We start from the raw sequence: 57671 nt of genomic DNA on the forward strand, positions 1-57671 counted from the left end.
AGTACCTGGCTACGAACCAGGCGGTCGGAGGTTCGAATCCTCCAGGGCGCACCACATTATTAGAGAAAGCCTCGTTTTTACGAGGCTTTTTTTATGTCCGCTATAAATTTGTTGCAATAATGTTAAATTTGTGATGTTTTTAACTTGTTGTATTTAAAGTAATTCTTGATTGCTTCTTTGTTATTCCACCTTTCTCATATCAATTCTCAGAAAAGCCCCGCTTAAGTCACAGTTTAAATATCTAAAAATGACTCATTTGACAGATTTATGTGATCTGATAGGCGAATAATTAACCTTATGTGTGCGTTATCCGTAACAGAACCTTAAACAAAATTGACAAACTTTTACCAATCGAGATAATCCATGGGTCGGGATCACTATTCGCTGAAATCCTGTACGTATGTCAGGATGACGAAGAAAGGAAGCAACATGACTAATATTGGAAGCCTGCTAGGAGATGCGGCGACTCTAATGATAACGGGGATGTCCGTTGTCTTTATTTTCTTAACTATTCTAGTTTACCTCGTTCGGTTGATGTCAAAACTGGTACCAGAAGAAGTACCGGAGCCGATCGCAGCACCTAAAAAAATTCAAAAATCACAATCAAACCCTTCAGCTGTTAGTCCACAGGTAGTGGCAGCAATTTCGGCCGCGGTTCATCAATACCGTGCGTCTACTGCTAAGTAGCATTTAAAGGATTAAAAAGGAGTTTATGAGCATGTCTAAACCACTAGCTATCACAGATGTGGTACTTCGTGACGCGCACCAGTCACTATTTGCTACACGTATGCGTATCGAAGATATGCTGCCAATTGCGGCAGAACTGGATAAAGTCGGTTACTGGTCACTTGAGACTTGGGGCGGCGCAACGTTTGATTCGTGCATCCGTTTTCTTGGAGAAGATCCGTGGGAACGTTTACGAGAGCTGAAAAAAGCGATGCCCAACACACCAATGCAGATGCTACTGCGTGGTCAAAATTTATTGGGTTACCGTCACTACGCGGATGATGTAGTAGAAAAGTTTGTTGAACGTGCCCATAGTAACGGCATGGACGTATTCCGTATTTTTGATGCGATGAATGACGTACGTAACTTTGAAACCGCAGTGAAAGCAACGATTGATGTTGGCGGCCACGCTCAAGGTACGTTGTCTTACACAACCAGTCCGGTTCACAACTCAGATACGTGGGTTGATTTGGCTAAGCGTCTAGAGGATCTAGGTTGTCATTCACTATGCATCAAAGATATGTCAGGTTTATTAAAGCCTTATGAAGCGGAAGAGCTAATCACTCGCATCAAAGCGTCTTGTGATGTGCCTCTAGCGCTGCATAGCCACGCGACAACGGGTCTATCAACCGCTACAGCCGTTAAAGCTGTTGAAGCGGGTATTGATATTCTAGACACCGCAATCTCTTCTATGAGCTGTACTTACGGCCATACACCAACCGAAACGGTTGTTGCTATGCTAGAAGGCACAGAGCGCGACACGAATCTCAAACTAGACCAAATCGAACCAATCGCGGCTTACTTCCGTGATGTACGTAAAAAGTATGCGAAATGGGAAGGCCAGCTAAAAGGTGTCGATTCTCGAATCTTGATCGCTCAAGTTCCTGGCGGCATGTTAACCAACATGGAAGGCCAGCTTAAAGAGCAAGGCGCTGCCGATCGCATGGATGAAGTTCTAGAAGAGATCCCACGCGTACGTAAAGAGTTGGGTTACATTCCTTTGGTAACACCTACTTCTCAGATTGTCGGTACTCAAGCGGTTATCAACGTTCTAACGGGTGAGCGCTACAAGAGCATCACTAAAGAGACTGCGGGTCTACTGAAAGGCGAATACGGTCAAGCTCCTGCTGAGGTTGATGCTGAACTGCAAGCGAAAGTGTTAGATGGTGCTGAGCCAATCACGTGTCGTCCTGCTGATTTACTTAAGTCTGAAATGGATACGTTAACGACTGACCTTTTAGAAAAAGCGAAATCAGATGGTATTTCACTCGCTGAAGATATCGTTGATGATGTACTGACGTACGCACTATTCCCACAAGTGGGTCTTAAGTTCCTTAAAAACCGTCACAACCCTGAAGCGTTTGAACCTGTACCAACGGCTGAAGCTGCAACTCCTGTTACGGCTGCACCACAACCTGCTGCTGGCGGCATTGAGAGCTACAGCGTGAAGGTTGATGGTCAAGTTTATGATGTTGAAGTTGGCCCACAAGGTGAACTGACATCGGTATCTCCATCAGCAAAACCTGCACAAGCGGCTCAAGCAGCACCTGCTGCGGCTTCTGATGCAGAAGCTGTTCCAGCTCCATTAGCAGGCAACATCTTTAAAGTCATCGTTCAGGCGGGTGCTGAAGTGGCCGAAGGTGATGTTCTGCTGATCCTAGAAGCGATGAAAATGGAAACGGAAGTACGAGCTGCTCGCAGTGGTATCGTTCAAGAATTGAATGTTAAAGAAGGCGATGCAGTTACTGTAGGCGCTCCACTACTAAGCTTAGCGTAAGGGAGTACCATGGAAGGATTGATGACCTTATGGTCTGAAACAGGGATTGCTAACTTTGAGTTCGGCCAGATCTGTATGATGTTGGTTGGTTGCTCACTGTTGTTTTTGGCAATTCGCAAAGGGTTTGAACCTTTACTGCTGTTACCTATTGGTTTTGGTGCTGTATTAGCCAATATTCCAAATGCTGGATTCACGGATCCCGGCGGTTTGCTTTACTACGTTTACTACATTGGTATTGAAACTGGCATTTTTCCACTGCTGATCTTTATGGGTGTTGGAGCTATGACGGACTTTGGTGCGTTGATTGCTAACCCTAAAACACTGTGGCTCGGGGCTGCTGCTCAGTTTGGTATATTCGCAACGCTATTTGGCGCGATCTTGCTGAACTATGTACCAGGAATGGAGTTCTCAATGGCAGATGCTTCGTCAATTGCGATCATTGGTGGTGCCGATGGCCCAACCGCGATCTTTTTGGCGAGCAAGCTATCTCCTGATCTATTAGGTGCGATTGCGGTAGCGGCGTATAGCTACATGGCTTTAGTTCCTATTATTCAGCCCCCAATCATGAAAGCGTTAACGTCTCCTGAAGAGCGCCAAATTAAGATGGCTCAACTTCGTCATGTAAGCAAAGCTGAGAAGACCCTTTTCCCGCTAGCTGTACTGCTGATGACGATTTTGTTCCTACCTTCAGCAACCCCTCTAGTAGGTATGTTCTGTTTGGGTAACTTAATGCGTGAAGCGGGTGTGGTTGATCGTCTTTCAAAAACAGCCCAAAACGAACTGATTAACGTTGTGACTATTTTCCTTGGCCTAGGTGTTGGCTCTAAGCTTCAAGCAGATACTTTCTTGAATTTAGAGACGCTAGGTATTTTAGGTTTAGGTGCGGTGGCGTTTAGTATTGGTACGGCTGGTGGTGTATTGATGGCGAAGCTGCTGAACCGCTTCTCGAAAGAAGACATTAACCCACTGATTGGCGCAGCTGGTGTATCAGCGGTTCCGATGGCGGCTCGTGTTGTGAATAAGGTTGGACTTGAGGCAAATCCTCAGAACTTCCTGTTGATGCATGCGATGGGTCCGAACGTAGCGGGTGTACTTGGTAGTGCCGTTGCAGCGGGTATCCTATTAGCTCTCGTAGGTTAATGAGTTACTTGGTTATGCTGCTCGTTACGTTAATTGGCCGTCAATTTACGCATGAGCGGTTAACTTCGCCTTATTAAATGGTTTATAGTCAAAGGGATGCTTTCGCATCCCTTTCTTTTTGTTAATTAGGGTGCTTACTCATCAGGGCTTCTATCAATCAAGGAAATGTGGAAATGGAAAATAAACAGATTGCGATTACTCAATTCGGCGGCGTCGAAAACCTTAGTATTCAAACCAGTGCTATTCCTGAGCCAAAGGCCGGAGAAGTGGTGGTTAAAGTTTCCTTTTCAGGCATTAATCCTATTGATGTGAAAACCCGTGCAGGCCTTGGTTGGGCGGCAGCACAAAACAAAGACAACCTTCCTTGGGTTCCTGGTTACGATATTTCAGGGCAAATTGTCACGCTAGGCGAACAGGCAGAGCGTTTTACTGTTGGTGATAACGTAGCTGGCTTTATTGGTTTTCCACTGCAAGGTGGCGGTTATAGCCAGTATGTGTGTGTTCCAGAAGTCGCATTAAGTATGGTCCCAGACTCGGTTGCGTTAGAAGCGGCTGCAGCTTTACCACTCGCTAGCCAAACCGCAGCACAAGCGCTTAACAAAGCGGAAGTGAAAGAGGGCGATCGCGTACTCATCTTAGCGGGCGCCGGCGGCGTTGGTCATCTTGCGGTTCAAATCGCAGTGGCTGCAAAAGCTGAGGTTTACACGACCTGCAGTGAAGCCAACCTTGATTACCTTGCTACGTTAGGCGCTCATGCTATTAACTATCAATTTGCGCCAGCATCGGAAAGAGTCTCTGATGTTGATGTACTGATTGATTTAGTGGGTGGTGATACCGCGCTTGATGCGTTGAAGTGTTTGAAAGATGGTGCGAGAGTGGTAACGGTGCCTACGCTGTCTGCTGAATTAATTTGCGAGAAAGCGACATTATTGGGTTTCACCGCTTCAGGTATGCTCGTTGAGCCAAATCCAGAGCAAATGGACACTATGCTTTACATGGTTAGCGTAGGATTGCTCAAAACAGAAATTCAAACTATCTACCCGTTAGATGAAGCACAGTCGGCGCATCTACAAGTAGAAACCGGACACACCAGAGGCAAGGTACTACTTAAAATGCAAGAAGGTTGATATGCAGTGCTAGAGTTCTTTAATTCTCTTTTTGAAAACATAGCGTTGTGGTTTTCTGACTCGGCGCTGTGGGTGCTCTTCATTAGTGGCTTCTTGAGTGCCACATTGTTACCAGGGGGCTCAGAAGCAAGCCTTGTGGCAGCATTGAGCTTAGATCAGTTCTCAACATCATCTATTATTCTTCTGGCGACACTCGGTAATACTTTAGGCGGGCTGACCAACTATTGGATTGGTTTGTGGCTGCCTAATCGAACTCAATCTGAAAAGCATGGTCATAAGGCTATGGCTTGGCTGAGCCGCTATGGCTATTGGACACTGTTATTCAGTTGGTTGCCGATCATTGGTGACCCTTTGTGCTTGGCCGCGGGTTGGTTAAGAATGAAATTTATTCCTAGCGTTATTTTGATAGCGATTGGCAAAGCCGCTCGCTACAGCTTACTTTCTGCTATCTACTTCGGTTTTTTCTAAGGAGAACCTATGAAAAAGGTTTTACTTGGTACATTTTCTCTTATCGCCATTGCAGGCTGTTCTTACAATGTACCTAGCTCAACTCCCTTCTTTTCCTCGTTACCTGAAGGTGTCACTCTGTTAGAAGAGGTTAAGCCTTCTAAAGATAAAGTGGTGATCCCTTACACCAAATATCAGCTTGAAAACGGCCTGACAGTTATTCTTTCCCCTGATGATTCTGATCCTCTTGTGCATGTGGATGTGACCTATCATGTCGGCTCAGCTCGTGAAGAAATAGGCAAATCGGGCTTTGCTCATTTCTTCGAACACATGATGTTCCAAGGCTCTGAGAACGTCGGTGACCAGCAGCACTTTAAGATCATTACCGAGGCGGGTGGCTCGTTAAACGGCACCACCAACCGTGATCGTACTAACTACTTTGAAACCGTTCCATCTAACCAGCTTGAGAAAATGTTGTGGTTAGAATCAGACAGAATGGGTTTTTTATTGGATGCGGTTTCTCAGAAGAAATTCGAAGTTCAAAGAGGCACGGTTAAAAACGAACGTGCTCAAAGTTATGAAAACCGTCCTTATGGCTTGATGTGGGAACGCATGGGTGAAGCGCTTTACCCTGAAGGTCACCCTTACTCATGGCAACCAATCGGTTATGTGGAAGATCTAGACCGTGTTGATGTGAATGACCTTAAGGCGTTCTTCCTACGTTGGTACGGCCCAAATAATGCGGTACTGACTATCGGTGGTGATATCGACGTTGATGACACGCTAGAGTGGGTTAATCAGTACTTTGGGCCAATCCCTCAAGGTCCGGAAGTTAAGGCTGCTGAGAAGCAACCAGCTCTTCTAACAGAAGATAAGTACATCACGTTAGAAGACAACGTTCGTCAGCCGATGGTGCTTGTTGGTTGGCCAACAACCTACCGCGGTGAAGATACGCAAGCTTCACTGAATGCGCTGTCTAACGTGTTAGGTTCAGGGACCAACAGTTATCTGTACCAAAACCTCGTAAAAACGCAAAAAGCGGTGAGTGCAGGCTCTTTCCACGATTGTGCTGAGCTCGCTTGTACTATGTATGTCTATGCGATGGGTGACTCAGGTGAAAAGGGGGATTTGACGGTTCTAAATAAAGAACTGATGGGAACCCTAGAACAATTTTCGAAAGGCGGTGTGGAACAAGATCGTCTAGATCAAATTACCGGCATGGCTGAAGCGAATGCGGTGTTTGCACTTCAAAGTGTTAGGGGCAAGGTTTCACAGCTCGCGTCAAATCAAACCTTCTATGGCCAGCCTGATCGTATTGAATCACAACTCGATCAAATCCGAGCTGTTACCCCTGAAAGCGTAAGCAAGGCGTATCAAGATTTTATCGAAGGTAAGCACAAGGTTACCTTGAGTGTGGTTCCTAAGAAAAAACTCGACTTAGCGGTTCGCGAGGCTACATTTAGCACTCCTGCTCGTACCCTTCCTGAATACAGCAAAGTGACAGAAGAACAATTGGATTTCAGAAAGGCACCGAACACATTTGATCGCAGCGTGATGCCTGAAGTGAACTTTGGTGTTGAAGCGACCATGCCTGAGCTGTATCGCATGCATTTTGCTAATGGTACTGACTTGATTGGTACTATGACTAGCGAAACGCCGACAGTGCAGCTACAAATTCAACTCCCTGCGGGTGAGCGCTATGTTGGTAAAGGTCAAGAGGGTTTGGCGAACCTAACTGCATCGATGATGGAAGAGGGTTCGACTAAACGAATGGTTGAAGAGTTGCAGGCTACCTTAGATAAGCTTGGTAGTAGCGTTAGCATTAGTGCTGGCAGCTATACCACAGATATTTCAGTCTCGACGTTAGAGAAAAACCTGCCTCAAACCTTAGCGATCGTGCAAGAAGTTCTATTTGAGCCTAAGTTTGATGTTCAAGATTTCGAACGCGTTAAGAGTCAGATGTTAGAAGGCGTAGTGTATCAGCATCAACAACCGAGCTGGATGGCTTCTCAAGCAACCCGAGAAGTGTTGTTCGGTAGCAGTATTTTTGGTCGAGCGAGTGATGGCACCAAGGACTCTCTAGAATCGTTAACTCTAGACGATGTAAAACTGTTTTACAGTCAGCACTATACTCCTGAGGGAGCTAATATTGTTATTGTAGGGGACATCTCGAAGGAGGAGGTTGGAAAGCAGCTTCAGTTCTTTGAAGAATGGCAAGGTGACGCTGCACCACTCACTCGTCCACAGATCATCAAGGAGCTTTCGGGGCAGAACTTGTACTTAGTGGATAAGCCGGGAGCACCACAAAGTATTGTACGCTTAGTTCGTAAAGGGTTACCGTTTGATGCGACCGGTGAATTGTATTTAAGTCAATTGGCTAACTTTAATTTAGCCGGTAACTTCAATAGCCGTATCAACCAGAACCTGCGTGAAGACAAAGCCTACACTTACGGTGCAAGCGGTTACTTTGCGAGTACGCGTGAAACTGGTGCGGTAGTGTTTAGTGCTCAAGTTAGAGCCAATGCGACGGTTCCATCGATTCAAGAGTTTATTGCTGAGCTAAATGAATTTAGTCAGAGTGGATTAACTGACGAAGAGGTGAAATTTATGCGCCTTGCCGTCGGTCAACAAGATGCGCTTAAATACGAAACACCAAGTCAAAAGGCTGGATTGTTGAGTAATATTGTTACGCTGAGCCTTGATGAAGACTACCTACAGCAGCGCAACCAGATAGTAGAAACGGTTTCAAAAGAGACTTTAAATGAGCTCTCGAAGAAATGGTTTGACCCGAATGATTATCAAATAATTGTTGTTGGTGACGCGACTTCGCTGCGCCCTCAATTAGAAAAGTTAGATATTCCAATAGAAGAGCTTGAAATCATTCGTTAGAGTACACATTAAAGGGGGAGGGAAGAGATTCTACTTTTCTCCTCCAACCTAATTTATGATAGTTCTAATAAGAACAATATAAGATAAGTGAACAGAATTTTGACTGATTTTGCTGCGCGACTAAAGCAAGTTGCAACCAACCCTAAGACCTTCTCTCAATTTGGTCGTGGTGTTGAAAGGGAAACATTGCGCTACACGGAAGATGGGCATCTTGCTACTGGGCCGCACCCTAAGGCTTTAGGATCTGCGTTGATGAACGAATGGGTAACGACCGATTTCTCTGAGTCGCTACTGGAGTTTATCACGCCTGTTTCTAACGACGTTCCGACGCTTTTGAATCAGTTGTCTGATATCCATCACTTCACTCAAACCAAGTTAGACGGCGAAAAGCTGTGGCCACTCTCTATGCCTTGTTATGTGGGGAGTGAAGATTACATTCAGCTTGCGCAATACGGTACTTCTAACAACGGTAAGATGAAGACGCTATATCGTGAAGGCCTAAAGCGTCGCTACGGTAGTCTGATGCAGATTATTTCGGGTGTTCACTTCAACTTCTCTTTCCCAGAAAGCTTTTGGGACAGTCTGTTTGGAGAGCAAACCGAAGAAGCGCGTTGCGAAGCTAAATCAGATGCGTACTTCGGTTTGATTCGTAATTACTACCGCTTTGGTTGGTTAATCCCATACTTCTTCGGTGCTTCACCTGCGCTATGTTCTTCTTTTATCAAAGGAAGAGAAACCAACCTACCTTTTGAAAAGGTTGGAGAAACACTGTATCTACCCAAAGCAACGGCATTGCGCTTAAGTGACCTTGGTTACACCAACAGTGCGCAAAGTGTACTGAAGATTGGCTTCAACAGCCTAGACCAATACCTTGAAGGTTTGAATCAAGCGATTCGCACACCATCAGAAGAATTCGCTGAGATTGGCACTAAGGTTGATGGGGAATACCGTCAACTAAATAGCAACGTACTGCAAATTGAGAATGAGCTTTATGCTCCAATCCGTCCTAAGCGTGTGGCGAAAAGTGGTGAGAAACCATCTGAAGCACTGGCTCGTGCTGGCGTTGAGTACATCGAGGTTCGCTCTTTAGACGTAAACCCATTCAGTTCAATTGGTATCAATGAACAGCAAGTTCGCTTCTTAGATTTATTCCTAACGTGGAGCGTGTTATCAGACTCTGCTGAGATGGATAACTGCGAACTTGAATGCTGGCGCGATAACTGGAACAAGGTGATCTTAGAAGGTCGTCAGGTTGGTTTAGAGCTCAAGATTGGTTGTGATGGAGAAAGACTGTCTCTGCAAGACTGGGCTAAAAATGTATTCAAAGATCTTCGAGTTATCGCTGAGTTGATGGATGCTGAGCAAGGTGGTCGTGCATACCAAGAAACGTGCGATACGCTTGAAGCCTGGATTGATAACCCAGAGTTGACCATTTCTGGCCAGTTATTAGAAGAGACCAAGAAATTGGGTGGTTTGGGTAAAGTGGGTTGCGCGTTAGGTAAAACGTACGCTCAGCAACACAAAGCGCACCAATACAAAGTATATTCAGCTGAGTTGATGGAAGCAGAAGTTCAACGCTCTGTGACTGCTCAGCAACAAAGTGAAGAAGCAAGCACTCAAGATTTTGATAGCTTCTTAGCGGATTATTTTTCGTATTTAAAAGCATAGCGAGACTTTGGTGGAAAGGAAGCAAGCCTTATTAGGTCAGCCTACTCGAGTGAGTAGTAAATGGTTACCTGTAGCAACTGTTGGTGTTGTCTCTAGCATGTTGGTTGGATGTGCAACGCCACCGCCAAAGCAGCAAGATAATTTGTGTAGCATCTTTCGAGAGCACCCTTCATGGTATGAAGATGCCTTGGATATGCAGGAAGAGTGGGGCACGCCGATTAACGTTGCGATGGCTTTTGTGAAACAAGAGAGTAGCTATCGTCATGATGCGCGCCCACCTAAAGATTACATTCTTGGCTTTATACCGTGGGGAAGAGTCAGTAGTGCCTACGGTTATGCACAAGCTCAAGATCCTGCTTGGGAAGATTTCCAAAAGGCGACCAATAACGGTGGCTCAAGAACCAATTTTGATGATGCATTAATGTTCATTGGTTGGTACACCAGCGAGACGCGCCGCCAGTTAGGAATCTCATTATGGGACCCGTATAACCAATATCTGGCTTATCATGAAGGCCGTGGTGGCTATAAGCGCAAATCATACAACAGCAAACCATCGTTGATTAAGGTGGCTCGCAAAGTCGAACAGCAAGCAAAAGATTATGGATGGCAACTTAAACAGTGCCGAAAAGAACTAGAAGACAATCGAAGTTGGTTTTTTTAAAGCCAATCGTCATGGAGAATAGCAATGCCTTTATTAGATAGTTTTACTGTTGATCACACGCGCATGAACGCACCTGCAGTTCGTGTTGCTAAAACAATGCAAACCCCAAAAGGGGATACCATTACGGTATTTGACCTGCGTTTTACTGCGCCAAACAAAGATATCCTATCTGAGAGAGGTATTCATACTCTCGAGCACCTATACGCTGGGTTCATGCGTGCTCACCTCAATGGCTCTGCGGTTGAGATCATTGATATTTCGCCTATGGGTTGTCGTACCGGTTTCTATATGAGCTTGATTGGTACGCCTTCAGAGCAGCAAGTGGCTGAAGCTTGGTTAGCGGCTATGCAAGACGTACTGAAAGTTGAGAACCAGAATAAGATCCCTGAGTTGAACGAATACCAGTGTGGTACTGCGGCAATGCATTCCTTAGATGAAGCTAAAGAGATTGCGAATGCAATCATCGCTACCGGTATTTCAGTAAACAAAAATGATGAACTGGCATTGCCAGAGTCGATGCTTCAAGAGCTTAAAATCGACTAATCACTTTTCTTTACTTTAGATGCGCTTCACTCTAGATACATTTCAATCTAGAGGCAGAGCGAGTTAGATACTAAAAGGCCCGGTTCAATGAACCGGGCCTTTTGTTGTAGAGGGACTTAGTTGGTAACTATCATATAATGAGTCGCCTCTATCCGTTTACGATCTGCGGAAACACACGCACCAGCTTGATGCGATTCTCTTCGAGCTCAACAATTTCCATTGGATGGCTGGCAACCTGAACACTCAGGTGACTCTCTGGAATATCTTCAAGATGCTCCAGTATCAAACCATTAAGTGTTCTTGGTCCATCGGTAGGTAGTGCCCACTGCAAACCTTTATTTATATCTCGGATATTAGCGCTGCCTTCAATCAAGAAGCTACCATCGCTTTGCGGTGTGATCTCTTCAGATAAACTTGGTGCGATTGAAGTAGTAAATTCACCCACGATCTCTTCGAGAATATCTTCGAGGGTAACCAAACCGTTAATATCGCCATACTCATCAACAATCAAACCGATACGTTGTTTGTTGCGTTGGAATTTAAGCAGTTGGGTATTAAGCGGTGTCGCTTCCGGAATAAAGTAGATCTCATCTGCAGCACGCAGCAGGGTCTCTTTATTGAATTCGTTCTTTTCGAGCATCAAGCGATAAGCTTCACGTAGCCTCAGCATGCCAACCACTTCATCTATCTGATCACGGTACAACACGATGCGACCATGAGGTGAATGAGTGAGCTGACGCACGATCGATTTCCAATCATCATTGATGTCGATGCCAGTGATCTCGTTACGTGGCACCATTATGTCATTTACGGTGACGTGTTCTAAATCGAGAATAGACACCAACATATCTTGGTGGCGCTGTGGTATTAGGCTACCCGCTTCATTTACTACGGTTCTGAGTTCTTCTGAGCTTAGATGATCGGTTGCATCATGGTTAGCTTTAACGCCTAAGATACGAATGAAGCCATTGGTAATAAAGTTGACCAAGATAACCAATGGAGATAGCACCTTCATCAGTATTATTAATAGAATACTGCTGGCGTAAGAAACTCGTTCAGGGAAAAGAGAAGCGATCGTTTTTGGTGTAACCTCAGCAAACACGAGGATCACTAGGGTCAGGGCTCCGGTTGCGATTGCAACGCCGATATCTCCGTAGATACGCATACCAAGAATAGTCGCGATCGCGGATGCAAGAATATTGACGAGATTGTTGCCGATGAGAATAAGGCCAATCAATCTGTCTGGGCGACTTAGAAGTTTTTCTACGCGTTTGGCACCTTTATGACCCGTATTGGCCAAGTGCTTTAAACGGTAGCGGTTCAAGGACATCATGCCCGTTTCGGAACCAGAGAAATAACCAGAAATTACAATGAGACACGCGAGTAGCGCAAATAAGATACCCGTTGATATGTCGTCCAAAACTATTCTTTTCCTTTTTGTGTATCTTGATTAATTTATGACCGAACATGGTCGAGATGTCAATTGAATGTATCGTACTCAATATTTTAAAGGCAAGGTGTGTGAGACCTTGCCGTCATTATACAGACTAATTCAGGATTATTTCCTGAACGAAGCGGCTACCGAAGTAAGCTAATGTGAGCATGGTGGCACCCGCAAGGGCAAACCATGTGACTTTTTGTCCACGCCAACCTTTCTGATAGTGACCCCAAAGAAGGATGGAATAGATAACCCAAGCTATAAAAGACAATACTGCTTTATGTGCTTTACCTTGAGCAAACATATCTTGTACGAAGATAAGTCCAGTTAATAAAGTACCTGTTAACAAACCATTACCGATTAAAATGATCTTGAAAAGCTGTCTTTCCACCATCATTAAAGGAGGTAGGTTAGGGTTTATTACTAAGGCTTTTTTCTTTTTAAGTTTGTGATCTAGCCACGCGAGTTGCATAGCGTAGAGCGCACCGATGGTAAGTGTCGCGTATGAGAACAGAGCCAAAGAGATGTGCACAAGCAGCTTTGGGTCATTCTCTAAGTGTTTGATGAAGGTGCTAGGAAGAAAAGTGGCAGCCATTAGATTTAGAGCAGCGAAGCTATAAACAACAGGTAAGATGAACCACAAACGTGTTTTGAGCATAGCACCGCTCATGACCACAGATATGATTAAACTGATTAAAGAAGCAACGTTTAAGATACTGAGGTTTTGACCACTGGCATTAAAGATTAAATCGCCAAGCAACCAAGCATGGAAAGCTAAAGCAAGTAATGCGCTGATAAACACCGTTTTTACACGGATTCCTGTTTGGTGCACGAGACCTGGAATGATCGTGAAAATCGCCATTGTATAAAGAAAGGCTGCTGCGATCGCAATAAGACTGTCCATGGTATCCATTTAAATGATTACTAATTGGCGAATTATACCTCGCATCGCTCTTTGGGGCTATGGTGAACCTCATTCAATTCCAAGTGAATAATGTCTCACATCACATGCGTGGATGATTAACGCTCCACAACGGGTATGACTCTAATCCGCGCTAATGTATACTCACAGTAATAGTCGCAGTTTTGAGCGAAGAGAAAACTATGTTTGATAATTTAACGGATCGTCTATCCAAAACGCTGAAAAACATCAGCGGTAAAGGTCGCCTGACCGAAGACAATATTAAAGAGACGCTGCGTGAAGTACGTATGGCGCTACTTGAAGCCGACGTTGCACTGCCAGTTGTCCGCGATTTTGTTAAGCGCGTAAAAGAAGGCGCTGTGGGTGTCGAGGTTTCTAAATCTCTAACACCTGGTCAAGAATTCATTAAGATCGTTCAAGCTGAACTTGAAGCTGTGATGGGAGAGTCTAACGAGGCTCTTGACCTAGCAGCACAACCGCCAGCAGTTATCTTAATGGCGGGTCTACAAGGTGCGGGTAAAACCACATCGGTAGGTAAGCTATCTAAGCTCCTGACTGAGCGTGATAAGAAGAAAGTTTTGGTTGTGTCTGCCGACGTTTACCGTCCAGCCGCGATCAAACAGCTTGAAACCTTAGCAAGCGATGTGGGTGTCGACTTCTTCCCATCTTCAGCTGACCAAAAGCCTCTTGATATTGCAAACGCTGCAATCGACCACGCGAAGAAGAAATTCTACGACGTGCTAATTGTCGATACTGCCGGTCGTTTGGCTATCGATGAAGAGATGATGGGTGAAATTAAAGAGCTTCATACTGCCATTAAACCAGTAGAGACGCTGTTCGTTGTTGATGCTATGACAGGTCAAGATGCTGCGAATACTGCAAAAGCCTTTGGCGATACGCTACCACTAACCGGTGTTATCTTAACGAAAGTGGATGGTGACGCGCGTGGTGGTGCTGCACTGTCTGTTCGTCACATCACAGGTAAGCCGATTAAATTCTTAGGTGTTGGTGAGAAAACTGACGCACTAGAACCATTCCACCCAGATCGTGTTGCTTCTCGTATCCTAGGTATGGGCGACGTACTGTCTCTTATTGAAGACCTACAGAAAAACGTTGATACCGAGAAAGCAGAGAAACTTGCTAAGAAGTTCAAAGAGAAGAAAGGCTTTGACCTTGAAGACTTCCGTGAGCAACTTGGTCAGATGAAAAACATGGGCGGCATGATGGGCATGATGGATAAGCTTCCAGGCATGTCTCAGCTACCAGACAACGTTAAAGATAAAGTTGATGACAAGATGTTCAAGCAAATGGAAGCGATCATCAACTCTATGACAATGAAAGAGCGTCAGCGCCCAGACCTAATCAAAGGCTCACGCAAAAAGCGTATTGCTGCAGGTTCTGGTACGCAAGTACAAGATGTAAACCGTATGCTTAAACAGTTCACTCAAATGCAGAAGATGATGAAGAAAATGCAGAAAGGTGGAATGAAAGGCATGATGCGCAACATGCAAGGCATGATGGGCGGCGGTGGAGGTATGGGCGGAATGGGTGGTGGTTTTAACCCGTTTGGCCGATAATCTACAAATGTAAGCTTTAGCTACGTTACTTTTCATAGTGTTAGCCGTGTCACAGAAAGTGAGCGGTGGCTATGTTGGTGAAAAAATAGCTAAAGCCCTTGCATTGCCCCGGAATAAGAGTAAAATTCCGGGGCTTTAATTTGGCACGAGACCCCAAGCTATTTACTTATACTTGGGGTTAATTATTTTATTAAGAAAGCAAAGAGGACGACATGGTAACCATTCGTTTGGCACGTCACGGTGCAAAGAAGCGCCCATTTTATCAAATCGTAGTTGCGGATAGCCGTAACTCTGTAACTGGCCGTTTCATCGAGAAAGTAGGTTTCTTTAACCCTACTGCTCAAGGTCAAGAAGAAGGTCTACGTCTAGACCTAGATCGTGTTAACCACTGGGTTGGTCAAGGCGCATCTCTATCTGACCGCGTAGCTAAGCTAGTTAAAGACGCTCAAAAAGCGGCTTAATTCTTTTTTAAAAAGAGAAATAGCTTATGTCGATGAAGGGTAAAGAAACGATGAGCGAGCAAAACGAAAGAATTGTTATGGGTAAACTTGGGTCTACCTATGGTATTCGTGGCTGGCTTAAAGTGTTCTCCTACACAGACAATGCTGAAAGCATATTTGATTACAGTCCTTGGTATTTAAAGCTAAAGGGCGAGTGGGTTGAGTATAAAGTTGAAAGCTGGAAACGTCATGGTCAAGGCTATGTATGTAAGCTAGCGGGATTAGATGTACGTGAAGACGCGCAACTGATGACCAACTTTGAAATTGCTATTGACCCTGCTTCATTACCTGAATTGTCAGAAGATGAATTCTACTGGCGCGAATTGTTCGGTATGCAAGTTTTTACCACTAAAGGTTACAACCTTGGTGAGGTCACTGACCTATTAGAAACTGGCTCGAACGATGTTCTAGTAATCAAAGCAAATCTTAAAGATGCTTTTGGCCAAAAGGAACGGTTAATCCCGTACCTTGAAGAGCAAGTGATCAAGAAAGTTGATCGCGAAGCTCGCCGGATCGAAGTTGACTGGGATCCTGGATTCTAACTCCAAATTACAGAGCGAGAGAACACATGTGGGTTGGCATTATTAGCCTTTTTCCTGAAATGTTCCGTTCTGTTACTGATTTTGGAGTAACAGGTCAAGCGGTTAAAAAAGGTCTTTTATCTATTGAGACATGGAATCCTCGTGATTTCACTCATGATAAACATCGCACTGTTGATGACAGACCTTACGGTGGTGGTCCTGGCATGTTAATGATGGTTCAGCCTTTGCGCGATGCTATCCAAACAGCCAAACAGGCAGCACCGGGAAAGACGAAGGTTATTTACCTTTCACCTCAAGGTCGTAAGCTCGACCAACAAGGTGTTGAAGAGCTGGCAACAAACGAGAACTTGCTTCTTATTTGTGGTCGCTATGAAGGGGTAGATGAGCGCATCATTCAATCTGAAGTCGACGAAGAATGGTCGATTGGAGATTTTGTGATGACGGGTGGCGAGCTGCCAGCCATGACGTTGATTGATTCAGTCTCTCGGTTTGTTCCGGGTGTACTTGGAGATTTCGCATCAGCAGAAGAAGATTCTTTTGCAAATGGTTTACTAGATTGTCCCCATTATACGCGCCCTGAGGTGCTAGACGATAAAGATGTGCCATCGGTACTCAAGTCTGGAAACCATAAGGACATTCGTCGCTGGCGATTGAAACAATCGTTGGGCCGAACTTGGCTAAGAAGACCAGAACTCCTGGAAAACCTAGCTCTGACTGACGAACAGGAACAATTACTGGCTGAATTCATTAAAGAGCAACGCTCTTAACGAAAAGCAAGCAGTAACCTATTAAATTTAGTATCAGTTTATTCTAGGAATTTATACAAATGAGCAACATCATCAAGGCTCTTGAAGAAGAGCAACTAAAATCAGACCTTCCTAAATTCGCACCAGGTGACACTGTTGTAGTTAAGGTTAAGGTAAAAGAAGGTGACCGTGAGCGTCTACAGGCTTTCGAAGGCGTTGTAATCGCTATTCGTAACCGTGGTCTACACTCTGCATTCACAGTTCGTAAGATCTCGAACGGTGAAGGCGTAGAGCGTGCGTTCCAAACTCACTCTCCAATGGTTGATAGCATCGAAGTTAAACGCCGTGGTGCAGTACGTCGTGCCAAGTTGTACTACCTACGTGAGCGTTCTGGTAAGTCAGCTCGTATTAAAGAGAAGCTTACTAAGAAGTAATTCTTTTTGCATTCTATCGATAAAAGCGGAGCCATTTGGCTCCGCTTTTTTGTGTCTGCTATTTAGAGTCTCACAGGTAAGAGATCTCCAACTTGCTCGTTCCTCACTCTTGAGGATGACGAATGACAAGCCTTGATACCTTGATACCTTGATAGGCTGTCGAACCGCTGAGGGAGTTTTTGAATCAACCAGAGCTGTCATTCCCTAGACTGACGAAGGAAGGAGTAGGGAATCCCCATTAGTGCCGTGTTATAGGCAATAAAAAAGGATTGCCGTAAAACGCCAACCCTTCAAAATTTACTCGCTACTCGCTACTCGCTACTCGCTACTCGCTACTCGCGCCTAGTGTGGGTCTTCCGACCAACCATCGCTATCCGACATGTCTGGAGCACCAGCGATGCTGTTCTCTTCGTCAGCCCATTCCCCGAAATCAATCATCTGACATTGCTTGCTGCAAAACGGGCGGTGCGGGCTTTGTTCGCCCCATTCAACGTCAGTGTTACATTGAGGGCATTTAACGATGGTGATTTTCTTCGACATAGTGATTCTTAATTTGAAGGTGTAATAATAGTGAGTTTAGGCTCGAGTGAGGACTCAAGCCAAACAATAAAGGAAATGAATTAGCTGCAGATAGCCAACTCAAATTCAATATCTTGAGTACAGGCTTGCCCAGTTTCAAAGCTCATAAATTTAATAGCGAAACGGTTTTTATGTCCCGAGATCATCGGGTAGGCACCGTATTGCATTGGAATTGAAAGGCGAAGGATATTCGCTTCATCAGCATCGCTTTGGAAGAAACCTGTACGAGCGATCTGATCCTTAAAGTGACCAGTCTCTCTGGTGAGCTTCAACCATAGTGTTAGTGCTTCATACAGAGGCTGTAGGCTATCCATCCATGTCTCAGCATCTCTAACTCTCTTATCAAGAGGAAGATGAAGCCAATAATGTAGAGCCGGTAAATCAAAGCAACACGAGCCACCTGGCAAGTTAAAGCGTTGACGAATGGCGCTAAGGAAGCGGTCCTCTTTTAATGATTGTCCAAAACGTTCCGCCTGCATCAGTTCACGATAGATATGACTAATATCATTGAGCAATGATGTCAGCATCTCTTGATCGACACCTTCAACATCTAACCAACTTTTATAGGTTACACGCTGTTTCTCAATATCTTTTGCGAGTTCGCTCTTAAGTTGTATCTGTTCGAATATTTCAATCAGATCAAAGATAGAACGGAAAAAGAGTTGATACTGTTGAGCATCGGAAAATGCAGAAGACAAGTGTAACTGCCTCAAGAGTGATTCAACTCTTAAGTAGATGCGTGTTTTCTCATTTAGAGGATGTTCAAATTTATGGGTGATCATCGAGCAAACCTTCATTCAACATTATTCTATTCTGACCCATCTACTGCACTGATTGCCAGATACTTTTGATGTAAATCTGTGATTTGAGGCAAAAGTTCTTGGTTTTTAGTATGGTTTTTAATCACGTCATCTGCAACTGCTAAGCGCTGTTCTCTTGATGCCTGTGATTTTAAAATTGATTTAACTTGTTCCCTAGAAACATTATCGCGACTCATCGTACGTTCTATTTGCACTTCTACCGGCACATCAACGATTAATACGCGATCGGTCATGCCTTGCATTTGGTTTTCAACCAATAGCGGTGCGACTAATAAACCATATGGGGATGTGATTTTAGACAGGTCACTGTCAATTTTGTCGCGGATCATAGGGTGAAGCAGTTCATTGAGCCATTGTTTCTCTGTGGGATCAGAAAAGATCACTTCGCGCAGTTTAGCTCGGTTTAGCGCCCCATCTTCGAGCAATACCTCTTCACCAAAATGAGTCGCAATCTGTTTTAGACCTTCACTGCCCAACGCCACCACTTCACGTGCCACGATATCAGCATCGACAATATCAATGTGAAAATGTTCGCTGAAGAGATTAGCTACCGTCGTTTTACCACTGGCGATCCCACCGCTTAATCCGATAATGATTGCCATGATTAAATCCCTAGTACAGAAGTGAAATACCAACCCATGATGTCATTGCCCCACATCAAACTTACCCAACCCGCAATCGCCAGGTAAGGTCCAAATGGGAACGCTTTATCTATGCCTTGCTGTTTCAAGCGAAGTTGAATCAAGCCGAAAACCAAACCAACCAGCGACGACAAAAGAATGATCATTGGTAGGTGTTGCCAGCTAAGCCATGCACCTAATGCGGCTAGGAGTTTGAAGTCTCCATATCCCATGCCTTCTTTGCCTGTTAGTAGCTTGAACAACCAATAAACAGACCACAAAGCTAAGTAGCCGGCCATTGCGCCAACTACGGAATCTTGAAGCGATACTGGGCTGATGTTAAACAGTGCTAACGCGATACCAGACCAAACCAAAGGTAAGGTGATTTGATCAGGTAACAGCATGGTATCTAGGTCGATAAAGGTTGCGGCAATCAATGCAAAGGTGAAAAAAATCAAAGCAATGGCGTAGTAATTGAAACCGTAGTGGCTAGCCACTACGGTGCATAGTATTGCAGTCAGCAGTTCGACCAATGGATAGCGAGCACTGATTGGGTTAGCACAGCTATGACACTTACCTTTCAAGAACAACCAGCTTAATACTGGAACATTGTCGACGATTCTTAATTGGGTTTTACATTTCGGGCAAGCCGAACGAGGGATACTGAGATTGAACTTCCCCTCTGGCGCTGGAATTTTATATTGAGAGAAATACTCCGAGCACTCTTGTTGCCACTCTCGTTCCATCATAATCGGTAAACGGTGTATGACTACGTTGAGGAAACTGCCAATAAGAAGGCTAAAAATGAAAGCTAATACGGGGAATAGCCAAGGATAGTAGTGAAATACTTCCATAGTGTCCTTTACCACTTAATCAATACAAGCAGTGGTTCTCTGCTTGAGGGGTGTTTGGTTGCTTTTAGCTATCCTAACACACTCATAAGATTAAAGATCGGTAAGTACATCGCGACAACAAGCCCACCAATAGCGGTGCCTAAAAATACGATGATCAGTGGCTCTAGAATCTTACCTAAATTATCGACGGTGTTGTCGACTTCAAATTCATAAATAGATGCGATTTTATTGAGCATGTCATCAAGGTTACCGGACTCTTCTCCTATCATGACCATCTGCAAAACCATCTCAGGAAAGGCATCGGTATTGCGCATCGCGATATACATCGGCATGCCAGCGGCAGTTTCACGATGAACCTCGATGATGGCCGATTCATAATGCAAGTTACCTGCGGTTTTGGCTGTGGTCTTCAGGCTGGTTAAAATAGGAATCCCTGTACTAAAACTGGTTGATAAGGTTCGGCTGAATTTGGCGATTGAGGCTTTGGCCAATACTCGGCCAAGAATAGGGAATCGCAAGCCTAGACGGCTGAATGATAAACGAATGGAATAAGACCGTTGACGCAGTTGGTAGGTAAATAATGTGACTAACCCTATGCCAACGGCAGCATAAAGACTGTAAGCCTGTACCCAATGCGAAAGGGAGAGTACTTGTTGAGTAAACCAAGGGAGATCTGCCCCGAAGCCTGAAAACATCGATTCAAATTCAGGAATGACCATGGTGAGCATTAAGTAAGAGACAGTCAAAGCGACAGCGACCACCATTGTGGGGTAAATCAGTGCTTTTATGACCTTAGACTTTAGCTGCTCACTCTTTTCTCTATAGGTTGCTAAGCGCTCAAAGACTTGCGCTAGGTTTCCGGAAAGCTCGCCAGTAGCGACCAAGTCGGTGTACAGGTCGTCAAAGTGAGAGCTTGCCGTCCGCATCGCTTTTGATATAGGGGTTCCCGCTTCGACACCTCGACAGATGTGCAATAGAATTGATTTCATTTCAGCTTTACGGTGATTGTCTGACACTAGCTTAATGGCCTGAACGATAGGCACGCCAGTGGCAAGCATGGTCGCAAGTTGTCGAGTCAAAATGGTGATGTCTTTGGCTTTGACTCGGTGTGTTAAACGAGTGACTGCTGAGATGCTTTTCTTTTTGATTTTCTTAATCTGAATATGCTGCTCTTTGAGCTTTTCTCGTACTTCTAATTCGGCGAGTGCCAAGGTTTGCCCGGACACCTTTTTGCCTGAGCTGTTTATACCTTTCCAGTGGTAGTTTTTTAATTGTGACTGCAGTTTAGTGCTCATGAGTGCTCCGATGGATTATAGATACAGAACACGTTGCAGTTCTTGATAGCTGGTGGTGCCTTCAAGCAACTTATCGATACCGGATTCTTGCAGTGTTCTCATTCCTTCTCTACGCGCGAGATCTTCAATCTCTAACGCGTTAGGTTTATTAATCAGACTATTTTTTAGTTTGTCGGTAAACGGCATCACTTCGTAGATACCCACTCGACCGGAGTAACCCTGATTACACTCATTGCATCCTTGAGGATTGGCTTGGTAGATGTTTTGGCTGTTAGGAATAGAGTGACGTAGAAATATGTCCGGCGAGTTGTCAGCTGCTTTACAGTGGTTGCACAGTCGCCTTGCCAGTCGCTGCGCGATAATCAGGCTCAATGACGAAGCGAGGTTAAAGGGTTCAATCCCCATATGGGCGAGCCGAGTCACGGTTTCCGAAGCTGAGTTAGTATGGAGTGTCGAGAGGACTAAGTGACCCGTTTGCGACGCTTTGATCGCGATCTCTGCGGTTTCTAAATCACGGATCTCACCGACCATCACTACATCAGGATCTTGTCGCAAGAACGATCGTAGTGCTTCGGCAAACCCAAAACCGATCTTTGGCGTCACCTGTACCTGATTGATGCCACACAGGTTGATCTCCACCGGATCTTCAGCCGTTGAGATATTGCGCTCAGAGGTATTAAGAATGCGAAGCCCCGTATAGAGAGATACCGTTTTGCCACTGCCTGTGGGCCCAGTCATTAAGATCATCCCTTGCGGGCGTTTTAGGGCATTGAGATAGAGCGCTTTTTGATCCTCGCTGTAACCTAATTTATCGATATCTAAATTGGTTGCGCTGCTGTCTAGAAGACGCAGTACGATCTTTTCTCCCCACAATGTCGGTAGAGTCGACACACGCATATCGATCGCCAGCTCGTCGTTCAAACGCAGCTTAATACGGTCGTCTTGAGGTAAGCGACGTTCAGCGATATCAAGTTTGGCAAGAATCTTTAAACGAGCGGATAGCCGACGGCTTAAATGAGAAGCGGGCTGTTGGACCTCAACAAGAATGCCATCGCAACGCAGACGTACTCGGTAGTTTTCTTCATAAGGTTCGAAGTGGATGTCTGATGCGCCTTTACGCACTGCATCAACCAGTATCTGATTGATAAATCGACTGACAGGAGAGTTGTCTTGACTGAGATCTTCAATGGAAGCTATTTCGTCGTCAGAAACCTCAACGAGATCGGCGAGCTCATCCTGTGTGATCTCTTTGCGCTTGGAGTCTTGCCCGGAAATCGTTCGACCATACAGCTTACGTATTGCACCTTCTAATTCGGAGTAGTTGGCGACAACGAGTTCTATTTGTAATCCTGTCGCGAATCTAAAATCGTCTTCCGCTTGCAAGTCGGTCGGATCGGCGGAGGCGAGTGTGAGAGTAGAATTAGATACTGAAATCGGGATTGCTCGATATTTGGTGATCAACTCACGAAGCCCCAATTGCTCACACAAGATTTCATAGTCAGTATTGGCCAGTTGCACTAACGGCAAACCGAAAATGGTTTTGATGTTATTAGCGAGGCTCTCGTCAGAGAAGATGTCTAGAACAAGCAAAGCTTCAGGTGTAGAAATACCTGAAGCTTGTACATGTTCCGCAACGGCCTGTTCTTGAGTCAGGCTAAGTAAGTTAGCCTGACGGAGAACGGTGCAAAGATTAGTATACATTACCTTTCTGGACACCAGTCTGCATTGCCAGCACCGGTACAAGTTACTGCCCATGTAACACCTGAGGCTGATATTGATGGAGTTAAAACAACTGTAGAATTAGCAGCTAATGCCCCTTTTGCTGCAACTGTTGCTGTTATATTTCCTGTCGCTGTTCCTAATGCAGCTTGAGCAATAGTGGAAGATACAGTGAAATCATCAGTAGCATTTTTTTGAAATTGTTGATTTCCAGGAACACCACCAGTTCCAGATGAACAGTCGGCTTGTCCATCAAGTAAGCATATACTGGTTGCTGTCTTGAATGCTGAAGAAGCACTTAACATTTCACTAGCATGTGCTCGGTTTGTATAATTTTGATAAGCAGGCACAGCAAACGCAGCTAAAATCCCAATAATCGCCACCACAATCATCAATTCAATCAGCGTAAAGCCTTTCTGGTTTTTTCTTTTGTTTTTCATTGTTCTATTCCATTCGTTTAGTTTGTTTCAGTGCAAGCACCGGTTGATGGAAAGAATAGAAGTTGAGATTTAGAAGTGGAATGGTGTTCAGGTGCAGGCGCGAGTGGTTTTGTATTTATTGGTGTGTTGTTTCATATGGAGCGCAAAATTATGCGATCAGCTTAGTTAACTGATTGATATACTGATAATAAAAGCAATAAAAGGCATGGCTGATTGCCATGCCTAGAAGTTAAGTGATTGATAGAACTATGAGATTAAGCTTTGAATCGCATTGAAAGGTCCATTGCTTTTAGATGCTTAGTCAGTGCACCCACTGAGATGTAATCGACACCCGTTTCAGCGAACTCTGCAATCGTATCTAAAGTCACGTTACCTGAATTTTCTAGTGCTGCACGACCTGCGTTAATTTTAACCGCTTCACGCATCATGTCTGTGGTGAAGTTGTCTAGCATGATGATGTCTGCACCCGCGCTGATCGCTTGCTCTAGCTCTGCTAGGCTTTCTGTTTCCACTTCCACTGGCTTACCCGGGTTAAGCTCTTTTGCTGTCGAGATCGCTTTCTCAATGCCACCACATGCGATGATATGGTTTTCTTTGATTAGGTACGCATCGAAAACACCAATACGGTGGTTGAAACCGCCGCCACATGCCACGGCATATTTTAGTGCACTACGTAGGCCAGGAATCGTTTTGCGAGTGTCTAATAGGCGGCATTCTGTGTGTTTGATCTTATCAGCATAGATTGCTGTCGCTGTCGCACAACCCGATAGTGTTTGAATGAAGTTCATTGCGTTACGCTCACCGGTTAAAAGTGCGCGAGCAGGGCCTGTTAGGGTACAAAGTGTTTGATTTGGTTCAACTTTGTCACCGTCTTCTACGTTCCACTCGATAGTGACTTCACCGCCCAATTGCTTAAACACTTCATCAGCCCAAGCTTTACCACAGAACACACCGTGCTCACGGGTAATGATGGTTGCGCTGTTGATTGCGTCTGCAGGGATTAGACTTGCCGTAATATCAGCCGCTGGATCTAACGTACCACCTAGATCTTCTTTGATGGTCTCAGCGACTGCGCGAGTGATCTCTAGCGGCAGTTGCTCTTTTAAGTAATCAAGGCGTTGGTGGCTGTTATGTGTGTTTTTCATCGCAAATCTAATCTTGAAAGGGAGTGGGAATGGAATGATACTCTTGCTTAACTTCAAATTAAAGAGGCTAGCGCGACTGCTCTATGGGCAAAGTCACAATCTTATTGCGCTAGTAGAAAAGAAAGCGAGACTAAGATGACGATGAGCTCCAACGGATGGTACGACAATGCTCGGCATGTTCCTTCTCCGTATTTTGATGCTAGACCCAGCACCGACGATATCTCTCTGCTGGTGGTTCATAACATTAGTTTACCACCAGGCCAATTTGGCGGCCCTTACATTGAACAGTTTTTCACGGGCAAACTTGATCCGGCAGATCATCCATTTTTTAAAGTGATTCACCAAATGGGCGTTTCGGCACATTGCTTGATTCGCCGTGATGGTGAGGTGGTACAGTTTGTGTCATTTCTTGACCGAGCTTGGCACGCAGGCCAGTCGAGCTTTGCGGGGCGTAAAAGGTGTAATGATTACTCGATTGGTATTGAGCTGGAAGGAAGCGACTTTATCGCTTATACAGAGCAGCAGTACCAAGCGCTTTCTCGATTAACAGAAACGATCGTATCGACTTTCCCTCAAATAACCACCGAGCGTATCACTGGTCATCAATATATAGCCCCGTTACGCAAAACTGACCCTGGTTTGGTTTTCGACTGGCAGAAGTTTAAAGGCGAGCTCAAGGTTTAAGCCTCATTATCGAAGATGCTCTTATTGTTGCTGGTGGTTGAATAGTCAACGCCTAGCATAATGACTTGTGAATTTTTGTTGTTGCGATGTAAATAAAGTGGTTAGGGGGAGGGCGTCAATAAATCGAGAGTGTGACGAGCTTATCAAACGATCTAATATTAAAACTTATGAACAGGATTTCTACCTCTAATGTGCGCTTGGTTTGATTTTTAATCAAGTGGCACTCATCTTTCTGAAACAATCCATTTTTATCCTGAAACTTTCTAGCACGGATACTCCCCAAAAGTATTACCCCTGTAAATGGTAAGACCAAATTGGTTGCTGTTTTAAATTTCATTTGTTAAATCATGGTTAATTCGTGCTGTGTTCTATGATTCAGGTCAATTTTAGTCTGGACAGTGGCGTTTTAATTATGTTAATTTCTGCCCAACTTAAAATTGGTAATACCAATTGTCAGCGAAGAAAAAGAAGAACAACAAACTATGGCTTATCAAAGGATTCGTCAGCCAAAACTCTCGGACGTTATCGAACAAGAGTTAGAAAGGTTGATAGTGGAAGGAACACTGGCTCCAGGGCAGCAGCTGCCGCCTGAGCGTGAACTGGCGAAACAGTTCGATGTGTCTCGTCCTTCAATCCGAGAAGCGATACAACGTTTAGAAGCAAAACGCTTGCTTACTCGCCGTCAAGGTGGAGGTACGTTTGTTAGCGAAAATATCTGGAAAAGCTTTTCAGATCCTTTGCTTAATTTGTTGTCCTCCCATTCTGAAACCCAACTAGACTTGTTGGAATCGCGTCATGCGATGGAAGGGATTTCGGCTTACTTCGCGGCATTACGTGGTACTGATGAAGACTTTGCTCGAATTCAAGCATGCCAAGAAAAAATTCGCGGTGCGCAAGATAAGGGTGATATTGAAGCCGAGTCTGCAGCTGTGATGGCTTTTCTTATTGCTTTAACAGAGGCAGCGCACAATGTGGTGTTATTGCACATTGTTCGTAGTTTGGCTCCGTTACTCGAACAAAACGTCTTAGAAAATTTAAAACTGTTGCATCGTCGTAAAGACGTTGTGGAGAAAGTGAGTATACATCGAGCTAATATTGTAGATGCGATCGTTTCAGGACAGCCAGAACAGGCGCGTGAAATGTCACACTCTCATTTAGCTTACATCGAAGAAACATTGATGGATTTGACCAAAGAAGAGTCGCGCCGCGAACGTTCTTTACGTCGAATCCAACAGGGTAAATAGTCGTAATACTTCGGCTTTTTACGTGTTTAGTAGAATCCAACTAACAAAAAGGATAGATCGCCATGTCTGACATGAAGCATGACGTTGATGCTCTGGAAACTCAAGATTGGTTAGAAGCTCTTGAGTCAGTAGTACGTGAAGAAGGTGTAGAACGTGCACAGTTTTTACTAGAACAAGTTCTAGATAAAGCGCGTTTAGATGGTGTTGATATGGCTACAGGCATCAACACGAACTACATCAACACAATTCCAGCAGCACAAGAGCCAGCTTACCCTGGTGACGTAACTCTTGAGCGTCGTATTCGTTCGATTATTCGCTGGAACGCAATCATGATTGTATTGCGTGCTTCTAAGAAAGACCTAGACCTTGGTGGTCACATGGCTTCTTACCAGTCAGCTGCTGCGTTCTACGAAGTATGTTTTAACCACTTCTTCCGTGCTCCAAACGAGACAGACGGTGGCGATCTAGTTTACTACCAAGGTCACATCTCTCCTGGTATCTACTCTCGTGCATTCGTTGAAGGTCGTCTAACTGAAGAACAGCTAGATAACTTCCGTCAAGAAGTTGATGGTAAAGGTATCCCTTCATACCCGCACCCTAAACTAATGCCTGAATTCTGGCAGTTCCCAACAGTATCTATGGGTCTAGGCCCTATCTCTGCTATCTACCAAGCGCGCTTCCTTAAGTACCTTGAAGGTCGTGGCATGAAAGATACTTCAGGTCAGCGTGTATACGCGTTCCTAGGTGACGGTGAGATGGATGAGCCAGAATCACGTGGTGCTATCTCTTTCGCTGCGCGTGAGAAGCTAGACAACCTATGTTTCCTAATCAACTGTAACCTACAGCGTCTAGACGGCCCTGTAATGGGTAACGGTAGCATCATCCAAGAACTTGAAGGCCTATTTAAAGGCGCAGGTTGGAACGTTGTTAAAGTTATCTGGGGTAGCAACTGGGATTCTCTACTAGCTAAAGACACGACTGGTAAGCTTCTTCAACTAATGAATGAAACTATCGATGGTGACTACCAAACATTCAAATCTAAAGATGGCGCATACGTACGTGAGCACTTCTTTGGTAAGTACCCAGAAACAGCTGCACTAGTTGCAGACATGACTGACGACCAAATCTTCGAACTGAAACGTGGTGGTCACGACTCTTCTAAACTGTTCGCTGCATTCAACAATGCAAAAGAGACAGGTGGCAAACCAACAGTAATCCTAGCTAAGACAGTTAAAGGTTACGGTATGGGTGAAGCTGCAGAAGGTAAGAACATCGCTCACGGTGTTAAGAAGATGGACATGACTCACGTACAATACCTACGTGACCGTCTAGGCCTACAAGACATCCTTTCTGATGAGAAAGTATCTGAGCTTCCTTACCTAACACTGGAAGAAGGTTCAGCTGAGTACGAATACCTACATGCTCGTCGTAAAGCACTACAAGGTTACACTCCTCAGCGTCTGCCAAAATTCACTCAAGAGTTCAAAGTTCCTGAGCTAGACGCATTCGCACCTCTACTGGGTGAACAGAAGCGTGATATCTCTACAACGATGGCTTATGTACGTACGCTTAACATCCTTCTTAAAGATAAGAACATTGGTAAGAACATTGTTCCTATCATCTGTGATGAAGCTCGTACATTCGGTATGGAAGGTCTATTCCGTCAGGTTGGTATCTACAACCCACACGGTCAAGACTACACGCCTGAAGATAAAGGCATCGTTTCTTACTACAAAGAAGCAACGTCTGGTCAAGTTCTTCAAGAAGGTATCAACGAACTAGGTTCTATGGCTTCATGGGTTGCAGCTGCAACTTCATACAGCACAAACGATCTACCGATGATTCCGTTCTACATCTACTACTCAATGTTCGGTTTCCAACGTATTGGTGATATGGCTTGGTTAGCAGGTGACCAACAAGCTCGTGGTTTCCTACTTGGTGCAACTGCAGGCCGTACAACGCTAAACGGCGAAGGTCTACAGCACGAAGATGGCCACTCGCACATCATGGCGAACACTGTACCTAACTGTATCTCTTACGACCCAACGTTTGCTTACGAGCTAGCGGTAATCATGCAAGACGGTATCCGTCGCATGTACGGTGAGAACCAAGAGAATGTTTACTACTACCTAACAGTAATGAACGAAAACTACGCAATGCCAGCAATGCCAGAAGGCGCTGAAGAAGGCATCCGTAAGGGTATTTACAAGCTTGAGTCTTACGCAGGTTCTAAGTCTAAGGTTCAATTAATGAGCTCTGGTACTATCATGAACGAAGCGCGTAAAGCCGCTAAGATCCTGAGCGAAGAGTACGGCGTAGCATCTGATGTATTCTCTGTAACGTCGTTCAACGAATTGACTCGTGACGGCCAAGCGGTAGAGCGTGACAACATGCTTCACCCAGAAGCTGAAGAGAAAGTACCGTACATCACAACTGTTCTTGGTAACGAACCTGCAATCGCAGTTACGGATTACATGAAGAACTACGCTGAGCAAGTACGTGCATTCATGCCTTCTGAGTCTTATAAAGTACTTGGTACTGACGGTTTCGGTCGCTCAGACAGCCGTGAAAACCTACGTCGTCACTTCGAAGTAAATGCAGGCTACGTTGTTGTTGCAGCACTTACTGAACTGGCTAAACGTGGTGATGTTGAGAAATCAGTAGTTGCTGAAGCAATTGCTAAATTCGGCATCGACGCAGACAAAATTAACCCGCAATACGCATAAGACTGGCATTAAGGTAGGTAAATACAATGACAATCGAAATTAATGTACCAGACATCGGTGCTGACGAGGTTGAAGTAACTGAGATTCTTGTAAACGTTGGCGACAAGGTTGAAGAAGAACAGTCACTGATCACTGTTGAAGGCGACAAAGCTTCAATGGAAGTTCCTGCGTCTCAAGCGGGTATCGTTAAAGAAATCAAAATAGCAGAAGGCGATTCTGTTTCTACTGGTTCTCTTATCATGATCTTCGAAGCGGAAGGTGCAGCAGCACCGGCTGCGCCAGCAGTTGAAGCGGCGGCACCAGTTGCAGCAGCTCCTGCAGCGGCAGCTGAGCTTAAAGAAGTTCACGTTCCTGATATCGGCGGTGGTGAAGTTGAAGTAAATGAAAACATGGTAGCTATTGGCGACGCAGTAGAAGAAGAGCAATCTCTTCTTACTGTTGAAGGTGACAAGGCTTCAATGGAAGTTCCTGCACCATTTGCTGGTATCGTTAAAGAAATCAAGATCGCTTCTGGTGATTCAGTATCTACTGGTTCTCTAGTAATGGTATTTGAAGTGGCAGGTTCTGGCGCTCCAGTTGCCGCAGCTCCTGCTCCAGCGGCGGCACCAGTTGCAGCGGCTCCAGCAGCATCTGCTGAGAAAGAAGTGAACGTTCCTGATATCGGTGGCGACGAAGTAGAAGTTACTGAGATCATGGTAGCGGTTGGCGATACAGTAGAAGAAGAGCAATCTCTAATTACTGTTGAAGGCGACAAAGCTTCAATGGAAGTGCCTGCACCATTCGCTGGTACAGTAAAAGAAATCAAGATTGCAGCTGGCGACAAAGTGTCAACAGGCTCTTCAATCATGACTTTCGTTGTTGAAGGCGCAGCTCCAGTAGCAGTAGCGGCTCCAGCTCCAGCACAAGCAGCAGCTCCGGCAGCAGCACCTGCCGCATCGGCGGACCGTCCTAAAGCAGAAGCAGTAGCTCCAGCAGCTGGCGACTTCCAAGAGAACGGCGAGTACGCTCACGCATCTCCAGTTGTTCGTCGTCTAGCTCGTGAATTCGGTGTAAACCTAGCGAAAGTTAAAGGTACTGGTCGTAAGAGTCGCGTACTTAAAGAAGACGTTCAGTCTTACGTTAAAGATGCACTTAAGCGTCTTGAGTCTGGTGCTACAGCATCTGGCAAAGGCGGCGACGGTTCTGCTCTTGGTCTACTACCGTGGCCAAAAGTTGACTTCAGCAAGTTCGGCGAAACGGAAGTTCAGAAGCTTTCTAAGATTAAGAAGATCTCTGGCGCTAACCTACACCGTAACTGGGTAATGATCCCGCACGTTACACAGTGGGACAACGCAGACATCACTGAGCTAGAAGCATTCCGTAAAGAACAGAACGCAATCGAAGCGAAGAAAGACACTGGCATGAAGATCACTCCACTTGTGTTCATCATGAAAGCTGTTGCTAAAGCGTTAGAAGCATTCCCAGCGTTTAACTCTTCTCTTTCTGAAGATGGCGAAAGCATCATTCTTAAGAAGTACGTAAACGTGGGTATCGCTGTTGATACACCAAACGGCCTAGTTGTTCCTGTTTTCAAAGACGTGAACAAGAAAGGCATTTACGAGCTATCTGAAGAGCTAATGGCTGTTTCTAAGAAAGCACGTTCTGGTAAGCTAACAGCGGCAGACATGCAAGGCGGTTGTTTCACAATCTCTAGCCTTGGTGGTATTGGCGGTACTGCATTTACTCCAATCGTAAATGCTCCAGAAGTAGGTATCCTAGGTGTATCTAAGTCTGAAATTAAGCCTGTTTGGAATGGCAAAGAGTTCCAACCACGTCTACAGCTTCCACTGTCTCTATCATACGATCACCGTGTGATCGATGGTGCTGAAGGTGCACGCTTCATTACTTTCCTAAACAGCGCACTATCTGACATTCGTCGTCTAGTACTGTAATTGAGAAAGTAATTATTAAGGTGACTTTCGGGTCACCTTAATTCTTTATATAAAGACTATTTTTAGAGAACAATTTCCGGCATTTCTCATAAACTGCGGGGGAATTGTTGTCTAGCTCACAGGCTAACTTAAAGCTACTTTCACACTGTTAACATCTCTGTAAAATGTTTCCTGTTTGAAAGCCCAATAATTTTAAGAACATCTACTCAGCCTGTTAGGGATAATGACTACAAGAGGTCACAATGAGCAAAGAAATTAAAGCCCAAGTTGTTGTACTTGGTTCAGGTCCTGCTGGTTACTCAGCGGCATTCCGTTGTGCGGATTTAGGTCTAGAAACAGTACTAGTTGAACGTTACAGCACTCTTGGTGGTGTATGTCTAAACGTTGGTTGTATTCCATCAAAAGCACTTCTTCACGTATCTAAAGTAATTGAAGAAGCAAAAGCGATGGCAGAGCACGGCGTTGTATTCGGCGAGCCACAGACGGACATCAACAAGATCCGTATCTGGAAAGAAAAAGTAGTTGATCAACTGACTGGCGGTCTTGGCGGTATGGCTAAGATGCGTAACGTTACAGTTGTTAACGGTTTTGGTAAGTTCACTGGTCCTAACAGCATTCTTGTTGAAGGCGAAGGCGAAGCAACGACAGTTAACTTCGACAACGCAATCATTGCTGCGGGTTCTCGCCCAATCAAACTTCCTTTCATCCCACATGAAGACCCACGTATTTGGGACTCTACGGATGCACTAGAACTAAACGAAGTACCAGAAAAACTGCTTATCATGGGCGGTGGTATCATCGGTCTTGAGATGGGTACGGTTTACCACTCTCTAGGTTCTAAAGTTGAAGTTGTTGAGATGTTCGATCAAGTTATCCCTGCTGCGGATAAAGACATCGTTAAAGTCTTCACTAAGCGCATTAAAGATAAGTTCAAGCTAATGCTTGAAACTAAAGTTACTGCTGTTGAAGCGAAAGAAGACGGTATCTACGTTTCAATGGAAGGCAAGAAAGCACCAGCAGAAGCTGAGCGTTACGATGCAGTTCTTGTTGCTATCGGTCGTGTTCCAAACGGTGCGCTTATCGACGCTGAAAAAGCGGGTATCGAAGTTGATGAGCGCGGTTTCATCAATGTTGATAAGCAAATGCGTACTAACGTTCCTCACATCCACGCGATCGGTGATGTTGTTGGTCAACCAATGCTTGCTCACAAAGGTGTGCATGAAGGTCACGTAGCTGCTGAAGTTATCTCTGGTAAGAAGCACTACTTCGATCCTAAAGTAATCCCATCAATTGCGTACACTGAGCCAGAAGTGGCTTGGGTAGGTAAGACTGAGAAAGAAGCGAAAGCGGAAGGCCTGAACTACGAAGTTGCTACTTTCCCTTGGGCTGCTTCTGGTCGTGCAATCGCTTCTGACTGTGCTGACGGTATGACTAAGATGATCTTCGATAAAGAGACTCATCGCGTAATCGGTGGTGCTGTTGTTGGTACTAACGGTGGTGAACTTCTTGGCGAAATCGGCCTAGCAATCGAAATGGGTTGTGATGCAGAAGATATCGCACTGACTATCCACGCTCACCCAACTCTACACGAGTCTGTTGGTCTAGCTGCGGAAGTATTCGAAGGTTCAATCACTGACCTTCCAAACAAAAAAGCAGTAAAAAAGAAGAAATAATTCTTCTTTAGCCACTCGCTAATGTTTTTAAAAGCCGCTGATTCGTCAGCGGTTTTTTTATGTCTGAAGAAAAGATCGTCGTCATGCTTTAGTGTCTGATTAATTTTTTTGTCTGTCGTTTATAGTGACGATGAAGTTAAGCGTAGTGGTTCTTTATATCCGTCATTCTCTAGAGTGACGAAGGAAGGAATAGGGAATCTGATTAGGTGAGAGGAAATAAAAAAGGGCTAGCGTAAAAGCCAACCCTTTAGTTTTGTTCGAAGCTCGAAGCTACTTATAAATGCACAGCATGTTCAAGTAGCTATCCGTCAAGGTCGAAAGTTCTTCTTGTGTATCTACACGTTTCGCTTGGATGAATAGCGAGTAACAAATGCCGTGGAATAGGTTCGCAAGATGTTTAGGGTCGTGATCGTCGCAAACTTCGCCGCGTTCAATCGCTTTGCTAAACATGTTTTGTACTAACATCTGGTTAGTGCGGTTAGTGGTTACAAACAGAGGCCACACTTCATCACGAGTCGAAGCGCTCCATTCAAACCATACATTTAACCAATTGCTATCTTGAGCCACTAAAGTCACCATTTCAGTCGCAATATTACGTAGATTTTCTTTTGCGTGAATATCTAGGTCAATGTTGTCTGAAAGGAAGTTCGAGAATTGACGAACAACGTGGTTAAGTACTTCATCAACCAGATCTTCACGGGTAGGGAAGTAGTTAAATACTGTTGCTACTGACACCTGAGCGATGTCGGCAATGTCAGCGTGTCCACCGCGGCCAATGCCACGGCGAGAGAATACTTCAAGTGCGATTTCCATCAATTGAAGTTTTCTTTTTAAGGGTGAAAGCCTAGTTCTAGGTCTCTTCGTTATTGAGTCCATTTTGTTTTTCCTTGCCAACGAATTTTTATATTAATGATTTTATTATTATTTAAGCCAAGATGAGTGTAATGGTGCATATGTGAATGGTCAATCCCTTGTGCTTGTTTTATAGACAGTTACATCAAACTTGATACATAAAGCGTGATCAGTGTTGATGTGAAAGGATGCGAGTATTGGATAACGCACCAATGCACATTTCATTGAGAATCTAACAGTAAATTCGAACCATAAGGTGGTGTGGGTATTTGAGCAGTGCTAGACTTACGCACAAAATTGAGCGACACAACTGGCGAAAGTGTCAACATTCGTCGCAATCACCAAATAAAATGAGAGCAGTATGAAGCATACAGTTGAAGTCATGATCTCTGAGCAAGAAGTTCAGGATCGAGTGAACGAACTAGGCAAGCAGATCACGGAGCACTACCAAGGTAGCGAAGATCTAGTTTTAGTTGGCTTATTGCGCGGATCTTTTGTCTTTATGGCGGATCTTGCTCGTGCTATCGATTTAACTCACCAAGTGGATTTCATGACGGCCTCTAGCTATGGCAACGGCATGGAAAGCTCACGTGATGTTCGTATTTTGAAAGACCTTGATGATGACATCCAAGGTAAAGATGTTCTACTTGTAGAAGACATTATCGATACTGGTAACACGCTGACTAAAGTAAAAGAAATTCTGAGCCTGCGTGGTCCTAAATCTATCGAAATTTGTACGTTATTAGACAAGCCTTCTCGTCGTGAAGTCATTGTAGACACAAAGTGGATTGGTTTTGAAATCCCAGATGAATTCGTTGTTGGTGTGGGTATCGACTACGCACAAAAATATCGTCACCTACCGTACATCGGTAAAGTTGTACCTCAAGAGTAATAACGACTCTGTTGAACACAAACAAAAAAGGCTCGCAAAACGCGAGCCTTTTTTATATCTATTCTTTCTTATATCTATTGGTTAGACGTTAAGAATTAACCTAGAATTGGAGACGATAGGATTTTATCAAGCGCCGCTAAATGACTGTTTTCTAAAGTATCATTACTTGAGCAACGAACACCAAGATCTTGCAGTTTGCCATTACCAATACCATAAACCACACCGTGGATTTCAATATCTTGCCCACGTTCCCATGCGCTTTGCATGATGGTTGAGTTACCAAGATTGTACACTTGTTCAGCAACGTTAATTTCGCATAACTTGTCACCCCATTGTTCACGAGGCAGAGATTCAATTTGCTTACGGTACTTAAGATAGTTATCGCGTATGTGGAGTAGCCAGTTGTTGATAAGACCCAGTTTAGGGTTATCTATCGCTGCGTTAACACCGCCACAGCCGTAGTGACCACAAACAATAACGTGTTTCACTTTGAGTACATCGACAGCGTATTGCACTACTGATAAGCAGTTTAGGTCGGTATGAACTACTTGATTAGCGACATTTCGGTGAACAAACAGTTCGCCAGAATACAAACCAGTGAGACGCTCGGCCGGAACGCGGCTATCTGAGCAGCCTATCCATAGAAAACCAGGGCTTTGACCCTCTTCAAGCGTTGTAAAATACTCTGGTCGTTGAGAGCGAATTTCTTCTGACCATTTAGAGTTGTTTTCAAAAAGCTGTTTAATCTCTGGCATTTTGCGTCTTACATCCCTTAATTAAGAACTCTAACTATACACAATGTTACAAATTCAATCTTGTAAAAACTGTGTCAAATAGTACTCATCTGACGTGTACTAGTCGTTAAAATCATTAACTTAGCGTAAAAGGCATAATCCGAATATAAGAGACGAATAGTGTGATTAAATTAACACTTTCTGAACCGTTGATACATTTGTTAAAGTGATAAGGTTTGTCATTTCATCATCAGGAAGGTGTGTTTTGTTTGGAAGTCGTTTTACGGATATCAATCTCAAAGGAGATATGTTTGGCGGTGTAACTACAGCCATCATCTCATTGCCTTTAGCGTTGGCATTTGGTGTCGCTTCTGGTGCGGGCGCGGAAGCTGGCCTTTGGGGCGCCATCATGGTGGGCCTATTTGCGGCATTGTTTGGTGGCTCAAGCAGCTTGATATCAGAGCCTACCGGGCCGATGACAGTGATCATGACGGCAGTAATGACCAGCATGGTGGCCAAGTACCCTGAAACCGGGATGGCAATGACCTTTACCGTGGTAATGATGGCGGGTGCTTTTCAGATATTACTCGGTACATTAAAGCTAGGAAAGTACGTCACTTTGATGCCATATAGCGTGATATCTGGCTTTATGTCCGGTATCGGCGTGATTCTTGTCATTCTGCAGCTTTCTCCTTTGCTAGGGCACGCAGCCCCTTCTGGCGGAGTGATGGGCACACTTTCGGCACTTCCTGATACGCTAGCAAATCTGAAAGTCAGTGAGCTGTTTTTGGGGGTGTTAACGCTTGGTATCCTTTTCGGTTTTCCTGCTAAATATCGTAAGTATGTGCCCGCTCAATTGGTCGCTTTAGTGGCTGTAACGCTCTTATCCGTTATTATCTTTGATACCGATTCTATTCGCCGTATTGGTGAAATTCCCGCAGGCTTACCTTCTCTTGTTATTCCGACTATCAGCTCTGAGCAATTCACCACAATGGTTATCGATGCTTTGGTGCTAGGTACTCTTGGTTGTATTGATACGCTTTTGACTGCGGTTATCGGAGATTCATTGACTCGTAAAGAGCATGATTCAGACAAAGAACTTCGTGGCCAAGGCATTGCGAATATGATTTCTGGTCTGTTTGGTGCGCTACCCGGTGCGGGCGCAACCATGGGCACCGTGACCAATATTCAGGTAGGGGCTCGTTCTCCGCTTTCTGGTGTTATTCGTGCTTTGGTGCTTGCGCTAGTGGTATTGGTTGCGGGAGGCTTAACAGAACCGATCCCTATGGCTGTGTTGGCTGGTATCGCGATGTATGTCGGTTTCAACATCCTTGATTGGAGTTTTATTCAGCGCGCACACAAGGTGAGTTATGCTGGCATGGGTGTCATGTACGGTGTGATGTTATTAACCGTATTCGTTGATCTAATTATTGCGGTGGGGCTGGGCGTTTTTATCTCAAACATTCTGATCATTGAAAGGCTGAGTCGAGAGCAAGCTAGACAAGTTAAGGCGATCAGTGATGGCGATGATGAAGACGATATCCCATTGACTGACAGTGAACGTCAGTTACTGGATAGTGCTAATGGTAAAGTGCTGTTCTTCTACCTTTCTGGGCCGATGATATTCAGTGTTTCAAAAGCGATTTCACGTCAACACTCGAGCATTTCTGATTATGAAGCGATGATCTTAGACCTAACTGATGTGCCTATGATTGATGTTACCGTTGGCTTAGCGCTAGAAAATGCGATTAAAGATGCCCTAGATGCGCAGTGTGAGGTGTACTTATTGTGTCCTAATGAGAATACTCGTCAGCAATTAGAAAAATTCCATGTGATTGACCTTGTGCCTGAATCCAATACTTATCGATTCAGATATGAAGCCCTGACAGCTGCAACAAGCTATGTTGATAGAGATGAACATCAATTTGACTCGGTTTAATCTTCAGCAATAATTTGACATGAATCAGTTATAGACGACAAATATAGTATTGGTGATTAATGCCGTTAAGTTAATAACTTAACGGCATTTTTTATGTTTACTGAACACTGAATTGCTCTTTACGTACCTAATATTCTTGTTCGCTTTCGAAAGAAAGCCTCACTCGGTATTTGTATTAATCGTTAATCAACGATAAACTTGTTTGCAAAATGGTCGAGTAAATAAGTTTGAGTTAGTTTTCTGCTAGCTCGTTTTAAGTATTACTCTCTTTCTCAAGCTCGGTCATCAACATCTTATCTATAGCAAATGGCAGTCTACCTCTATGTATGCATTAGAAATTGAGCAACTAAGAAAAACTTATGCAGGGGGCTTTGAGGCTCTTAAGGGCGTGAGTTTACAAGTAGAAAAAGGCGACTTTTACGCACTACTTGGCCCAAATGGTGCGGGTAAATCCACCACCATTGGTGTTATCTCTTCACTGGTTAATAAAACGTCAGGCAAGGTGAAAGTGTTTGGCTACGACATTGATACCGATCTGGAGTTAGCGAAGTTGAACTTAGGTTTAGTCCCGCAAGAGTTTAACTTTAACCCGTTCGAAACGGTTGAGCAGATCGTGCTACAACAAGCCGGTTACTACGGTGTACCGAAAGCTCTCGCTAAAGAACGCGCTAAAAAGTACTTATCTCAGCTCGATTTGTGGGAAAAGCGTGGCGAACGTGCGCGTAACTTATCTGGTGGTATGAAGCGTCGTTTGATGATCGCGCGTGCACTGATGCATGAGCCTCATTTGTTAATTCTTGATGAACCAACGGCGGGTGTTGATATTGAATTGCGTCGTTCAATGTGGGAATTCCTCAAGGAGATCAACGAGAAGCAGGGCATCACCATTATTTTAACTACGCACTATCTAGAAGAAGCGGAAATGCTGTGTCGTAACATTGGTATCATCAATCGTGGTGAGTTGATTGAGAACACCACAATGAAGTCGCTGTTGGGTAAGTTGAGTGCCGAGACCTTTATTCTTGATCTTGAAGAGGGTGCGACTGAACCTAAACTTGAAGGTGTGAATAGCCAAGTGATGGTTAATGGCTCGCTAGAAATCGAAATCGACAAGAATCGAGGTTTGAATACCATCTTTGATCAATTGAGTGAGCAGCAGGTAAAAGTTCTCTCTATGCGTAACAAAGCAAACCGCCTAGAAGAGCTATTTGTGAGTATCGTCCGTGAGGGGAATAAATAATATGTACAGCCTATATTGGACCGCTTTCTGCAGCTTGTTGACCAAAGAGATCAATCGCTTCACGCGTATCTGGGTGCAAACTCTGGTGCCGCCAGCGATTACCATGACGCTTTACTTCATCATCTTCGGTAACCTGATTGGTGCGCGTATTGGTGAAATGAATGGCTTTAGCTACATGGAATACATTGTGCCCGGTCTGATCATGATGTCGGTGATCACCAACTCATATTCCAACGTTGCTTCATCGTTCTTTAGTGCCAAATTCCAGAAGAACATTGAGGAGCTGCTTGTAGCGCCTGTTCCTAACTACGTGATTATCGCCGGCTTCGTAATGGGCGGCGTGGTGCGTGGCTTGTTAGTGGGCACTATCGTCACCTTTGTATCGCTGTTCTTTGTTGACCTTCAAGTCGACCACTGGGGCGTGATCATTGCGACGGTATTTCTCACGTCGGTTGTGTTTGCTCTGGGTGGTTTGATCAACGCTGTATTCGCACGCACGTTTGATGATATTTCTATTATCCCAACCTTCATTTTAACGCCGCTGACGTATCTGGGTGGTGTGTTCTACTCGATCAGTCTATTGCCTGAATTCTGGCAAGGTGTATCGAAGTTGAACCCTATCGTGTATATGGTAAACGCGTTTAGATATGGCTTTTTGGGTGTGTCTGATGTGGGTATTGTGACGTCGTTTGGCGTACTAGGTGTGTTTATTGTCGTGCTGTATGGCATTGCACATTACTTAGTTACAAAGGGGATCGGCTTACGTAGCTAACTTTTGGTTATCCAAGAGCTATTAGTTATCCAGGATCTATTAGTTATCTAGGAGCTATTAATTATCCTGAATCGCAGGCAAAGAAAAAGGTCGATATTACATCGACCTTTTTTATGTTTTTCATTTGTGCTTTGCGTTAGGACCTGGTTTACGTAAAAAGAAGAAAGCGATTACTCAGCAGTTTCTTCTTTCACTTCTTCTTTCGTTTCCGTGACCAAATCTAAAACTTGGTTGTCGATAAGACGAGTCTTACCTAGGAAAGCCGACATTAGAATCACTGCTTGAGTCGATTCTGAAGTGATTGCTTGTAACGTTTTCACATCACAAATGAATATTTCATCCGGTTGTAGGTCTGCTGCGCGCAGTTGGTCTGTTGCATCTTCAATGACAGACGCGTAATCATCACGACCACCACGAATAGCACTGCTGATCCAACGCATAGTGCGCGCTAGAACTGGAGCTCGCTGACGTTCGTCAATCGTTAGGTTGCTATTGCGAGAGCTCATTGCTAAACCATCCATTTCACGAACAGTCGCTACGCCCACAATCTCAATGTCTAGCGCTAAGTCAGTTGTCATCTGGCGAATCACAGCAAGTTGTTGGAAATCTTTCTCACCGAAGCATGCAAAGTCTGGCTGAACGATATTAAACAGTTTCGTGACAATTGTTGATACACCGCGGAAGTGACCTGGACGAGAGGCACCTTCAAGCATATGAGATATACCCGGGACTTCAACAAACGTCTGTTTGTCCAATCCATCTGGGTACATAACCTCTGGTGTTGGCGTAAAGACTAACTCAACACCTTCGCCTGTTAGTTTGTTTAAATCGGCTTCTAACGTACGAGGGTAGTTATTTAGGTCGTCGGCGCGATCAAACTGCATTGGGTTAACAAAAATGCTTACAACAACAATGTCAGCTAGTTCACGAGCTTTCTTGACCAGAGTTAGGTGACCTTCATGTAGGTTTCCCATTGTTGGGACAAAAGCAACCGTACGTCCATCACGCTTAAACTGTTTAATCTGCTCACGAAGAGCCGCTATTTCAGCAAAAGTTTGCATAGTTACTCCTAAGCGATTGTATGAGCATCATCAGGGAAACGTGCGCTCTCTACTTCTTCTTTGTATAGAGCGACGGCTTTACGCATATCACCTGTTTCAGCTAGGAAATTCTTAGAGAATTTCGGCATGTAGTTCGCAGAAATACCGAACATGTCATGCATAACCAAGATCTGACCATCGGTAACATTACCTGCGCCGATGCCGATAACCGGTACGTCACAAGCTTCTGTAATTCTTTTTGCTAATGAAGCTGGTACACATTCAAGAAGAACGATTTGAGCACCTGCATTTTGTAGTGCTAGCGCATCAGCAACCATTTTATCGGCTTGCTCGTTGTCACGACCTTGAACTTTGTAACCACCAAAAATGTTTACCGATTGAGGCGTTAAGCCTAAGTGTGCACATACTGGTACAGCACGTTCTGTTAGCATCTTCACAGTTTCAATCAACCAGCTTCCGCCTTCGATTTTCACCATATTCGCACCAGCGCGCATTAAGGTTGCTGCGTTCTCACAGGCTTGCTCTGGTGTGGCATAACTCATGAATGGCATGTCAGCCATAAGAAGACAGTTTGGGCTCCCAGCACGCACTGAGCGAGTATGGTAAGCAATATCTTCAACGGTTACTGGTAATGTATCGTTACGACCTTGTAGAACCATGCCAAGTGAGTCACCGACAAGTAGAACTGGCATATCTTGGCTTTCGAATAATTGAGCAAAACTTGCATCATAAGCTGTCGACGTCGCGAATTTACGGCCTTCTTGTTTGCACTTGATTAGGTCGTTAATGGTTACTTTTTTCATTGATTTTCCTTAATGCGCTTGGCTATTGCTGCCAAACATTGAGCCCGTTCTTATCTACTATTTTTAGTAGTTCTGTCAGCTCAGTCCCATCAGGGAGTTGTAAACTTGGTGCGATTTCAGCAAGCGGGTAGAGCACAAATTCTCTTTCTTTCATTCCGTAATGAGGAACGGTTAAGCGCTCTGAATCGATCACCTCATTGCCGTATAACACGATATCGAGATCCAAGGTTCTTGGCCCCCAACGCTCGTCTTTACGGACGCGCCCTTGCTCTTGCTCGATCTTTTGAGTGCAATCAAGCAGTTCAATTGGCGTTAATTCTGTTCTAATTGCTACTACCGCGTTGATGTAGTCGGGTTGGTTTTGCGGCCCCATTGGAGTGCTACTATATAGCTGTGAGGTCGCAACAAACGTTGTTCGCGGAAGATTCTTTAGCGTTTCGATAGCCAAGTTTGCTTGGCTAACGGGGTCGGCAAGATTACTGCCGACCGCAATGTAAGCCGTTATCATTCTGATTGCTTACTCTTTTTGTTCCTGTAAGTCTTACGGCGGCGATGACCCGACTTTGATGGTGCTGCTACGTCATTAGCCATCGCTTGACGCATATTGCGTCCTGCTGTCTGATAACGCTCCCACCATTTTGCTAGTTCTTTGGTTTCGCCACCTTCAATTTCGCCACGCATTTCTAGGAAATCGTAGCCAGCACGGAACTTGTTGAGTTCCATCAGGCGAACGGCACGTTTACCGTTGCGGCGAGGCAGTCGTAGTTGCAGTTGCCAAACTTCGCGAATGGTTGCGGTATGGCGACGAGGAATCGCAATTGATTTTACTTGTCGATCAAGAATGATGTTACTTGCTTCCATGATCGCATCGTAGTGCGCCATACCCTGTTCAGCGACAAGCTTGTCTGCCAACTTGTTCATTGGGTACCATAGCATTGCAGCAAACATAAACGCGGGGTTTACTCGCTTGCCATCTTCGATGCGAAGGTCAGTCGAGTCGAGTACCAAATCAAGCATCTGCTCGGTATGTGAGTCGTAGCCTTCTGTGAAGTGTTCCGCTACTGAAGGGAACATCTGCTGGAACAGGTTGTACTCACGCATCAAGTGGTAGGTTTCTAAACCGTGACCTGATTGCAGTAATTTTAGAGACTCTTCGTAAAGGCGCGCTGCTGGGATATCTTTTAGAAGGTGTGCTAACTCTTCAATTGGGTCGGCTGTATCTTCCTCAATATCAAAATCCAGTTTAGCGGCGAAGCGCATTGCACGTAGCATGCGTACTGGGTCTTCGCGGTAACGCGTTTCTGGATCGCCAATCAGGCGGATCAGCTTATCTTCTAAATCTTCTACACCACCCGCGTAATCGTGGATGCTATAGTCTGCAATGTTGTAGTACATCGCATTGATTGTGAAGTCACGACGTTCTGCATCTTCATCAACATTGCCGTACACGTTATCGCGTAGCAACATACCTTCTTCAGATTGCGCAGAAACGTTTTTCGATGGCTCTTGGTGGTGGCCACGGAAAGTTGCTACTTCAATGATGTCACGACCAAACATGATATGTGCCAAGCGAAAACGTCGACCGATAAGGCGACAGTTTCTGAATAGGTGCTTGATTTGCTCTGGCGTTGCGTTGGTCGCGATATCAAAATCTTTTGGCTGAGAGCCTAATAAGATGTCGCGTACACCACCACCGACTAGAAATGCGTCAAAACCCGCACCATTCAGGCGATATAACACTTTAAGTGCATTGTCGCTGATCTGCTTGCGTGAAATATTGTGCTCTTGACGAGTATAAATATTCAGAGCTAATTCGTGGAATCCGCGTTGTTCGCTTGGGGTATTGTCGTTTGTATTCATTAGTTTATAACAAAGTAGGTATCGCCAGCTTTGTTTTTCTCTTAGTCCAAAGTGGTAGTGCAGAGTTTAATTGCGGCTAATAATAGCTTAGCGCGAGCCATTTGAGAACATCGTCTGCTTAGTCACAGGTATTTGTTAGGGTATTTTTATGTATCGTTATTGCGATTTGCCGTTAGTTTCGAACTCATTGCTGTGCTCTTTTTGTAAACTATCAGGTAACTGATTGACGTTCCATTGCTGGCAGCCCCACAATAAAACTTCATCCATTGACGCTTCGAAAAGAGCATTCGGGATATCAAAACCTAAGAATCGCATCGCATTGATTAACGTCGGTTTTGGGTTGTCGAGATCTATCGCGGTGGCATGATTTTGTTTTGACAGTTTATTCCCCAAGCCATCGGTTGCCAATGGTAAGTGCAAGTAGCTCACGTTTTTTTGCTTGAGCGTCTTATACAAACTGATTTGTCGACCTGTTGGTTCTATCAGATCTGCACCTCTAACGACTTCTGTTACCCCTTGTTCGATGTCATCAAGGACAACTGCCAAGTTATAGGCAAACAACCCATCTCTGCGCTTGATAATAAAATCTTCTTCAGCCAATGCTTTGGGAATTTGAATCGTGCCGTGACGAACATCGTCAAAGGACTCGATGGGAAAGTCCATACACAAGCGCACCGCCTGTTCGCCTGAATCAACCAAACCTTTGTCTCGGCAGTGGCCACTATAAAACCCACCCAAGGACTTTATCTGCTTACGGGTACATTGACAGTAGTAGGCCTGATTGTCAGTGACCCATTGATCAATTTGAGCTTGATATAGGTCATGACGCTGGCTTTGATAAACGACTTCACCGTCCCAATACAGGTGGTAAGCCTCAAGCGTCTTAAGAATGAGGTCTGCAGCGCCAGCCATTTCTCTTGGCGGATCGAGGTCTTCCATACGAACTAACCATTGTCCTTGGTTAGATTTCGCTTGAAAGTAGCTACCAAGAGCAGCAACCAGTGAGCCAAAATGAAGAGGACCTGACGGTGATGGTGCAAAGCGTCCGATATAATTCATAAGTGAAAACCTAATCTTGATGGTACCGCAGTAGCCGATTCTTAAGACGTTTGGCGATTAGTTTATCGCTATCAACAACGATATAAACCGCTTTTTAAAACAAACAAAAAAGGGAGCCAAAGCTCCCTTTCTTTACATCCGCAAGAATTAACCTTGCATCTGTTTCTCTTTGATCTCTGCAAGTGTTTTACAGTCAATACAAAGGTCAGCAGTTGGACGAGCTTCAAGACGACGAATACCAATCTCGACACCGCAAGAGTCGCAGAAGCCGAAATCGTCTTCTTCGATCTTATCTAGTGTCTTCTCAATTTTCTTGATAAGACGGCGCTCACGGTCACGGTTACGTAACTCTAGGCTGAATTCTTCTTCTTGAGAAGCTCGGTCAACAGGATCTGGAAAATTCGCTGCTTCGTCCTGCATGTGGTGCACAGTACGATCAACTTCTTCCCTGAGCTGGTTGCGCCAAGCTGATAAAATTTTTGTAAAATGTTCCGTTTGCTCAGGTGACATGTACTCTTCACCTGTCTTTGCTTGGTACGGTTCAACACCTGCGATGGCTAGGATGCCTAGCGCTTTTTTCTTAGATTCTGGCATACAGCATCTCCTATTTACACCTAGTCAACTGCAAAGCAGCTAATTTTAAGGCGGGTATCTATAGCAGAAAGAACGAATGGTGGCAAATACTCTTGTTAAAACTTGCAATCAATGTGAATAGTTCAGCATTTTTGCTTAGCTATTGATAAATTCAACGGCTTGTTTTAGTTGTATTTGAGTACTGCTGAGCTCTGCTTTATAGCAAAGCACTTCAACTCCAGCGTCTTGTGCTTGTTTTAGTAATAACGAATATTTGGCGTCTATATGGTGTGCCGCAGACACTTTTTCAATGCCTGAATGTAAAACAGTGAATAAAAGTACGGCTCTACTTCCAGATTCGACCATTTCTGTGAGTTCTCGCAGATGTTTTTGGCCTCTAGTTGTCACTGCATCAGGGAAAAAACCTTGCCCTTCGGTCGATGCTTGTTGTTTAGTTGATATTTGTTGCTTAGTTGACACTTGTTCGTCGAGCAAAGTGACACTTTTTACTTCGATATAGCAAGGCGGCTTTTCGTTATCTTCAAGCAGAATATCAATGCGACTATTCTCACTGCCATATTTCACTTCGGTTCGTAACGCGTTATAACCTAAGAGTTCAACTATAGTCCCATTTTCAATTGCTTCCACCGCTAGCTGGTTTGCCCGCGCAGTATTTACACAAATACGGTGACCTTTGTCTGTTTCTGAGATCTCCCAGCTGTTTGGGTACTTTCTTTTTGCATTGTCTGACGTTGAGTACCACACCGTATTGCCAGGAGTCGCACATCCTGTCATCGCTCCGGTGTTAGCGCAGTGGATAGTACGCTCGCTGCCGTCTGGAAGTTGGATGTCAGTGAGAAAGCGTTTATAGCGTTTAATAAGAGTCGCTGGCTCTAATGGAGGATTGAAGTGCATATTACTTATTTAGAGAGGTAGGTTTTTATGTACAATGTTGCCAACATTACACCACAAGGTTCACCCATTGCCACAACTGCCCATAGAAGCTGTGATGCCAGATCTGCTCGCTGGCGTACAAACACACACTCAACTTATTCTAAAGGCCGCTCCCGGTGCCGGTAAGTCAACATTCTTCCCTTTACAGTTGGTTAAGACTAATGCCGTTCAAGGCAAAATCATTATGCTTGAACCAAGGCGTTTGGCTGCAAGGAATATTGCTACTTACTTAGCGAGCCAACTAGGAGAGAAAGTGGGAGAGAGCATAGGTTTTAGGGTTCGTGGTGAATCTAAAACCAGTAGTGCGACTCGCTTGGAAATCGTGACTGAAGGGATCATGACGAGAATGATCCAAACCGACCCTGAATTGACTGGGGTTGATATGGTGATCTTTGATGAATTTCATGAACGCAGCATTCACGCAGATACCGCATTGGCGTTTAGCTTGGAGATCCAAGATGCGCTGCGTGACGATCTAAAAGTGGTGGTGATGTCGGCAACCTTAGATCAACACGCTCTGCAATCTTTGTTACCTGATGCCAAGTATGTTGAATCGCAAGGCCGAACTTTCCCTGTCGACTTCTACTATCAGCCATTAGGCTCGAATGAATATTTAGCACCTAAAATGGCTAAGGTGATTCAATCTCTGATGGAGAAAGAATCGGGTTCACTTTTGGCTTTCTTACCGGGTGCCTCGGCGATAAAACAAGTGGAATCACAACTTGGGCAACTTGTCAGTGATATTGACGTGTGTCCGTTGTATGGCCAATTGAGTTTTGAACAGCAGCAGAGAGCGATCGCGCCATCGGTGAAAGGGCGTCGAAAAGTGGTATTAGCCACTAACATTGCGGAAACTTCTTTGACGATTGAGGGGATTCGCTTAGTTGTTGATTCGGGATTGGAGCGAGTAGCAAAGTTCGATTTGAAAACTGGAATCACCAAACTTGAGCAAGTAAAAATCTCACAATCCTCAGCAGAACAAAGAGCGGGTCGTGCTGGGCGAATCGAAGAAGGCTTATGTGTTCGCTTGTACAGTGAAACACAGTTGATGCAACAACCATCCGTTCCTGAACCTGAAATACTTCATTCTGATCTCTCTTCGCTGGTGGCTGAATTGACGCAATGGGGAGCAAGTAGTGCCGATGAGCTTCATTGGTTAGATGTTCCGCCACAGGCATCGATTGAGCAAGCGACAGAACTGTTACAAGAGCTTGATTTATTAGATAGTAATGGGCAATTTACTCCGCTCGGTAAGCAAGCCCAGCGCCTAGGTATTGAGCCGCGTATCGCTAGTATGCTGATCAAAGCTCAGCAAAACAGTCCAGCCTTGTTGAATGTCGCGATTGTCGCTGCCGCTTTACTCGAAGAGCCTGAACGCAATGTGACGGATATTCAGCACTCTTTGCATCGACTGAAGCAAAGAAAACACTCAAAAAATAGCGTGGTGATGCAGCGAGCGAAAAGTCTCGCCAGCAAACTCAATCATCACTTAGATTTGTCACAAGTTGACGAATCATTGCTACCATTAGTGCTTTGTTTTGCATTCCCAGACCGAATTGCACAAGCGAGAAGTGCGAGCAGCAGTGCTTTTCTTCTGGCGAATGGTCACGGTGCTGAAGTTCGTGATGATGATCCATTGGCGAATAATGACTATATCGTCGTGATTGATTTGATGCGCAGCACAGGGCGAGCCAGTCAAGTTTTCTTAGCTACCGCGGTTGATATTGCGCAGCTAGAAGTTGAATTTCCAAAACTGTTTTTGTGTTCCGATTACGCCGATTGGGATGAGAAACGTGGTCGCTTAGTGGCAGAGCAGCGAGTGTCTTTGGGGAAGTTGATTATCAGCACCAAAGCTTTACCAGAACCCGATGCGAATCAGGCGAGCCAAGCGCTACTGAATTATATCGCTCGCTGCGGACTGGAGCGTTTACATTGGACGTCTTCAGCTAAACAGCTCGTTGAGCGTGTACGCTGCGCACAGCTTTGGATGCCAGAGCATGATTGGCCAGCGATGGATGACGCGAGTTTGATTGAGCATCTTGATGAGTGGCTATCACCCTATCTGAATGGTATTAAGTCAGCCAAAGGGCTGTCGAATGTATCGATTGAACAAGCACTGTCGGCTTATCTTGGCTGGCCTCTGAATAAAGAAATAGATCAATGGCTACCGACTAATTACCTGATGCCAACGGGCAGTAAGAAGTCGATTCGATACCAATATCAATCTGAGCCAATGATCTCTGTTCGAATGCAGGAAGTCTTTGGTGAGCAAGATTCACCCTTGATTGCCCAAGGGCGTAAAAAGGTGGTGCTTGAGTTGCTTTCTCCTGCGCAACGACCACTGCAAATTACTCAGGATTTAGCCGGCTTTTGGGCTGGCGCGTACAAAGAAGTACAAAAAGAGATGAAAGGCCGTTACCCAAAACATCCTTGGCCGGATGACCCTGCTAATCATGTAGCAACCACTAAAACTAAACGACAGTTGAACCGATGATGACCAAAATGTTAACGCCAAAAAAGGCACCACCTAAAAAAGCGCCAGCAAAGAAGTCACCAGCGACGAAAGGCAAGCCTAGAAAGCCAAGAGCAGCAGCGAAAAAGACTAAACCTAAGGCTAAGCCGTCTGGTAAGAGAGGTTGGTTGAAGATTCTGTGGGGCATTTCTTGGAAAGCTGGCTTAGCACTTGCCGCATTGCTGTTGTTCGTCGGTATTTATCTGGATTCAGTGGTTAAGCAGCGTTTTGAAGGTCAGCTTTTTGATCTGCCAACCGTTGTTTATGCTCGTGTGTTGGATCTGTCTCCGGGGACTGCGGTGAGTTTGGTACAGGTTAAGAATGAACTGGATGTACTTAATTACCGTAAAGTGAATTCTCCTCGTCACCCAGGTGAGTACTCTTCTTCTTCAACCAAGATTGAAATGATTCGTCGTCCGTTCGAGTTTGTCGATGGACCTGAAGCGGATCGTCATGTGATGCTGCATTTCAACGGTAACGAGTTAACTCGTATACAGTCGCTAGAGAAGAAAGGCGACATGGGCTATCTACGTGTTGAACCGAAAATGCTGGGTATGCTTGAAAAAAGTAACGATGAGCAACGCCTGTTCTTAAAACGTAATCAGTTCCCAGAAGTGATGGTTGATGCCTTATTAGCAACTGAAGACCGAAGCTTCTATCAACACGATGGGGTATCGCCATTAGCAATCGCTCGTGCAATGGTCGTTAACGTCAAAGCTGGGCGAACGGTACAGGGCGGTAGCACGCTGACACAACAGTTGGCAAAAAACCTATTCCTGTCCAGTGAGCGTACATTGTGGCGTAAGGTTCGTGAAGCCTACATTGCGCTTATCTTGGACCATCGTTACAGCAAAGACCGTATTCTAGAGGCTTACTTAAACGAGGTTTACCTTGGGCAAAATGGTGGGCAAGCGATTCATGGCTTCGGTTTAGCGTCTCGTTTGTATTTCGGTCAACCTATTCAAGAGCTCCGCATCGATCAACTAGCATTGCTGGTGGGTATGGTGAAAGGACCGTCGTATTACAATCCGGTTCGTTACCCTGAGCGTGCTAAGACTCGACGCGATCTGGTTCTTCGCTTATTGATGCAGCAAGACATATTAACTCCGCGACAATACGAAGAAGCGGCGAGTCGTGATTTGGATATTCAAGACAACCCACGTATTGCTAGTCGTCAGCCAGCTTACTTCCAGCAAGTAAACATTGAGCTTAAGAAGTATGTAGGCGATCGATTTGAAGCGAAAAAAGGGATTCGAGTCTTTACCTCTCTGGATCCCGTTTCCCAAGACAAGTTAGAAAAGTCGATTGCTCGTAAAGTGCCTGATTTATCGAAAACGGCAGGTAACAAACTGGAAGCCGCAGCTATTGCCGTGGATCGCAATACTGGTGAAATCCGAGCGATGGTTGGTGGTAAACGTACCGGTTACGATGGTTTTAACCGTGCTTTGAATGCGAGTCGCCCTATTGGTTCTTTGGTTAAGCCTGCCATCTACTTAACCGCATTGGAACAACCTCAGAAGTATACGTTGGCGACAACATTGAAGGACACCCCACTGAGCTTGAAAGGCAGTAAGGGCAGCGTATGGAGCCCAAGAAACTTCGATCGTAAGTTCCGTGGCGATGTGCCCTTGTATGTGGCGCTTTCTAAGTCTTATAACGTACCTACCGTTCGTTTAGGCATGCAGTTAGGCATTGATAGCGTCTCGGACACCATTGGTAAGCTGGGTGTCGATAAAAATGAGATTCGCCCAGTACCGTCGATGTTTTTGGGTTCGTTCTCACTGACTCCGTTCCAAGTTGCTCAGATGTACCAAACCATTACCAACTCTGGTCGCATTGCGCCTTTGTCTGCACTTCGTTCTGTTGTTGATAATGATGGCGAAGTTCTGTATCAATCGATTCCTCGTGTATCGCAAAGCGTTGACCAGCAGGCAGCTTGGTTAACAACGTATGCCATGAAGCGGGGTGTATCGGAAGGTACAGGTCGTTTCTTACAAGGTCAGTTTGCATGGGCTGGGTTAGCTGGTAAAACGGGCACAAGTAATGACAGTCGAGACAGTTGGTTCGTGGGTGTTGATGGTCGTGAAGTCACGACGATTTGGTTAGGCCGAGATGATAATAAACCGACTAAACTAACCGGTTCTAGCGGTGCGTTGCGTGTCTATGCCGATTATCTGAAGCAAAGAACGCCTGAACAACTATTACTGCCTTGGCCAACAGGAATTGCGACCGCTAGCTTTACTCGAACTTCTGAAGGGGCGTTAGAGTTTGACTGTGGTGGTACAGTCAAATTGCCGGTCTGGGATGAAAGTGGCAGCATTAAAAAGGGCTGTGAAAGTCAACCAAAACAGTGGCTAAAGAAGCTTTTTCAGTGGTAAAGTCATAACAGAAAAGAATGACAAGGATAGTTTAGATAATGATTTCTCGTTGGTTAGTGAGTAGCTTGGGTATTGTCGGTACTGTGATCAGTTTTCAACTGTTTGCCGCTACTGCAGCACAGGTTGATTCATCAGAACATGTTGAACTTAAACAAGCTCATAAAAGGCCAACCGTTGCTGTCGTTCTTGCTGGTGGTGGGGCAAAAGGTGCAGCTCACATCGGTGTGCTTAAAGCCCTAGAAGAGATGCAAATTCCGGTTGATTACATTACCGGTACCAGCATGGGCGCATACGTTGGTGGTCTTTATGCGACAGGGATGAGCGCAGATGAGATCGAGAGCTTTATTTATACGGTTGATTGGAATCGTGGTTATCGCGATCGCGTTAACCGTAGTGATCGCCGTGTGCGAGACAAAGAATATGAAGACCGTTATCAACTGAATACCGATCTCGGTTTAGGTTGGGGCGAAATCAAAGCCAGAAAAGGTGTGGTTCAAGGTCAGAATATGTTGCGTATTCTGCGCGAGACCACTGGTAATTTATCTCCCCTCGATTCTTTCGACAGCCTCGCTATTCCATATCGCTCTGTCGCAACCGATATTATCGACCTTGAAGAAGTCGTGATCGATCATGGTCACCTTGTTGATGCGATGATGGCGAGTATGTCAGTACCTGGAGCACTTCCTCCTTATGAAGTTGATGGGCGAATGTTGGTCGATGGTGGTGTCACCAATAACATGCCTGTTGATGTTGCTAGAGCGATGGGTGCTGACATAGTTATTGCGATTGATATCAGTACTAACTACAAAAGCAAAGAAGACTTCACTAACTTTTTAGCCGCAGCAGACCAACTCTCTAATTACCTTGTTCAACGCAGCACTCAAGAGCAAGCCGCGACGTTAACAGACGATGATTTTTTCTTACGTCCTGATGTTGGGCAAATGGAGACCACCGAGTTCGATAAAATGCCGACGGCTTATCATGCTGGATACGAAGCAACAAGGCAGTATACGGATCAGCTTTCTAAGTTGGCGCTCTCTAACGCAGACTATCAAAAGTATATAGATCATAAACAGCAAGCTCGAAAGCAGCTAAAACATGGCGACCAGACTGTCGTTGATAGAGTTATTATTAACAACAACAACACCCACTATTCAGATAAGTTGATCGAAAATCGTTTAAACCTCGATTCTGGTCAGGTTATTAAAACCAGTGAAATCGAATCTAAAGTGAAAGATCTTTATGCCTTAGATCGGTTCGAGTTGGTTACTTATGAATTTGAAAATGTTGATGGCGAGGATCAACTGCTGGTCGATGTGAATGAAAAATCTTGGGGGCCAAATTACCTCAATTTTCGATTTTTTCTTGAAGATGATTTCTCGACTACCAGCCAGTATTCGCTCGGTGTTTCTGCCAACTTTACTGACATTAACAAACATGGCGCAGAGTTAAGAACCAATCTTGAAATGGGTACTGACAAACGCATTGAGGCGGAACTCTTCTCACCATTCTTTTCGAGTCAAAAGTTGTTCACATCTGTGTCTATTGCTTACAGCAACCAGAATCGAAACCTGCCAGCAGGAATCGGCGAGATTGGAGAACCTACACTGGATGCAACCAAAGACTACTTACCAATGTCTTATCAAGAGTATCTGAGTGAATTTGCATTGGGCTATCAACCGACATTGTGGCAAGAGCTGAAATTTGGTGCACGTTATACAGATGGCAGTATTGAGGTGGCATCATTACCTTCACTAGGAAGTGGTGGCTATAAACGTATTGGTGCCTTTGCCAGTTATAGATTGGATACTTTGGATAACTTCAGTCTTCCTACCGAAGGTTATTTTGTCGATTTAGAGTACCTTATCTCTCATGATGACTTTGATAACGAGACTTCTAATGGTGAGGCTGATTTTGCTTCTGAGAGTGATACAGTCTTTGAACTTTCGGCCAATTTTATGGCGGCACAAAGCATTGAGAAGCATACTTTAGTCGCAAAGGTTGATTACGGCATCGTAGAAAGTAAAAACTCAGTCTTTCCGATTGATCCGAAAGAGTTAGGAGGGTTCCTCAATCTATCCGGTATTCCAAGAAATAGTTTGATCGGTCAGAACTTAGCTTACACCAGTTTGATCTACCGTTATAAGTGGTTTGAAAATGACTTCGGCCTCTTTGAATCACCGTTCTACGTGGGTGCCTCTATTGAACATGGTGGCGTTTGGTCGAACAATGACTTAAAACTGGATGAAGCTCCAATGTATACTGCAGGCTCTGTTTTTGCGGGTGTCGACTCACCCATCGGGCCGATCATATTAGCTTATGGTCGAACCGAAGATAACTTTGATTCGGTGTATCTGATTGTCGGTACTTCCTACAAATAATCATGCGTAGAGTCACCGTTTAACTGCGTAAATAGGCAAAAATAGTGGGACTTTCGTCTTAACTTGCTATGTTGGTCAAAATGATAAGATTTTAATTTAACGTTAAATTTGCTATTCTACCGCCCACAGTTTGGCCTCTATGATGCCGCTCATCAATACAAATTGAATGACAAAAATGGCAATGGAGAGCCAAGTTTCCAAGGATGTTCGCTTCTTTATTTTACTAATAATTATGAAGGTAAGAAGTGAACCGCAATGAGAGGAAAAAAGTCGTGCTTGAAGCCTACCGTAAACACGTCGAAGAACGTGCTGCCGAGGGAGTTGTCCCAAGACCACTAGATGCTGAGCAAGTCGCTGGCCTAGTTGAACTTCTAAAGAATCCACCTCAAGGTGAAGAAGAAATCATTCTTGACCTACTAGAAAATCGCATTCCACCGGGTGTAGATGAAGCTGCTTACGTAAAAGCTGGCTTCCTTACGGCTATCACTAAAGGTGAAGTAGCTTCTCCACTAGTAAGCAAAGCAAAAGCTGCACAACTGCTTGGTACTATGCAAGGTGGTTACAACATCGAGTCTCTAGTGTCTCTGTTAGACGATGCTGAGCTTGCTCCAATCGCAGTTAAAGCCCTGTCTCATACTCTACTGATGTTCGATGCGTTTTACGATGTAGAAGATAAAGCGAAAGCAGGTAATGCTTCAGCACAACAAGTACTTCAATCTTGGGCTGATGCTGAATGGTTTACAGCGAAAAACAAAGTAGCGGAAAAGATCACCGTTAAAGTATTTAAAGTTACCGGTGAAACTAACACTGATGACTTATCACCAGCGCCTGATGCATGGTCACGTCCTGATATCCCAGTGCACGCGAAAGCGATGCTGAAGATGGAACGTGATGGCATTACTCCTGATGAACAGGGTAGCGTTGGTCCAATCAATCAAATTGAAGAAATGCAAAAAGACGGCATTCCACTGGCTTACGTTGGTGATGTTGTTGGTACAGGTTCTTCACGTAAATCGGCAACAAACTCAGTACTTTGGTTTATGGGTGAAGATATCCCATTCGTACCAAACAAGCGTACTGGCGGTGTTTGTCTGGGTGGTAAAATTGCACCAATCTTCTACAACACAATGGAAGATTCAGGCGCACTACCCATTGAACTGAACGTACAAGACATGAACATGGGCGATGTCATTGATATCTACCCGTACGAAGGTGTTGTTCACAAGAACGGTTCTGTGATTTCAAACTTTGAGCTAAGCAAAGTACTTCTTGATGAAGTGCGTGCTGGTGGCCGTATTCCACTGATCATTGGTCGTGGCCTAACGGGTCGTGCTCGTGATGCTCTAGGCCTAGCTGAAACCGATCTGTTTGCTAAACCAATCGATCCTTCTGCTTCTGATAAAGGCTACACATTAGCTCAGAAGATGGTAGGTAAAGCGTGTGGCGTTGAAGGTGTGCGTGCGGGTCAGTACTGCGAACCTAAAATGACGACAGTGGGTTCTCAAGATACTACGGGTCCTATGACGCGTGATGAGCTGAAAGATCTGGCTTGTCTTGGCTTCTCTGCGGATCTTGTGATGCAGTCTTTCTGTCACACATCTGCATACCCGAAACCAGTTGATGTAAACACTCACCATACACTGCCTGATTTCATCATGAACCGTGCAGGTGTTTCACTTCGTCCGGGTGATGGTGTTATCCACTCATGGTTAAACCGTATGCTTCTTCCTGATACTGTAGGTACAGGTGGTGACTCGCATACTCGTTTCCCTCTAGGTATTTCATTCCCTGCGGGTTCTGGCTTAGTAGCATTTGCTGCAGCAACAGGTGTTATGCCTCTTGATATGCCTGAATCAATCTTGGTTCGCTTTAAAGGTGAAATGCAGCCAGGTATCACGCTACGTGACCTAGTACATGCAATTCCGCTTTACGGTATCAAGCAAGGTCTACTAACGGTAGAGAAAGCAGGAAAGATCAATGAGTTCTCTGGTCGTGTACTAGAAATCGAAGGTGTTGAGCACCTATCTGTTGAGCAAGCATTTGAACTTTCAGATGCATCAGCAGAGCGTTCTGCGGCAGGTTGTACGGTTAAGCTATCTCAAGAGTCTATCGATGAGTACCTGAACTCGAATATCGTTATGCTTAAGTGGATGATCGCTGAAGGTTATGGTGATGTTCGTACGATTGAGCGTCGTATCACGGCAATGGAAGAGTGGTTAGCGAACCCTGAGTTGCTATCTGCTGATTCAGATGCGGAATACGCGCACGTTATCGAGATTGATCTTGCTGACATCGATCAACCAATCCTATGTGCGCCAAACGATCCAGATGATGCTCGTCTTCTTTCTGACGTTCAAGGCACTGAGATTCAAGAAGTGTTCATCGGTTCTTGTATGACCAACATCGGTCACTTCCGTGCTGCAGGTAAGATGCTAGAAGAGTTTAATGGCTCTTTAAATACTCGCCTGTGGGTTGCTCCGCCAACTAAGATGGATAAAGACCAACTGACAGAAGAAGGCTACTACGGCATCTTCGGTCGTGCTGGGGTTCGTATTGAAACTCCGGGTTGTTCATTATGTATGGGTAACCAAGCTCGTGTTGCTGATGCTTCGACGGTTATGTCTACGTCTACTCGTAACTTCCCGAACCGTTTAGGTAATGGTGCGAACGTTTATCTAGCTTCTGCTGAACTTTCTGCTGTTGGTGCGATTCTTGGTCGTATCCCAACTAAAGAAGAGTACTTAGCGTACGCAGAGAAGATTAATGCAACCGCTGCTGATACATACCGTTACCTGAATTTCCATAAAATGGGTCAGTACACGGACAAAGCAGACACGGTTATCTTCCAAGAACCCGCTTAATCGTTGACTGAGTAATATACAGACAGAACGCCTTCTATTCGTAGAAGGCGTTTTTTTATGTCTGAATGCTGGACAAAGAGCGACTCGATCTCTTGATGACTTCGCTATATACTCTCGCCTCATTTTTTACCCTATCTGTCATTAGTGCGCGGAGCCTTTATGGAATTTGAATTTACACGAAACACTTTAATGGGCGAGTACTATGTAAAGTGCAGCATGGGTCATGAAATTGTTGGCCGCTGGCTTCAAGAAGAGATCGGGAAAGATAAGCAGAAACTGGATCATGTGATGGCGTTGATTGAGCAATCTCGACAAGATCTGAGCAATGAAGTGACGCTACTAGGCAAAGAGATCAGCCTAGCGATTAATGAAGACGACGTAACGATTCAAGAAAATGTGCTAGGGCACGAACAAGAGATGGAAGAGGGCAGTGAGTTCGATTTCTATAATTGTGAAAGCGAAGCAAGCTGCGGAATTGACGATTTCGAGTTGCTCATCGAGCGTTGGATTGATTTTTTAGGTTACTAGTTGCTAATGATTTTGCATCGTGAAAGTTTCGTTGCCCAAAACTAGAGCAACGACAATGCAGCGCATTAAGATAGTGAAAAGGCCGCACCATATTGGTGCGGCCTTTTTCTTTTCTAAAACAGTATTGTTTCTATTTTATTTAAAATCAAATACTTAAGTTTTTGGCACGCTACTTGGATTGTAATAAGAGTATTAACGGATTAAGTGAAGAATTTAAGGAAAGAATATGAAATTAATAAATGCCATTGTAAAGCCATTCAAATTAGACGATGTACGCGAAGCGCTCTCTGATGTGGGTATTGAAGGTATGACGGTTTCTGAAGTGAAAGGCTTTGGTCGTCAGAAGGGGCACACTGAATTGTATCGTGGTGCAGAGTACCAGGTGGACTTCCTACCCAAGGTAAAGCTAGAGATTGCAACCCAAGCTGAAAATGTTGACCGAGTTGTTGAAGCGATTAGCCAAGCGGCGCACACCGGAAAAATCGGCGATGGCAAAATTTTTGTGTATGACCTAAGCCAAGCCGTACGAATTCGTACTGGTGAAATGGATGCTGAAGCACTTTAAAGAATTACAAGGACTGGAGACTTTAATATGGAACTTACAACAACAGTAACGGAACTACGTTACGCACTAGACACTTTTTTCTTCCTCATCTCAGGTGCGTTGGTCATGTGGATGGCTGCAGGCTTCGCAATGCTTGAAGCTGGTCTAGTTCGTTCAAAGAACACCACAGAAATTTTAACTAAGAACATTTGTTTGTACGCGATTGCTTGTACGACTTTCTTAGTCGTTGGTTACAACATTATGTATGTCGATAACGGCGAAGGTGGCTGGTTACCGTCATTTGGTACTCTGATTGGTACTCAAGGTGAAGGTGCAGACCACTCATTAGAATCAGACTTCTTCTTCCAAGTCGTTTTCGTTGCAACAGCAATGTCTGTGGTATCAGGTGCGGTTGCTGAGCGAATGAAACTTTGGTCATTCCTTATCTTCTCTGTCGTGCTAACAGCATTCATCTACCCAATGGAAGGTTACTGGACTTGGGGCGGTGGTTTCCTATCAGAAGCGGGTTTCAGTGACTTTGCTGGTTCAGGTATCGTACACATGGCTGGTGCTTCAGCAGCGTTAGCGGGTGTGCTTCTACTGGGCGCTCGTAAAGGTAAATATGGTAAGAACGGTGAAATCTACCCGATTCCAGGTTCAAACATGCCGTTAGCAACGCTAGGTACATTTATCCTTTGGTTTGGTTGGTTCGGTTTCAACGGCGGTTCTCAACTTATGGTTTCTGACTTTGAGAACGCGACAGCAGTAGGTCAAATCTTCCTTAACACCAACGCAGCAGCTGCAGCAGGTGCGATTGCAGCACTACTAGTATGTAAAACAACTTGGGGTAAAGCAGACCT

General features: G+C 44.8%; 48 protein-coding genes and 1 pseudogene (1 of these 49 running past the window's edge). 30 read left to right on the forward strand and 19 right to left on the reverse strand.

Going from position 1 to position 57671, the window contains the following annotated elements; genetic code table 11:
- Window positions 1-429 precede the first annotated feature (429 nt).
- From AB6D07_RS03470 to luxS, 9 genes are all read left to right on the forward strand, one after another.
- The gene (locus tag AB6D07_RS03470) at window positions 430-687 is read left to right on the forward strand and encodes an oxaloacetate decarboxylase subunit gamma (RefSeq protein ID WP_004741884.1); all 258 of its coding nucleotides are present in this window, start codon (window positions 430-432) and stop codon (window positions 685-687) included.
- A 31-nt stretch (window positions 688-718) separates the two neighbouring features.
- A complete protein-coding gene (gene oadA, locus AB6D07_RS03475; RefSeq protein ID WP_029223081.1) occupies window positions 719-2503 on the forward strand; it encodes a sodium-extruding oxaloacetate decarboxylase subunit alpha in 1785 nt (594 codons plus the stop codon).
- A gap of 9 nt (window positions 2504-2512) precedes the next feature.
- Entirely contained in the window at window positions 2513-3643 is a 1131-nt protein-coding gene (locus tag AB6D07_RS03480) for a sodium ion-translocating decarboxylase subunit beta (protein WP_017103834.1), read from the forward strand.
- A 173-nt stretch (window positions 3644-3816) separates the two neighbouring features.
- A complete protein-coding gene (locus tag AB6D07_RS03485; protein ID WP_029223082.1) occupies window positions 3817-4770 on the forward strand; it encodes an NADP-dependent oxidoreductase in 954 nt (317 codons plus the stop codon).
- Window positions 4771-4776: 6 nt separating this feature from the next.
- On the forward strand, window positions 4777-5238 hold the full coding sequence (locus AB6D07_RS03490) for a YqaA family protein (RefSeq protein ID WP_017103836.1): 462 nt from the start codon (window positions 4777-4779) through the stop codon (window positions 5236-5238).
- Window positions 5239-5247: 9 nt separating this feature from the next.
- Window positions 5248-8106: a pitrilysin family protein gene (locus AB6D07_RS03495; RefSeq protein WP_017103837.1), complete on the forward strand. Its 2859-nt coding sequence runs from the start codon at window positions 5248-5250 to the stop codon at window positions 8104-8106.
- 99 nt (window positions 8107-8205) lie between these two features.
- A complete protein-coding gene (gene gshA / locus AB6D07_RS03500; protein WP_029223083.1) occupies window positions 8206-9774 on the forward strand; it encodes a glutamate--cysteine ligase in 1569 nt (522 codons plus the stop codon).
- A gap of 10 nt (window positions 9775-9784) precedes the next feature.
- Window positions 9785-10435 (forward strand): hypothetical protein, encoded by a 651-nt coding sequence (locus tag AB6D07_RS03505; RefSeq protein ID WP_032500827.1) that lies wholly within the window; start codon window positions 9785-9787, stop codon window positions 10433-10435.
- Between the two features lie 24 nt (window positions 10436-10459).
- The gene (gene luxS / locus AB6D07_RS03510) at window positions 10460-10978 is read left to right on the forward strand and encodes an S-ribosylhomocysteine lyase (RefSeq protein WP_009847612.1); all 519 of its coding nucleotides are present in this window, start codon (window positions 10460-10462) and stop codon (window positions 10976-10978) included.
- A 148-nt stretch (window positions 10979-11126) separates the two neighbouring features.
- On the opposite strand, the gene AB6D07_RS03515 is transcribed toward luxS, so the two are convergent.
- On the reverse strand, window positions 11127-12398 hold the full coding sequence (locus AB6D07_RS03515) for an HlyC/CorC family transporter (RefSeq protein WP_009847611.1): 1272 nt from the start codon (window positions 12396-12398) through the stop codon (window positions 11127-11129).
- 127 nt (window positions 12399-12525) lie between these two features.
- Window positions 12526-13320 carry an inner membrane protein YpjD gene (locus AB6D07_RS03520; protein WP_012604751.1) on the reverse strand — a complete coding sequence of 265 codons (795 nt, stop codon included), beginning with the start codon at window positions 13318-13320 and terminating at the stop codon, window positions 12526-12528.
- 200 nt (window positions 13321-13520) lie between these two features.
- On the opposite strand from AB6D07_RS03520, the gene ffh reads away from it, so the two are divergent.
- From ffh to rplS, 5 genes are all read left to right on the forward strand, one after another.
- On the forward strand, window positions 13521-14915 hold the full coding sequence (gene ffh / locus AB6D07_RS03525) for a signal recognition particle protein (RefSeq protein WP_004735506.1): 1395 nt from the start codon (window positions 13521-13523) through the stop codon (window positions 14913-14915).
- Window positions 14916-15127: 212 nt separating this feature from the next.
- Window positions 15128-15376, forward strand: a complete 249-nt coding sequence (rpsP, locus tag AB6D07_RS03530) for a 30S ribosomal protein S16 (RefSeq protein ID WP_004735508.1) — start codon at window positions 15128-15130, stop codon at window positions 15374-15376.
- Between the two features lie 26 nt (window positions 15377-15402).
- On the forward strand, window positions 15403-15957 hold the full coding sequence (rimM, locus tag AB6D07_RS03535) for a ribosome maturation factor RimM (protein ID WP_009847609.1): 555 nt from the start codon (window positions 15403-15405) through the stop codon (window positions 15955-15957).
- 26 nt (window positions 15958-15983) lie between these two features.
- Window positions 15984-16724, forward strand: coding sequence for a tRNA (guanosine(37)-N1)-methyltransferase TrmD (gene trmD / locus AB6D07_RS03540; protein WP_009847608.1), 741 nt, complete (start codon window positions 15984-15986; stop codon window positions 16722-16724).
- Window positions 16725-16783: 59 nt separating this feature from the next.
- Window positions 16784-17137, forward strand: a complete 354-nt coding sequence (gene rplS / locus AB6D07_RS03545) for a 50S ribosomal protein L19 (RefSeq protein ID WP_009847607.1) — start codon at window positions 16784-16786, stop codon at window positions 17135-17137.
- Window positions 17138-17479: 342 nt separating this feature from the next.
- Here the strand turns inward: rplS and yacG are convergent, their stop codons facing one another.
- The 8 genes from yacG to nadC all read right to left on the reverse strand — a co-directional run bounded on the left by yacG (window position 17480) and on the right by nadC (window position 24610).
- Entirely contained in the window at window positions 17480-17677 is a 198-nt protein-coding gene (gene yacG, locus AB6D07_RS03550) for a DNA gyrase inhibitor YacG (RefSeq protein ID WP_017056605.1), read from the reverse strand.
- 80 nt (window positions 17678-17757) lie between these two features.
- Complete coding sequence (zapD, locus tag AB6D07_RS03555) at window positions 17758-18498, reverse strand: cell division protein ZapD (protein WP_012604748.1); 741 nt, start codon at window positions 18496-18498, stop codon at window positions 17758-17760.
- A gap of 26 nt (window positions 18499-18524) precedes the next feature.
- Window positions 18525-19139, reverse strand: a complete 615-nt coding sequence (gene coaE / locus AB6D07_RS03560) for a dephospho-CoA kinase (RefSeq protein WP_017097339.1) — start codon at window positions 19137-19139, stop codon at window positions 18525-18527.
- Between the two features lie 2 nt (window positions 19140-19141).
- The gene (locus tag AB6D07_RS03565; protein WP_372091192.1) at window positions 19142-20011 is read right to left on the reverse strand and encodes an A24 family peptidase; all 870 of its coding nucleotides are present in this window, start codon (window positions 20009-20011) and stop codon (window positions 19142-19144) included.
- A 68-nt stretch (window positions 20012-20079) separates the two neighbouring features.
- Complete coding sequence (locus AB6D07_RS03570) at window positions 20080-21306, reverse strand: type II secretion system F family protein (RefSeq protein WP_017103840.1); 1227 nt, start codon at window positions 21304-21306, stop codon at window positions 20080-20082.
- 15 nt (window positions 21307-21321) lie between these two features.
- Window positions 21322-23007 carry a type IV-A pilus assembly ATPase PilB gene (pilB, locus tag AB6D07_RS03575; RefSeq protein ID WP_372091194.1) on the reverse strand — a complete coding sequence of 562 codons (1686 nt, stop codon included), beginning with the start codon at window positions 23005-23007 and terminating at the stop codon, window positions 21322-21324.
- Window positions 23007-23465 (reverse strand): prepilin-type N-terminal cleavage/methylation domain-containing protein, encoded by a 459-nt coding sequence (locus tag AB6D07_RS03580; protein WP_017103842.1) that lies wholly within the window; start codon window positions 23463-23465, stop codon window positions 23007-23009. The genes pilB and AB6D07_RS03580 overlap by 1 nt, the downstream gene beginning before the upstream one ends.
- 254 nt (window positions 23466-23719) lie before the next feature.
- Window positions 23720-24610, reverse strand: coding sequence for a carboxylating nicotinate-nucleotide diphosphorylase (nadC, locus tag AB6D07_RS03585; protein WP_017103843.1), 891 nt, complete (start codon window positions 24608-24610; stop codon window positions 23720-23722).
- A gap of 83 nt (window positions 24611-24693) precedes the next feature.
- Here nadC and ampD point away from each other — a divergent pair.
- From ampD to lpdA, 5 genes and pseudogenes are all read left to right on the forward strand, one after another.
- Window positions 24694-25294: pseudogene (gene ampD, locus AB6D07_RS03590) on the forward strand (1,6-anhydro-N-acetylmuramyl-L-alanine amidase AmpD).
- A 482-nt stretch (window positions 25295-25776) separates the two neighbouring features.
- The gene (pdhR, locus tag AB6D07_RS03595) at window positions 25777-26538 is read left to right on the forward strand and encodes a pyruvate dehydrogenase complex transcriptional repressor PdhR (protein ID WP_009847596.1); all 762 of its coding nucleotides are present in this window, start codon (window positions 25777-25779) and stop codon (window positions 26536-26538) included.
- A gap of 62 nt (window positions 26539-26600) precedes the next feature.
- Entirely contained in the window at window positions 26601-29264 is a 2664-nt protein-coding gene (aceE, locus tag AB6D07_RS03600) for a pyruvate dehydrogenase (acetyl-transferring), homodimeric type (protein ID WP_009847595.1), read from the forward strand.
- Between the two features lie 26 nt (window positions 29265-29290).
- Entirely contained in the window at window positions 29291-31195 is a 1905-nt protein-coding gene (gene aceF / locus AB6D07_RS03605) for a pyruvate dehydrogenase complex dihydrolipoyllysine-residue acetyltransferase (RefSeq protein WP_372140701.1), read from the forward strand.
- 242 nt (window positions 31196-31437) lie between these two features.
- Entirely contained in the window at window positions 31438-32868 is a 1431-nt protein-coding gene (gene lpdA, locus AB6D07_RS03610) for a dihydrolipoyl dehydrogenase (protein ID WP_012604738.1), read from the forward strand.
- A gap of 270 nt (window positions 32869-33138) precedes the next feature.
- On the opposite strand, the gene AB6D07_RS03615 is transcribed toward lpdA, so the two are convergent.
- On the reverse strand, window positions 33139-33744 hold the full coding sequence (locus AB6D07_RS03615; RefSeq protein ID WP_017103846.1) for a LuxR/HapR/OpaR family quorum-sensing transcriptional regulator: 606 nt from the start codon (window positions 33742-33744) through the stop codon (window positions 33139-33141).
- 337 nt (window positions 33745-34081) lie between these two features.
- Between AB6D07_RS03615 and hpt the strand changes: the two genes are divergently transcribed.
- Window positions 34082-34612, forward strand: a complete 531-nt coding sequence (gene hpt, locus AB6D07_RS03620) for a hypoxanthine phosphoribosyltransferase (RefSeq protein WP_009847591.1) — start codon at window positions 34082-34084, stop codon at window positions 34610-34612.
- A 95-nt stretch (window positions 34613-34707) separates the two neighbouring features.
- On the opposite strand, the gene can is transcribed toward hpt, so the two are convergent.
- The gene (can, locus tag AB6D07_RS03625) at window positions 34708-35367 is read right to left on the reverse strand and encodes a carbonate dehydratase (protein ID WP_009847590.1); all 660 of its coding nucleotides are present in this window, start codon (window positions 35365-35367) and stop codon (window positions 34708-34710) included.
- A gap of 286 nt (window positions 35368-35653) precedes the next feature.
- Between can and AB6D07_RS03630 the strand changes: the two genes are divergently transcribed.
- The 3 genes from AB6D07_RS03630 (at window position 35654) to AB6D07_RS03640 (ending at window position 39297) form a co-directional block, all read left to right on the forward strand.
- On the forward strand, window positions 35654-37285 hold the full coding sequence (locus AB6D07_RS03630; RefSeq protein ID WP_029223085.1) for a SulP family inorganic anion transporter: 1632 nt from the start codon (window positions 35654-35656) through the stop codon (window positions 37283-37285).
- A 322-nt stretch (window positions 37286-37607) separates the two neighbouring features.
- Window positions 37608-38525 (forward strand): ABC transporter ATP-binding protein, encoded by a 918-nt coding sequence (locus tag AB6D07_RS03635; RefSeq protein ID WP_009847588.1) that lies wholly within the window; start codon window positions 37608-37610, stop codon window positions 38523-38525.
- Window position 38526: 1 nt separating this feature from the next.
- On the forward strand, window positions 38527-39297 hold the full coding sequence (locus tag AB6D07_RS03640; protein WP_009847587.1) for an ABC transporter permease: 771 nt from the start codon (window positions 38527-38529) through the stop codon (window positions 39295-39297).
- A gap of 170 nt (window positions 39298-39467) precedes the next feature.
- Here AB6D07_RS03640 and panC read toward each other — a convergent pair whose 3' ends face one another.
- From panC to sfsA, 7 genes are all read right to left on the reverse strand, one after another.
- Window positions 39468-40358, reverse strand: coding sequence for a pantoate--beta-alanine ligase (panC, locus tag AB6D07_RS03645; protein WP_017103847.1), 891 nt, complete (start codon window positions 40356-40358; stop codon window positions 39468-39470).
- Window positions 40359-40366: 8 nt separating this feature from the next.
- The gene (gene panB / locus AB6D07_RS03650) at window positions 40367-41161 is read right to left on the reverse strand and encodes a 3-methyl-2-oxobutanoate hydroxymethyltransferase (RefSeq protein ID WP_009847585.1); all 795 of its coding nucleotides are present in this window, start codon (window positions 41159-41161) and stop codon (window positions 40367-40369) included.
- Window positions 41162-41183: 22 nt separating this feature from the next.
- A complete protein-coding gene (gene folK, locus AB6D07_RS03655) occupies window positions 41184-41669 on the reverse strand; it encodes a 2-amino-4-hydroxy-6-hydroxymethyldihydropteridine diphosphokinase (protein WP_017103848.1) in 486 nt (161 codons plus the stop codon).
- Window positions 41666-43021 carry a polynucleotide adenylyltransferase PcnB gene (pcnB, locus tag AB6D07_RS03660; protein ID WP_009847583.1) on the reverse strand — a complete coding sequence of 452 codons (1356 nt, stop codon included), beginning with the start codon at window positions 43019-43021 and terminating at the stop codon, window positions 41666-41668. Before pcnB ends, folK begins: the two co-directional genes overlap by 4 nt.
- 156 nt (window positions 43022-43177) lie before the next feature.
- Complete coding sequence (gene gluQRS / locus AB6D07_RS03665) at window positions 43178-44080, reverse strand: tRNA glutamyl-Q(34) synthetase GluQRS (protein WP_017103849.1); 903 nt, start codon at window positions 44078-44080, stop codon at window positions 43178-43180.
- Window positions 44081-44227: 147 nt separating this feature from the next.
- Complete coding sequence (gene dksA / locus AB6D07_RS03670) at window positions 44228-44674, reverse strand: RNA polymerase-binding protein DksA (protein ID WP_009847581.1); 447 nt, start codon at window positions 44672-44674, stop codon at window positions 44228-44230.
- Window positions 44675-44809: 135 nt separating this feature from the next.
- Window positions 44810-45568: a DNA/RNA nuclease SfsA gene (gene sfsA / locus AB6D07_RS03675; protein ID WP_012604729.1), complete on the reverse strand. Its 759-nt coding sequence runs from the start codon at window positions 45566-45568 to the stop codon at window positions 44810-44812.
- Between the two features lie 94 nt (window positions 45569-45662).
- On the opposite strand from sfsA, the gene hrpB reads away from it, so the two are divergent.
- From hrpB to AB6D07_RS03710, 7 genes are all read left to right on the forward strand, one after another.
- On the forward strand, window positions 45663-48101 hold the full coding sequence (gene hrpB, locus AB6D07_RS03680) for an ATP-dependent helicase HrpB (RefSeq protein ID WP_032500829.1): 2439 nt from the start codon (window positions 45663-45665) through the stop codon (window positions 48099-48101).
- Complete coding sequence (gene mrcB, locus AB6D07_RS03685; RefSeq protein ID WP_017103851.1) at window positions 48098-50497, forward strand: penicillin-binding protein 1B; 2400 nt, start codon at window positions 48098-48100, stop codon at window positions 50495-50497. The genes hrpB and mrcB overlap by 4 nt, the downstream gene beginning before the upstream one ends.
- Before the next feature lie 38 nt (window positions 50498-50535).
- Window positions 50536-52878, forward strand: coding sequence for a patatin-like phospholipase family protein (locus AB6D07_RS03690; RefSeq protein ID WP_372091196.1), 2343 nt, complete (start codon window positions 50536-50538; stop codon window positions 52876-52878).
- A 272-nt stretch (window positions 52879-53150) separates the two neighbouring features.
- Window positions 53151-55739: a bifunctional aconitate hydratase 2/2-methylisocitrate dehydratase gene (gene acnB / locus AB6D07_RS03695; protein WP_029223086.1), complete on the forward strand. Its 2589-nt coding sequence runs from the start codon at window positions 53151-53153 to the stop codon at window positions 55737-55739.
- Between the two features lie 159 nt (window positions 55740-55898).
- Window positions 55899-56267, forward strand: coding sequence for a YacL family protein (locus AB6D07_RS03700; RefSeq protein ID WP_029223087.1), 369 nt, complete (start codon window positions 55899-55901; stop codon window positions 56265-56267).
- A gap of 226 nt (window positions 56268-56493) precedes the next feature.
- Window positions 56494-56832: a P-II family nitrogen regulator gene (gene glnK / locus AB6D07_RS03705; RefSeq protein ID WP_004738200.1), complete on the forward strand. Its 339-nt coding sequence runs from the start codon at window positions 56494-56496 to the stop codon at window positions 56830-56832.
- A gap of 27 nt (window positions 56833-56859) precedes the next feature.
- Window positions 56860-57671 carry the 5' portion of an ammonium transporter gene (locus tag AB6D07_RS03710; protein WP_017097325.1) on the forward strand. 418 nt of this gene lie beyond the right edge of the window, so 812 of the gene's 1230 nt are visible here — the first part of the coding sequence; its start codon is at window positions 56860-56862; the stop codon falls past the right edge of the window.

Origin of the sequence: Vibrio sp. 10N.239.312.C11, assembly GCF_041466065.1 — a bacterium.
GTDB lineage: Bacteria > Pseudomonadota > Gammaproteobacteria > Enterobacterales > Vibrionaceae > Vibrio > Vibrio tasmaniensis_A.

Coding starts and splice junctions, on each gene's coding strand:
- AB6D07_RS03470 (WP_004741884.1), top strand. CDS start 430: ATGACTAATATTGGAAGCCTGCTAGGAGATGCGGCGACTCTAATGATA.
- oadA (WP_029223081.1), top strand. CDS start 719: ATGTCTAAACCACTAGCTATCACAGATGTGGTACTTCGTGACGCGCAC.
- AB6D07_RS03480 (WP_017103834.1), top strand. CDS start 2,513: ATGGAAGGATTGATGACCTTATGGTCTGAAACAGGGATTGCTAACTTT.
- AB6D07_RS03485 (WP_029223082.1), top strand. CDS start 3,817: ATGGAAAATAAACAGATTGCGATTACTCAATTCGGCGGCGTCGAAAAC.
- AB6D07_RS03495 (WP_017103837.1), top strand. CDS start 5,248: ATGAAAAAGGTTTTACTTGGTACATTTTCTCTTATCGCCATTGCAGGC.
- luxS (WP_009847612.1), top strand. CDS start 10,460: ATGCCTTTATTAGATAGTTTTACTGTTGATCACACGCGCATGAACGCA.
- AB6D07_RS03520 (WP_012604751.1), bottom strand. CDS start 13,320: ATGGACAGTCTTATTGCGATCGCAGCAGCCTTTCTTTATACAATGGCG.
- ffh (WP_004735506.1), top strand. CDS start 13,521: ATGTTTGATAATTTAACGGATCGTCTATCCAAAACGCTGAAAAACATC.
- rpsP (WP_004735508.1), top strand. CDS start 15,128: ATGGTAACCATTCGTTTGGCACGTCACGGTGCAAAGAAGCGCCCATTT.
- rimM (WP_009847609.1), top strand. CDS start 15,403: ATGTCGATGAAGGGTAAAGAAACGATGAGCGAGCAAAACGAAAGAATT.
- trmD (WP_009847608.1), top strand. CDS start 15,984: ATGTGGGTTGGCATTATTAGCCTTTTTCCTGAAATGTTCCGTTCTGTT.
- rplS (WP_009847607.1), top strand. CDS start 16,784: ATGAGCAACATCATCAAGGCTCTTGAAGAAGAGCAACTAAAATCAGAC.
- yacG (WP_017056605.1), bottom strand. CDS start 17,677: ATGTCGAAGAAAATCACCATCGTTAAATGCCCTCAATGTAACACTGAC.
- zapD (WP_012604748.1), bottom strand. CDS start 18,498: ATGATCACCCATAAATTTGAACATCCTCTAAATGAGAAAACACGCATC.
- coaE (WP_017097339.1), bottom strand. CDS start 19,139: ATGGCAATCATTATCGGATTAAGCGGTGGGATCGCCAGTGGTAAAACG.
- AB6D07_RS03565 (WP_372091192.1), bottom strand. CDS start 20,011: ATGGAAGTATTTCACTACTATCCTTGGCTATTCCCCGTATTAGCTTTC.
- AB6D07_RS03570 (WP_017103840.1), bottom strand. CDS start 21,306: ATGAGCACTAAACTGCAGTCACAATTAAAAAACTACCACTGGAAAGGT.
- pilB (WP_372091194.1), bottom strand. CDS start 23,007: ATGTATACTAATCTTTGCACCGTTCTCCGTCAGGCTAACTTACTTAGC.
- AB6D07_RS03580 (WP_017103842.1), bottom strand. CDS start 23,465: ATGAAAAACAAAAGAAAAAACCAGAAAGGCTTTACGCTGATTGAATTG.
- nadC (WP_017103843.1), bottom strand. CDS start 24,610: ATGAAAAACACACATAACAGCCACCAACGCCTTGATTACTTAAAAGAG.
- pdhR (WP_009847596.1), top strand. CDS start 25,777: ATGGCTTATCAAAGGATTCGTCAGCCAAAACTCTCGGACGTTATCGAA.
- aceE (WP_009847595.1), top strand. CDS start 26,601: ATGTCTGACATGAAGCATGACGTTGATGCTCTGGAAACTCAAGATTGG.
- aceF (WP_372140701.1), top strand. CDS start 29,291: ATGACAATCGAAATTAATGTACCAGACATCGGTGCTGACGAGGTTGAA.
- lpdA (WP_012604738.1), top strand. CDS start 31,438: ATGAGCAAAGAAATTAAAGCCCAAGTTGTTGTACTTGGTTCAGGTCCT.
- AB6D07_RS03615 (WP_017103846.1), bottom strand. CDS start 33,744: ATGGACTCAATAACGAAGAGACCTAGAACTAGGCTTTCACCCTTAAAA.
- hpt (WP_009847591.1), top strand. CDS start 34,082: ATGAAGCATACAGTTGAAGTCATGATCTCTGAGCAAGAAGTTCAGGAT.
- can (WP_009847590.1), bottom strand. CDS start 35,367: ATGCCAGAGATTAAACAGCTTTTTGAAAACAACTCTAAATGGTCAGAA.
- AB6D07_RS03630 (WP_029223085.1), top strand. CDS start 35,654: ATGTTTGGCGGTGTAACTACAGCCATCATCTCATTGCCTTTAGCGTTG.
- AB6D07_RS03635 (WP_009847588.1), top strand. CDS start 37,608: ATGTATGCATTAGAAATTGAGCAACTAAGAAAAACTTATGCAGGGGGC.
- AB6D07_RS03640 (WP_009847587.1), top strand. CDS start 38,527: ATGTACAGCCTATATTGGACCGCTTTCTGCAGCTTGTTGACCAAAGAG.
- panC (WP_017103847.1), bottom strand. CDS start 40,358: ATGCAAACTTTTGCTGAAATAGCGGCTCTTCGTGAGCAGATTAAACAG.
- panB (WP_009847585.1), bottom strand. CDS start 41,161: ATGAAAAAAGTAACCATTAACGACCTAATCAAGTGCAAACAAGAAGGC.
- folK (WP_017103848.1), bottom strand. CDS start 41,669: ATGATAACGGCTTACATTGCGGTCGGCAGTAATCTTGCCGACCCCGTT.
- pcnB (WP_009847583.1), bottom strand. CDS start 43,021: ATGAATACAAACGACAATACCCCAAGCGAACAACGCGGATTCCACGAA.
- gluQRS (WP_017103849.1), bottom strand. CDS start 44,080: ATGAATTATATCGGACGCTTTGCACCATCACCGTCAGGTCCTCTTCAT.
- dksA (WP_009847581.1), bottom strand. CDS start 44,674: ATGCCAGAATCTAAGAAAAAAGCGCTAGGCATCCTAGCCATCGCAGGT.
- sfsA (WP_012604729.1), bottom strand. CDS start 45,568: ATGCACTTCAATCCTCCATTAGAGCCAGCGACTCTTATTAAACGCTAT.
- hrpB (WP_032500829.1), top strand. CDS start 45,663: ATGCCAGATCTGCTCGCTGGCGTACAAACACACACTCAACTTATTCTA.
- mrcB (WP_017103851.1), top strand. CDS start 48,098: ATGATGACCAAAATGTTAACGCCAAAAAAGGCACCACCTAAAAAAGCG.
- AB6D07_RS03690 (WP_372091196.1), top strand. CDS start 50,536: ATGATTTCTCGTTGGTTAGTGAGTAGCTTGGGTATTGTCGGTACTGTG.
- AB6D07_RS03700 (WP_029223087.1), top strand. CDS start 55,899: ATGGAATTTGAATTTACACGAAACACTTTAATGGGCGAGTACTATGTA.
- glnK (WP_004738200.1), top strand. CDS start 56,494: ATGAAATTAATAAATGCCATTGTAAAGCCATTCAAATTAGACGATGTA.